The following is a 56,229-nucleotide window of genomic DNA, read 5'->3' as shown; positions in this document are numbered from 1 at the left end:
TGGTGGGGCCGTCGGGCGCGGGCAAGTCGACGGTGTTCGCGCTGATCGAGCGCTTCTACGACCATCAGAAGGGGCTCATCGCCATCGGTGGGCGCGACATCCGCGACTGGCCGCTGGGCGAGCTGCGGGCCGCCCTCGGGTACGTCGAGCAGGACGCCCCCGTGCTGGCCGGCACCCTCCGGGAGAACCTGCTCTTCGCCGCCCAGGACGCCACCGAGGACGAGCTGCGCCGGGCCGTCGCCCGCACCAGGCTCGACGACCTGGTGGACAGGCTGCCCGAAGGGCTGGAGACGCCGGTCGGGCACCGCGGCGTGCTGCTGTCGGGCGGCGAGCGCCAGCGCGTCGCCATCGCCAGGGCGCTGCTGCGCAAGCCCCGGCTGCTGCTGCTCGACGAGGCCACCTCCCAGCTCGACGCGGTCAACGAGCTGCGGCTGCGCGAGGTCATCGCCGAGGTGGCCACGGAGACGACCGTGCTGGTGATCGCCCACCGGCTGTCCACCGTGACGAACGCGGACCGGATCGTGGTCATGGAAGGGGGTGGCGTACGGGCGATCGGGACGCACGACTCGCTGGTCGGGGAGGACGAGCTCTACCGGGAGCTGGCGGCCACCCAGTTCCTCGTCAGCTAATCCATGTACTCTGCGGGTGACATATGTGAATGTTTTCATTCAGGAGGGTCACGATGAGCCGCAGCGTGCGCGCGCCGCGAGGCACGACGATCACCGCCAAGGGGTGGCCGCAGGAGGCGGCGCTCCGCATGCTCCAGAACAACCTGGACCCGGAGGTCGCCGAGCACCCCGAGCAGCTGGTCGTCTACGGCGGCTCGGGCAAGGCCGCGCGTGACTGGGCGTCGTTCGACGCGATGGTCAGGACGCTGACGACGCTCGAGGGCGACGAGACCCTCCTGGTCCAGTCGGGGCGCCCGGTGGGCGTGTTCCGCACCCACGAGTGGGCGCCCCGGGTGCTCATCGCCAACTCCAACCTCGTGCCCGACTGGGCCAACTGGGAGGAGTTCCGGCGGCTGGAGGCGGCCGGGCTCACCATGTACGGGCAGATGACCGCCGGGTCGTGGATCTACATCGGCACGCAGGGCATCCTGCAGGGGACGTACGAGACGTTCGCGGCCGTGGCCGCCAAGCGCTTCAGTGGGTCGCTCGCCGGGACGATCACGCTGACGGCCGGGCTCGGCGGGATGGGCGGAGCCCAGCCCTTGGCCGTCACCATGAACGGCGGGGTGGCGATCTGCCTCGACTGCGACCCGCGCTCGGTCACCCGGCGGATCGAGCACCGTTACCTCGACGTGGAGGCGTCGTCGCTGGACGAGGCGCTGCGGCTGGCGTACGCGGCGCGCGACGAGCGCCGTCCCCTGTCCATCGGGGTCGTCGCGAACGCCGCGGAGGCCGTGCCCGACCTGCTCGCCCGCGGGGCCGAGATCGACATCGTCACCGACCAGACCTCGGCGCACGACCCCCTGATGTACCTGCCTCTGGGGGTCGCCTTCGAGGACATGGCCTCGGAGCGGGACAAGGACCCGGCCGGCTTCACCGAGCGGGCCCGGACCTCGATGGCGCGGCACGTGGAGGCGATGGTCGGGTTCAAGGACGCCGGGGCGGAGGTGTTCGACTACGGCAACTCCATCAGGGGCGAGGCGCAGCTGGCCGGCTACGGGCGGGCCTTCGACTTCCCGGGGTTCGTGCCCGCGTACATCAGGCCGCTGTTCTGCGAGGGCAAGGGCCCGTTCCGGTGGGCCGCCCTGAGCGGGGACCCCGCCGACATCGCCGCGACCGACCGGGCCATCCTGGAGCTCTTCCCGGAGAACGAGGGACTCGCCCGGTGGATCAGGAAGGCCGGGGAGAAGGTCCACTTCCAGGGGCTGCCCGCGCGGATCTGCTGGCTCGGGTACGGCGAGCGGAACGTCGCGGGGGAGCGCTTCAACGACATGGTGGCCTCGGGCGAGCTGCAGGCGCCCATCGTGATCGGGCGCGACCACCTCGACAGCGGCTCCGTGGCCTCGCCGTATCGCGAGACGGAGGCCATGGCGGACGGGTCGGACGCGATCGCTGACTGGCCCCTGCTGAACGCCATGCTCAACACGGCCTCGGGGGCCGCCTGGGTGTCCATCCACCACGGGGGCGGGGTCGGGATCGGCCGGTCCATCCACGCCGGCCAGGTGACGGTGGCCGACGGGACCGCGCTGGCGGGGGAGAAGCTCAACCGTGTGCTGACCAACGACCCTGGGACGGGGGTCATGCGGCACGTGGACGCGGGCTATGAGGAGGCCGCCGACGTGGCCGCCGCCCGCGGCGTCCGCATCCCGATGCGCGAATCCTGACCCACCGCGCTTCCGCCACCCATCTGGTGGGGGTCGTGAGGGTGGTGGGATGAGAATGCGGGGTGGGAAGCGTTGGAGGTGGCGTGGCGGACGGATATCACGGTGGGCTGAGCGTGCTGCTGGATGGCCGGAGGCTGTCGCCCGTGCAGCGGAGGATCGCGCACTACCTCACCGAGCATCTCGATGAGGCGATCTTCCTGTCCAGCGTGGAGCTGGCCGAGCGGGCCGGGGTGAGCCAGCCGTCCGTGACCCGGTTCGCGATGGTGCTGGGATTCGCCGGGTACCCCGAGCTGCGGCAGGCGCTGCGCCCGCTCGTGCTGGGCGGCGCGACGGTGGCGGAGCCGCAGGAGAGCCTGCTGCGCGGGGCCATCGACTGCGAGATCCGCAACCTCGCGATCGTCAGGGAGCGGCTGCCGGCCTTCCCCCTCAAGGAGCTCGGCGAGCAGCTGGCCGCCACCGAGCCGCTGCCCGTCGTGGGGCTGCGGGTCTCCTGCGGGCTGGCCACCACCTTCGCCTACTACGCCCGCCGCATCCACCCCGACGTGCGGCTGCTCACGCACGGCGGGTCGGAGCTGGTCGACGGGCTGCACGCGGCCCGCAGGGCGGGCGCGGAGTGGGTGGTGGCCGTGGTCCTGCCGAGGTATCCGGCGGAGGCCGTGCAGGCGCTGGAGTACGCGGAGAAGATGGGGCTGCGGGTGGCGGCCATAACGGATAAGTCGGATTTTCCGGCGGAGGTCGTGCTGGACGCCCCCGTCGGCGACCGGCTCGTGTTCGACTCGCACGCGGCGCCGCTCGCCCTGGCCATGGCCCTGGTCGAGGCCATGGCCGACGCGGCGCCGCTACGCACCCAGGCCAGGCTCGAGGAGTACGAGCGGATGACCGACGAGACCGGTACGTTCCTACCCGGCGATCCTGCGTAGCGAGCGCATCGACCAGATCGTGGTGAGCAGCGCCAGCACGATGAACACCGCGAACGCGATCGGGATCGACGGGTCCGACAACCGCCCGGCGAACAGCGCCCGCCCTGCCTCGACCGCGTGGTAGAGCGGGTTGATCGGGGCGAGCGTCTGCATCCAGCCGGGCGCGTACGAGATCGGGATGAACAGCCCGGCCAGCAGCATGATCGGCAGCATGAAGAGGTTGAGCGTCTGCGACATGCCGTTCTCGTCGCGTACGGTCAGCGCCAGCCCCTGGGACAGCCCCGAGGCGAACAGCCCGGTGGCGGCCATGAGCAGCAGCACCAGCAGCAGCTCGACGGCCCCGATGCGCACGCCCATCGCGATGGCCACGACGAGCACGAGGATCGCCTGGCACACCAGCACGACCATGTCCTTGGCCACCCGCCCGAGCACGATGGCCGGCCGCCAGGCGGGGCTGACGGCGTACCGTTCGAGCGAGCCGTTGCGCAGGTCGGCGATCAGCCCGAACCCCGAGAACAGCGCCCCGAAGACCGCGATCATCATCATCGACGCCGGCGTGAACATCCGCAGCGCGTCCACCGTCGAGCCGCCCGGCGTCAGCGACTTCAGCAGCGGCGCGAACATGAGCAGGTACAGCACCGGCTGCATGATGCCGAACAGCGGCCAGATCGGGTTGCTGAACGACTTCTTCAGCTCGTAGCCGGTGAACAGGACGGTGTGGCGGATCATGAGGCGGCTCCGGTGTCGCGGAGGGAACGGCCGGTCTTGGCCAGGAAGACGTCGTCGAGCGTGGAGCGGTCGAGCGCGATCGAGCTCAGCCCCAGCCCCTGCTCCTCAAGGGCCCGCAGCAGCGCGGGCAGCGTGTGCTCGCCGTCGTCGACGTAGACGCGCAGCAGGTCCTCGTCGACGCGGGTCTCGCGGGCGTACGGCTTGAGCGTGTCCGCGGCCCGCTCCGGGTCGTCCACCCTGAGCGTGATCACGTCACCGGAGACCTCCCGCTTGAGCTCCCCGGGGGTGCCCTCGGCCACGACCAGGCCGTGGTCGACGATCATGAGGCGGTCGCACAGCGCGTCGGCCTCGTCGAGGTAGTGGGTGCTGAGCAGCACGCTCGTTCCGGCCTCGCGCAGCTGCCTGATGCGGTCCCAGAGGTTGGCGCGGTTCTGCGGGTCGAGGCCGGTGGTGGGCTCGTCGAGGAAGAGCAGCGGCGGGTTGTGCACCAGCCCGATCGCGATGGCCACGCGCCGCTTCTGCCCGCCCGACAGGGTACGGCCGGGGCGGTCGGCCATCTCGGTCAGGTCGAAGCGCTCCAGCACCTCCGCGGTGGCCTGCTTCGGGTCGGCCATGGCGTGGATCTTGGCGGCCATCATGATCTGGGCCCTGGCGCTCGTGGTGTCCTCGACGCCGCCGGCCTGGCTGACGTACCCGAGCTTGCGCCGGACGGCGCTCGGCTCCTTGAGCAGGTCGTGGCCCGCGACGGTGGCCGTGCCCGCGTCGGGGGCGATCAGCGTGGAGAGCATCCTGATCGTGGTGGTCTTGCCGGCCCCGTTGGGTCCGAGCACGCCGAAGATCTCGCCTTGCGCGACCTCGAGGTCCACCCCGCGGACGGCCTCGACGGTCTGCGTGCCCTTCCTGCTCCTGGTGGTGAACGTCTTTCGCAGGCCCTGCGCCTGAATGATCATTGGGGGGTTCAGCTCCTTAGGGCAATTCGTCGGCCTCAACCCGTTCGATGGCCTTCTCGACCCAGTCGAGCTGGGCCTGGACCATGGCTCTGTTGAGGAGGAGGTTCTCGTCGATGTGCTGGGGAGCGCCGTAGCGCTGCTTGGCGCCGACGGCATGTCCAAGGATCTCGATGCTCATTCTGAGCTGCTGCATCCTCGCATACAGCGCCTGCAGAATCTCCTGTTTTTCCAGCCGATCCATGAACGTCAGCGCCACCTGGAACGGGTCGACGATGGGCTTGATCTCGTGCCAGGCGGTCAGCAACATCCGGTGGAACTCTTCGCGGCCGTGCTCGGTCAGCTCGTAGCCGACCTTGCCGCCCTTGCCCGCCTCGACGACGGCCAGGAGTCCTTCGTCGGCCATCTTGCTCAGCCCGTGGTAGATCGACCCGAAGGCGACGTTCGCCCATTGGTCGGCGCCCATCACCTCCAGCCGCCTCCGGACCCCGTAGCCGTTCATGGGGCCGTCGAGCAGAGCGCCGAGGATGAGGATGCGCGTCGAAGCAGACATGAGTACAAGTTTGTATTCAAATTTGAGCATCCGTCAACATCAATAAACTGATCTCCATGAACGAACGACCGACTGCGCTGGTCACAGGCGCTTCGCGCGGGATCGGCGCGGCCGTGGCCGAGGCGCTGGGCCCCACGCACCACGTGATACTCAACGGCCGCGACGAGGAGTCGCTGGCCGCCGTGGCGGCCGGGCTGCCCGACGCGCGGGTCTGGCCGGCGGAGCTGACGGCGGTCACGGAGGCGGACGTCGCCGGGATCGAACGGCTCGACGTGCTCGTGCACTCCGCCGGGATCAACCGGATGGGCCGGATCGCCGACCTGCCCGCCGCCGCGTGGCGCGAGACGCTGGAGGTGAACGTCGTCGCGGTCGCCGAGCTGACCCGGCTGCTGCTGCCCGCCCTGCGCGGGGCCGGGGGACACGTGGTCTGCGTCAACTCGGGTTCGGGGCAGCGGGCCAACCCCGAGTGGGGCGCCTACGCGGCCAGCAAGTTCGCGCTGAAGGCGTTCGCCGACGCGCTGCGGCTGGAGGAGCCGCGGCTGAGGGTGACGACCGTCTACCCGGGCCGGACGGCCACCGACATGCAGCGCGAGCTGCGTAGCTACGAGGGCGGCGAGTTCGAGCCCGAGAAGTACCTGACGCCGCAGAGCGTGGCTCGGGCCGTGCTGGCCGCCGTCACCGCGGGCCCCGACGCCCACCTCACCGAGCTGACCCTCCGTCCCAGGGGAGGGCCTGTCAACTGAATGGATCCATTCACTACAGTGGGGCCATGCTTGAACCACTCGCGCACATAGGACGGGATCCGGCGACCGGGGGCTACGTCAGGGACGCCTGGTCGGCCGCTGACATGGAGCTACGCGAGTGGTTCGCGGGGGAGGCCGGGCGACGGGGGCTCGACCTGCGCGAAGACCGCAACGGCAACCTCTGGGCATGGTGGGGCGACCCTTCCGGCCGCCCCGGCGTGGTGACCGGGAGCCACCTCGACTCCGTACGGCAGGGCGGCGCGTACGACGGTCCGCTCGGGGTCGTGTCGGCCTTCGCCGCCCTGGACCTCCTGAGGGAGCGCGGGACCACACCGTCCAAGCCGGTCGGCGTGGCCTGCTTCACCGACGAGGAGGGCGCCAGGTTCGGGGTGCCGTGCATGGGGTCGAGGCTGCTCACGGGCGTGCTGTCGCCCGAGCGGGCCCTCGCGCTCACGGACGACTCCGGCGACACACTGGCCGACGTCATGACGAAGGCCGGGCGGGCGCCGTACGAGCTGGGGCGGGACGACGAGACGCTCGCGACGGTCGGCACGTTCGTGGAGCTCCACGTCGAGCAGGGGCAGGCGCTCGTCCACGAGGGGCGGCCGGTGGGCGTGGCCGCGGCGATCTGGCCGCACGGACGCTGGCGCTTCGACTTCCACGGCCGGGCCGACCACGCGGGCACCACCCGGCTGGCCGACCGGGACGACCCGATGCTGCCGTTCGCCCGCATGGTGCTGGCCGCCCGCGCGGCCGCGGCGCGCCGCGACGTGGTGGCCACGGTCGGCAAGGTACGCGTCTTGCCGGGCAACGCGAACGCCATCCCCGGCCTGGTCTCTGCCTGGCTCGACGCCCGCGGGGCGGACGAGGCCGCCGTGCGCGCCCTCGTCGCCGAGCTGACCGAGGAGGCGGGGGCCACGGTGCGGGAGGAGTCGTGGACGCCGGTCGTCGACTTCGACGTGCCGCTCAGGGACCGCCTGGCCAGGGTCGCGGGAGGCGACACGCCCGCGCCCGTCCTGCCCACGGGGGCGGGCCACGACGCGGGGATCCTGGCCTCGGCGGGTGTCCCGAGCGCGATGTTGTTCGTCAGGAACCCCACCGGCGTGTCCCATTCCCCCGACGAGCACGCCGAGCGGGCAGACTGCGAGGCGGGAGTCGTCGCGCTCGCGGACGTGCTGGAGGACCTGTGCCGCTGACCTACTGGTGCGAACAGGCCTGGCTCCCCGGCGGAGTCGCGGAGAGCGTGCTCATCGAGGTCGAGGGCGAACGGATCGCGAGCGTCGGCCAGGGCCCGCCCGGCACGGCCGAGCGCCTGCCGGGGATCACCGTTCCCGGCCTGGCCAACGCCCACTCCCACGCCTTCCACCGCGCGCTGCGCGGCACCGCCCAGGAGGGCAAGGGCGACTTCTGGACCTGGCGCGAGCGGATGTACGAGGTGGCGGGGGCGCTGGAGCCCGACTCCTACCTCCAGCTGGCCAGGGCCGTCTACGCCGAGATGGCGCTGGCCGGGGTGACCTGCGTGGGCGAGTTCCACTACCTGCACCACGGGCCGGACGGCCGCCCGTACGACGATGCCAACGAGATGGGCCACGCGCTGGTCCGCGCGGCCCGCGAGGCGGGCCTGCGCATCGCGCTGCTCGACACCTGCTACCTGACCGGCGGCATCGGCGCCCCGCTCACCGGCGCGCAGTTGCGCTTCACCGACGGCGACGCCGAGCGCTGGGCGGTCAGGGCCGACGACCTGGCGGCGGCCTACGAGGGGCAGCCCGACGTGGAGATCGGCGCGGCCATCCACTCCGTGCGCGCGGTGCCGCCGGAGCAGATGCCGGTCGTGGCCGAGTTCTCCCACCGGCACGCGGGCCCCCTGCACATGCACGTGTCCGAGCAGCCGGCCGAGAACGCCGCCTGCGTGGAGATGTACGCGGCGACGCCGGTCCAGGTGCTGCACGAGCGGGGCGCCCTGGGTCCGCGTTCGACCGCCGTGCACGCCACCCACCTGACCGACGTGGACATCGAGCTGATCGCCAAGTCCGGCACGCACATCTGCATGTGCCCCACCACCGAACGCGACCTCGCCGACGGCATCGGCCCGGCCAGGGCGGCGGCCGACCGGGGCGCGCAGATCACGCTCGGCTCCGACAGCCACGCCGTGATCGACCTGTTCGAGGAGGCGCGCGGGGTCGAGCTGGACGAGCGGCTGCGCAGCGGCAGGCGCGGCAACTGGAGCGCCGCCGACCTGCTCGCCGCCGCGACCGTCGCCGGTCACGCCTCCCTCGGTTTCCCCGACGCGGGGCTGCTGGTGCCCGGCGCGTGGGCCGACCTGGTGTCGGTACGGCTCGACTCCGTACGGACTGCGGGCGCGGGCGGGCCGGAGGCCGTCGTGTTCGCGGCCACGGCGGCGGACGTGCACTCGGTGGTCTCCGGCGGCCGCCGCGTCGTCACGGACGGGCGGCACCGGCTCGGCGACGTCGGATCCCTGCTGGCAGAGGCGATACGGAGGGTGAGATGAGCACGACGCTGATCGACGGGATCGGCTCGCTGTACACCGGCGACCCCGAGCGCGCGGAGATCCCCGAAGCGGCGCTGGTCGTGGCGGACGGCCTGGTCGCCTGGGCCGGGCCCGCCGCGGAGGCCCCCGACGCCGACGAGCGGGTGGACGTCGGGGGCCGCGCCGTCATCCCCGGCTTCGTGGACAGCCACGCCCACCTGATCTTCGCCGGTGACCGGACGGCCGAGTTCCAGGCCCGCATGTCCGGCGAGCCGTACACCGGGGGCGGCATCAGGACCACGGTCGCCGCCACCCGGCAGGCCGGCGACGCTGAGCTGGCCGCCCACGCGCGTGCCCTGGTGGACGAGATGCTGGCCCAGGGCACCACGACCGTCGAGATCAAGAGCGGGTACGGCCTGACCGTCGAGGACGAGCGGCGCTCGCTGGAGATCGCCGCCGGGCTGACCGGCGAGACCACGTTCCTGGGGGCGCACGTCGTGCCCGCCGGCATGGACGCCGACTCCTACGTGCGGCTGGTCGCCGGGGAGATGCTCGACGCGTGCGCCCCGCACGCCAGGTGGGTCGACGTGTTCTGCGAGCGCGGGGCCTTCGACGGCGACCAGACCCGCGAGATCCTGGGCGCCGGGCTCAAGGCGGGGCTGGGGGTGCGGGTGCACGCCAACCAGCTCGGGGAGGGCCCCGGCGTGCGCATCGCCTGCGAGCTGGGCGCCGCCTCGGCCGACCACTGCACCCATCTGACGCCGGCCGACGTGGACGCTCTGGCGTCGTCGGACACGGTGGCGACGCTGCTGCCGGGGGCGGAGTTCTCGACGCGGTCGCCGTACCCGGACGCCCGGCGGCTGATCGACGCAGGGGCGACCGTGGCGCTGGCGACCGACTGCAACCCGGGGTCGTCGTTCACGTCGTCGATGGCGTTCTGCGTGGCGCTGGCCGTACGCGAGATGCGGATGACGCCGCTGGAGGCGATCAGGGCGGCGACGTACGGCGGGGCGCGCGCGCTGCGCCGTACGGACGTAGGCTGGCTACGGCCCGGGGCCCGTGCGGACCTCGTCGTGCTCGATGCCCCCTCCTATGTACACCTTGCCTACCGGCCCGGCGTCCCCCTCGTTCACCAGGTGTTTCGCGGCGGTCTCCTCCTTTAGGAGGACATCCAGAACCATCCCAGCGACGTACTGCTTTAGGGAATCTTTGCGTCTGGCCGCACGTTGGCCGGATATAGAACGCAGCTGCGGAACGAGGTGCCAGGGGATGGCAAGGCCTACGGGGAGTCGCACGCAGGAGCAGCACGTCGCTGAGCGCGATCTGCTGGGGACATATCTGGCCGAAATCGGCCGGGTCCCGCTGCTCACGGCGGAGGAGGAGGTGGAGCTCGCCAAGCGGATCGAGGCGGGTCTCTTCGCCGAGCAGCTGCTCGACAGTGGGGGCTCGGAGCCGCGCATCGGGGACGCGGCCGACGAGGAGCTGGAGCGCCTGGCCATTTCCGGCCAGCGGGCGAAGGACGAGTTCATCCAGGCCAACCTGCGCCTGGTGGTGGCGGTGGCCCGGAAATATTCGGGGCGGGGGATGCCCCTGATCGACCTGGTGCAGGAGGGGAACCTGGGGCTGGTCAGGGCGGTGGAGAAGTTCGACTACCGGCGGGGGTACAAGTTCTCCACGTACGCGACGTGGTGGATCCGGCAGTCGGTGGGGCGTGCCATCCACGAGCAGGCCCGCCCGGTGCGCCTGCCCACGCACGCGGGGGAGCAGATGACGCGGCTGATGCGGGTCCGCCGCGACATGCTGGCGGAGTTCGACGCCGAGCCCACGGACGACGATCTCGCCGAGATCCTCGACCTGCCGATCGAGCGCGTACGCGAGCTGCGGCGCTGGGCCTCCGACCCGGTCTCGCTCCAGCTCGGGGTGGGCGACGAGGACGAGACGGAGCTCGGCGACATGATCGCCGACGAGACGTGGGCCGATCCCGAGCAGCAGGCCATCGACATCCTGGAGCGCGAGCGGCTGGACCAGTGGCTGACGGGGCTCGAGGGCGACACCAGCGAGATGCTGCGGTGGCGGTACGGGCTGGTGGACGGGCGCGAGCACACGCTCACGGAGGTCGGGGAACGCTACGGCATCGGCCGCGACCGCGCCCGCCGCATCGAACGCGACGCCCTGGCCCGCCTCCGCAAAATGGCCACCGCCGCCGCCTGACCGGCCCCACCCGGGGCCTGCGGGTTGCCCGGATTGCCCGCCGCGGTGGGCGCCGGGCCCCGCCGTACCACGCCCCGCCGACGCGGCGCCTGGGAATGGCGGGCGCGGGAGGGCGTGGTGGTGTGGCACGTCGGTCGTAACGACGCTTGGCGTCGCGGTGCTTGGCCGGGGATGCCGTCGTCGCGGGCGTCGACCCTGGTGCGTGGTGCGCCGGAGCGGTGCCGCCGCGCTTTGTTGCGCCGCGTCGGTGGGTCGGTGTGCGGTGGAGCCCGGCGCCTTCGACGGCGGGCGGCCCGCGTTGGGCGTTGGCCGAGGCGCTGGACTTCAGTGCTGGAGGATGCGGCGGAGGAACTCTTCGACGGCGGCCACCGCGGTGGTGTGGTCGCCGCCGCGGGCCACCATCAGGGCGCTCTCGTTGACGGCCGCCAGCAGCATGTGCGCGTGCAGGTCCAGGAACTCGGCCGGCACCGCCCCCGTGGCCCCCAGCGCCGCCTTCAGCATCCCGAACGAGTAGCGCTCCTCCATGGCCCGCCACCGTTCCCAGCCCATCACCGCGGGCGCGTCGATGAGGACGATGCGCTGGATGACCGGATCCCCGGCGAGTGAGATCCAGGCCAGCACGCCGGCGCGGAGGGCCGCCGCAGGGTCGGTGATGCCGCGGACGGCTGCCAGGATCTTGCCGCCGATGGCCGACTCAGTGGCCTCCAGCACCGCCTCGAAGAGGGCGTCCTTGCCGGCGTAGTGGTGGTACAGCGCCCCCCGGCTCAGCCCCGACTCCTGCAGCACCACCTCGATGGAGGTGTCGTCGTAGCCCCGGTCGGCGAACAGCCGCGTGGCGATCGCCAGGACCCTGTCGCGGGTGGCCGCGCCGCGTTCCGCCTTGAGGTTCATGGACCCACTGTAGACAAACCGACCGTCAGTCGGTAATTTCGTAGACCGACAGTCGGTTTGTAATCTGCCCGAGGAGGGTCCCATGGAGGGCATCAGCTACGTCGACGTGGGGGACGGGCCGGTCAGCCTGTTCGTGCACGGCGTCGGCACCAGCTCGTACCTGTGGCGCAACGTCATCGCCGCGTTCCGCGACGAGCGCCGCTGCGTGGCCATCGACCTGCCGCTGCACGGCGGCAGCGCCCCGCGCGACGATCTGTCCATCCCCGCGCTGGCCGAGGCCGTCGAGGAGCTGTGCGAAGGGCTCGGGCTCACCGAGGTGGATCTCGTCGCCAACGACACCGGCGGCGCCGTGGCCCAGGTCTTCGCCGTACGGCACCGCGAGCGCCTGCGTACGCTCACCCTCACCAACTGCGACGTCCACACCAACACCCCGCCCGAGGCGTTCAAACCGACGGTCGACCTGGCCGCCAGGGGCGAGCTGGCCCCGCTCACCGCGCTCGTCCTGGACCAGCCGGAGCTCCTGGCCCAGACCGCGTACGGCGAGGGCTACGAGCGGATCGACGATCCGGCGGCGCTGGTGGAGGCGTACCTGCGGCCGATCTTCGCCAAGCCCGATGGCGGACGTGCCTTCGAGCGCCTGCTGACCTCCATCGACGCCAAGGACATGATCGCCATCGAGCCGCAGCTCACCGTGCTGACCGTGCCGACGCTCCTGGTCTGGGGCACGGGAGACGTGTTCTTCGACGTGAGCTGGGCCCGGTGGCTGCGGGACACGATCCCGGGCGTCAAGGAGATCGTCGAGATCGAGGGCGGGCGGTTGTTCTTCCCCGACGATCGGGCGGATGAGCTGGTGCCGCATCTGAGGCGGTTCTGGGCGCAGCCGTAAGATCGCCCCATGTATCTGGAGGCCGTGCGGCGCTACCCCGTCAAGTCGATGCTGGGGGAGGAGCTGACCGAGAGCGAGGTGACCGAGCGCGGGCTGGCCGGGGACCGTGCGCGGGCGGTGCTCGACGTCGCCACCGGGAAGATCGCCAGCGCCAAGAACCCTCGCCTCTGGCGCGGCCTGCTCACGATCGAGGGCGCCGGGGTCCCCGGCGACGAGGAGCTGTCGACGCTGCTCGGGCGCGAGGTGCGGCTGATCGACGTGCCTCCGGAGGGCGCCGAGTTCGAGCGTTCGGCGCCGGAACGGGTGCTGGCCGAGGGCATCGAGGCGGAGGTCCCCCACACCGTCGGCACGCTCGGCGGCGCCTCGCCCGCCGGGACGTTCTTCGACTTCGCCCCGATCCACCTCATCACGACCTCCGCGGTCGCGCGGATCGGCGCGCTCGGCCCGCGTGGCACCGTCGAGGCCCTCCGCTACCGGCCCAATCTGGTGATCGGGACGGAGGCGGAGGGGTTCGTGGAGAACGACTGGGTGGGACGCGAGCTGCGCATCGGTGACGAGGTGGTGCTGGCGGTGATCGTGGCCAGCCCGCGCTGCGCGGTGCCGACGCTCGAACACGGGAGCCTCGGGCGCGATGCCGACGCGCTGCGCACGGTGGCCAGGCACAACCGGGTGCCCGTGTTCGACATGGGGCCGCAGCCCTGCGCGGGGGTGTACGCGCGAGTGGTGCGGCCCGGGAGGGTCAGGAAAGGCGACCGGGTACGCCTGACGCGGCCTACGACGCCAGCGGCGTGAGGTACTTGTCCAGGTCGTCCAGGATCTTGCCGGCCGCCGTGACGCCGATTCCGGTCATCCAGATCTCGTCGTCCACGTTGTGCGCGTTGTCCGACTTGACCGCGCCGAGGTTCTTCCACAGCGGCCCGCCGGTCACCGTGGTCTGCGACTTGACGGCCGCCTCCCCGTACGCGGTGTAGAAGATCGCGTCGGCGTCCGCCTGGGCGATGTTCTCCTGGCTCAGCTTGCCGAAGCGCTTGTCTGCCTGGTCGGCCAGCTTCTGCGCCTCGGGCCGCTGGATGCCCGCGTCGCCCACCACGATGCCGCTGAAGGACTCGGGCCCGTACATTCGGATCTCGGTGGGCATGAACCGCACGATGCTCACCTTCAGCTTCGAGAACTTCGCGCCCACCTCCTTGGCCCGCGTCTCATAACCCGACAGCAGCTGCTGGGCCTGGTCCTTCTTGCCCAGCGCCTCGGCGTCGAGCAGGAAGTTGTCCTTCCAGGTGATGCCCACCTTCTCGGTGAACACGGTCGGCGCGATCTTGCTGAGCTTGTCGTAGAAGGCCTCCTGCCGGAACTTGCTGCCCAGGATGAGGTCCGGCTTGAGCGCCATGATGGCCTCGATGCTGGGGGCCTGGGTGGTGCCGACCGCCTTGGTGGCCGACAGGGCCGAGCCGAGGTAGGCGGGCCACTTCTGGTTCTGGGACGCCTGCGCCGCGCCGACGGGCGCCAGGCCGAGCGAGACCATCGTGTCGAGCTTGTCCGTGTCGAGCACCACCACCCGCTTGGGGGTCATCGGCACCTTCGTCTCGCCCATGGCGTGCTTGACGGTCCGGGTCGGTCCCGCCTCCTGCGAGGACGTGGAAGTGCCGCAGGCGGCGAGGGCGAGGACGGGGAGCATGGCGGCGACGGCCAGGCGAAGACGCATTCGGCATTCCTTGATCGAAGGTTAGGCAAACCTAAGTATCTCACGCCTGATATTGCTGAGCCGAAATTGGAGGAGTGAGAACACCGAAACGCGTCCGAAACACCAGTGTGGCGAGATTCACGAATGTGAAACACGCCTGGTCGAGTCATGAAACCCCGGACGAACACGCTGTGGCCACACGTCACATGTAAGGAGGGTCGCGTCGTGAAGATCGATAGCGGCACCACAGCCTGGATGCTCGCGGCCACCGCGCTGGTGTTGCTGATGACTCCGGGTCTCGCTTTCTTCTACGGGGGCATGACCAGGGCCAAGAGTGTCCTGAACATGATGATGATGTCGTTCGGCGCCATCATCACGGTCACCATCGCCTGGGTGCTGTTCGGACACTCGCTGGCGTTCACCGACAACCCGAGCTCGGCGATCAACAACGTGGTCGGCGGCTTCGACGCACTCGGCCTGCAGAGCCTGGTGGACACGGCCACCAAGGACGACGGCACCGGCATGCCGAGCCTGGTCTTCTCCGCCTTCCAGCTGACCTTCGCCATCATCACCGTCGCGCTGATCAGCGGCGCGATCGCGGACCGGGCGAAGTTCGGGGCGTGGATCCTCTTCTCCATCCTCTGGGCGACGATCGTCTACTTCCCGATCGCCCACTGGGTGTGGGGCACCGGCTGGCTCAACACGATGGGCATCGAGGACTTCGCGGGCGGCACGGTCGTCCACATCAACGCGGGTGCCGCGGGCCTGGCCCTGTGTCTCGTGCTCGGCAAGCGCACCGGCTGGCGCAAGGAGCCGATGCGGCCGCACAACCTCCCGTTCGTGCTGCTCGGCGCGGGCCTGCTGTGGTTCGGCTGGTTCGGCTTCAACGCCGGCTCCGAGCTGGCCGTCGACGGCACGGCCGGCCTGGCGTTCATGAACACCCAGATCGCCACCGCGGTCGCCGCGGGCGCCTGGCTCGTCGTGGAGAAGATGCGCGACGGGCACGCCACCAGCCTCGGCGTCGCCTCCGGCGCGGTCGCCGGCCTGGTCGCCATCACTCCCGCCTGTGGTTTCGTGGACCCGTGGGCCGCGATGCTCATCGGCCTGCTCGCCGGTGTCCTCTGCGCCTACGCCGTCGGCCTGAAGTACAAGCTCGGCTTCGACGACTCCCTCGACGTGGTCGGCGTGCACCTGGTGGGTGGCGTCATCGGCGCCGTCTCGCTCGGCTTCCTGGCCGCGTACCCCTTCCTCGACCAGCAGAGCAAGGGTCTGTTCTACGGCGGCGGATTCGGCCAGCTGGGCCTGCAGGTGCTTGGCCCGGTCGCGGTCGGCGGCTACTCCTTCGTCATCACCTGGGTTCTCGGGAAGATCATCGACAAGACGATGGGCTTCCGGATCACCGTCGACGACGAGCGCACCGGCATCGACGTCACCGCGCACGCCGAGACGGGGTATGACCTCGGCACGGTCTACGCCTCCGGCGTGACCTCCCCCAACGGGCCCACCGCCCCGGCAGCTAAGAAGGTGGACGCATGAGGCTCATCACGGCGATCATCAAGCCCTTCAAGCTCGATGACGTGAAGGCCGCACTGGAGCAGTTCGGCATCAAGGGAATGACGGTCAGCGAGGCGAGCGGCTACGGCCGCCAGCGCGGCCACACCGAGGTCTACCGCGGCGCCGAGTACCAGGTCGACCTGGTGCCGAAGGTCCGCCTGGAGGTCCTCGCCGAAGAGGATGACACCGAGGACGTGATCGACGTCATCGTCAAGGCGGCGCACACCGGCAAGATCGGTGACGGCAAGGTCTGGTCCGTCCCGGTGGACACCATCGTCCGTGTTCGCACGGGAGAGCGGGGTCCTGAGGCCCTGTGACCCGGCGGGGCTCGGCCGAAACGACAGATCCACGGCGACGCCCGGACGACGGCGTCCGGGCTGAGCTCGGCAAGGGGGCACAGCATTGAGGGGAGAGGCCCGTTCGTACGCCGCGGCCCGCAAGGAGCGGACCGCGGACACCGACCGCTGGCTCAAGGATCTCTTCCGCACGGCGAGCGACGGCGACCACGTCTCATTGGTCGCCGTCGGGAGCCTCGGGAGGGGCGAACTGGCACCAGGCAGCGACCTCGACCTGGTCCTGCTGCACAACGGCCGGGCCGACGTGGCCAGGATCGCCGACCGGATCTGGTATCCGGTCTGGGACTCCGCGGTCAACCTCGACCACTCCGTGCGGACGGTCGAGGAAGCGGTGACCGTCGCCAGGAAAGACCTGAAGGCCGTGCTCGGCCTCATCCAGGCCCGGCACGTGGCCGGCGACGCCGAGCTGACCAAGAAGGCCAGGGAAGCGGTGCTGGCCGAGTGGCGGGCCGACTCCCGGCGCCGCCTCGGCGAGCTGCGTGACGCGGCCGACAAGCGGGCGCAGGTGAGCGGCGAGCTGGCCTTCCTGCTCGAACCCGACCTCAAGGACGGGCGCGGCGGCCTCCGCGACGTCCAGGCCATGCAGGCGGTGGCGGCCGCCTGGGTCGCATCGGCGCCCGGCCCCAGGGCGCGCGAGGCGTACGAGTTCATCCTCGACGTGCGGCACGCGCTGCACGTCGTCACCGCCCGCGGCACCGACCGGCTGGTGCTGCAGGAGCAGGACGCCGTGGCGGGGGTGCTCGGCCTGCTCGACGCCGAGGCGCTCATGCGCAGGCTCGCCGAGGCGGGCCGTACCATCTCCCACGCCTTCGACGGCACCTGGCGCACCGTTGACAGGCTCGTGTCAGGCCCCGCTCCCCGAGGCCGCCGCCCGCTGGCGGACGGCGTGGTCGAGCACGGCGGCGAGGTGGTGCTCGCCAGGGGGATCGACCCGCGCAAGGACCCCGTGCTGGTGCTGCGCGCCGCCGCCGCGGCGGCCGACTCCGGGCTGCCGCTCGCCCCCGCGACGGTGTCCGTGCTCGCAGCTCAGTCGCCTCCCATGCCGGTGCCCTGGCCGGAGGAGGCACGCGACTCGCTGGTGTCGATCCTCGGCGCGGGCCGCGCCGCCGTGCCCGTGTGGGAGGAGCTCGACCAGGCGGGCATCCTTGTCAAGTTGCTTCCTGACTGGGAACGCGTACGCCACCGTCCCCAGCGCAACCCGATCCACCGCTTCACGGTCGACCGGCACCTGATCGAGGCCGCCGCGAACGCCGCCAGCCACACGCGCGAGGTCTCCCGTCCCGACCTCCTGCTGATCGGCGCGCTCCTGCACGATGTCGGCAAGGGCTGGCCGGGGGACCACTCGGCGACCGGCGAGGTCGTGGTCCGCGACATCGCCACCCGCATCGGCCTGCCCGCGCAGGACGTCGACACCCTCGCCACGGTCGTACGCCACCACCTGCTGCTGCCCGAGACCGCCACCCGCAGGGACCTCGACGACCCCGTCACGATCGAGAAGGTCGCCGCCACCGTCGGCACCCGTGAGGTCCTCGACCTGCTGGCCGCGCTCGCGGTCGCCGACGGCAACGCGACCGGGCCGGCCGCCTGGAACAGCTGGAAGGCCGGGCTCGTCGCCGACCTCGTGCGCCGGGTCAGGTCCGTGCTGGCCGGCTCGCCGCCGCCCAAGCCGCCGACCCTGTCGGCCGATCAGACCGCGCTCGCCCGGCACGGCGGCGGTGCCGTCCGCGTCAACGGGGGAGCCGTCACGGTCGTCGCACCCGACCGGGTGGGGCTGCTCTGGAGCGCCGCCGGCGTGCTGTCCGCGCACCGGCTCATCGTGCGCTCCGCCTCGTCCGCCTCCGCGGGCTCCACCGCGGTGATCGAGTTCTCCGTCATCCCCGAGTACGGCTCCCCGCCCGACCCCGCGACGCTGGAGTCCGATCTCCGTCTCGTCCTTGCTGGCCGTCTTGACATCGAGCAGCGGCTGGCCCGCCGTGCGCGGGCCATGCGGCCGCCCCGGGTACCTGTGGCTCCACCTCGGGTGACACTGGTCGACGACGCCTCCGCGACCGCCACCGTGGTGGAAGTCAGGGCCCATGACAGGCCGGGGCTTCTGTGGCGTATCGGGCGGGCGTTCGGCGAGTGTGGTCTTGACGTGAGGGCCGCTCGCGTGGAGACTCTCGGCGCGGAGGCGGTGGACGTCTTCTATGTCGTGGATCGCGCCGGTCGCCCCCTCAGCGATGCCGCGCAGAGGGCACAAGTCCGCGATCAAGTCCTTGCCGCACTGCGATAACCAACAGCACACGACTACCGGTCACATGTGTAACGATTGTGTCCGAAATGCCCGGTAAGTCAGAACCTGCGGATACCTTGTGGACGGCTTGAAGGCCCGTCGGGGACGGGACGATTGAGGGGTAGCGGAAGCAGTGACGGGGAACTCCGACAGCGGCCCAGCCGTGAAGCGGGACCGCGTAAAGCGGCCACTGCCACGCCTGGGCCTGAGAAACTGGCGCGTACGGTGGCGGCTCACCGCCCTGATCCTGGTGCCCACCATGGCCGGCGTCGTGCTCGGGGGAGCGCGAGTCGTCGGATCGGTGCAGAGCATCGGCGACTACGACCGCACGGCGACCGGGGCGGAGCAGGCGGCCCATATCCGCGACCTGCTGCAGGCGATCGGGCTGGAGCGTGACACGGGCGGCTGGATCGGCGCCAACCGTGCCATGCGCAAGAAGCTCGCCCAGCCGCTCGCGCAGCGCAAGGCCGCGGTGGACACGCTCGTCAAGACCGTCAACACCGACCTCGACACGATCGACGACTCGTACGGCCCCCGCATCGTGAAGGCCGCCCAGCAGGTGAAGTACGACCTGGGCCGGCTGCCGAGGATCCGCGCCGAGGGCCAGACCGAGACCATCCGGTACGACTTCCTCACCGACACCCTGCTCAAGCTGCACGACGAGCTGAGCCTGCTGTCCGACGACCCGCAGATCATCGGCCAGTTCCGCGCCCTGAGCGCGCTCGCCGCGGCCAAGGAGGAGGTCTCCCGGCAGCGCGTCCAGCTGCTCCAGGCCTCCTACGACACCCAGCACGTGGACGCCAAGGAAGTCGAGCAGTTCATCGCCTCCAACGCCCGCGAGCAGAGCGACATCTCCCAGGTCGGCGCCGAGGCCGGCGTCGAGGTCGGGCTCCAGCTGTCCAAGGCGCTCACCTCGCAGCCCGAGTACGTCAACGTCCAGCTCACCAAGGCGCGCGCGGTCACGCTGGCCAGCGGCCGGGCGCCGGGCGCGCGGATCAGCGACAACCTGATCTCCGCCAACGGCAGCCGCGAGCAGTGGTTCAACGAGAACTCCGTGGCCATCGACGTGCTGCACGGCATCGAGCAGCAGCTGGCCGGCCAGGTGAGCCTGCGCAGCAAGGAGCTGCGCGAGTCCGAGATCAGCAGCGCGATCATCGCGGGGATCCTGATCCTGGCGCTGCTGCTGCTGGTCCTGCTGCTCACCGTGGCCATCGCCCGCTCCATGGTCACCCCGCTGCGCCGGCTGCGTACCGAGGCGCTGGAGGTGGCCGGCTTCCGGCTCCCCGACGTGGTGCACCGGCTGCGGGCCAGCGGTGACGCGTCCGTCGGCGAGGTTCGGCCGATCGAGGTCGACGGAAACGACGAGATCGGCGAGGTCGCCAGGGCCTTCGACCAGGTGCACCAGCAGGCGGTGCGGCTGGCGGGCGAGGAGGCCGATCTGCGCAGCAACATCAGCTCGATGTTCGTCAACCTCTCGCGCCGCACCCAGACGCTGGTGGAGCGGCAGATCTCGCTGATCGACGGCCTGGAGAAGGGCGAGCAGGACGGCACCAGGCTGGCCGACCTGTTCAAGCTCGACCACCTGGCCACCCGCATGCGCCGCAACTCCGAGAACCTCCTCGTCCTGGCCGGCCACGAGGCCACCCGCCGGCGCAGCCAGCCGGCCAAGCTGGTCGACGTCGTACGCGCCGCGCTGTCGGAGGTCGAGGGCTACGAGCGCGTCCAGGTCAAGGTGCACCGGGCCACCTCGGTGCTCGGCAGCGCCGCGAACGACCTGGTCCACCTGGTCGCCGAGCTGGTCGAGAACGCCATCCAGTTCTCCCCGAGCAACACCCAGGTCGTCGTCACCAGCAGCCTCATCGAGGGCGGCGGCGCGCTGCTGTCGGTGAGCGACACCGGCATCAGCATGACCGAGGAGGAGCTGGCCGAGGCCAACCGCCGCCTGGCCGAGCCGCCCGTCGTGGACGTGTCGGTCTCCCGGCGCATGGGCCTGTTCGTGGTCGGCCGCCTGGCGCTGCGTCACGGCATCCGGGTCCAGCTCAGGCGGGGCGAGGGCGCCGGCCTGATCGCGATGGTGCTGCTCCCGCCCACGCTGATCGTCGACGGCACGCAGCAGCAGCCGCTGCCGCAGCGGCCCGCGTTCGGCGGTGGCACGGTGCCCACCCCGGCGGGCCCGCCCGTGCAGAACGGGACGTTCAAATCGTTCGGCAGCTTCGACTCCTTCGACGGTGGCCGGCGTCCCAACGGACCCGCTCCCAGGCACGGTTTCCAGACTTCCGAGAGCACGCCGCCGGGACCGCGCTCGTTCGACAGCGGGCCGTACCATTCGGACCCCGGCAGGGCGGGCGTGAACGGATTCACCGCCGACACCGACGGCGGCTCCTACCGCAGGCAGCCATCCTCGTTCGACTCCAACGTCTACCCGTCGCTCCCGGGCACGGGCTCCTACCCATCCGGAAATGGCGCGTTCCAGACGCCTCCGCCGCCCCAGTCGTACCCCACGAACGACGTGCGCCGGCCCGACCCGACGCCCTCGGTCGAGGTGTCGCCGATGGAGCCGGAGCAGGAGGAGTTCCTGCCGATCTTCGCGGCGGTGGAGTCCGCCTGGTTCCGCAGGCCGCCGGAGGAGGCGGCGCCGCAGGTGACCGGAGATGGTGAGGACAAGCCCTCGCAAGCCGTACCCTCTGGGGAGGAAGCGTGGCGAACGGCGGCCGACGCCGGTTGGCGCGCGGCGGCCGCTGCCGCCGAGCCCAGCCTCGGCGGCATGACCGCCGCCGGGCTCCCGAAGCGCACCCCCAAGGCCAATCTGGTTCCCGGTACGGCGAACCAGCAGGCGCAGCCGCAGCAGCCGCAGCGGCCGGCTCCGATGCCGCCCGTTTCGGCGGATCGGATGCGCAGCCGGATGGCCAGCTACCAGCAGGGTGTGCGACGGGGCCGCCAGGAAGTACGTGGACAGGAGGAACAGAGTGAGTGAGCGTCCCGCCGGGGAGGATGCGTGACAACCCTTAGCCACGAGGCGAACAGGTTCGACTGGCTGATCACCGACTTCGTGCGTAACACGCCCGGAGTCGCGCATGCCGTCGTCGTATCGGCCGACGGCCTGTGCCTGGCCGCCTCCGAAGGCTTCCCGCCGGACCGGGCCGACCAGCTCGCCGCGGTCTCCGCGGGCCTGCTGAGCCTGACCGTGGGAGCGTCCAGGGTGTTCGAGGGCGGCTCTGTGACGCAGACCGTCGTCGAGATGCAGCGCGGCCTGCTCATCGTCATGGCCATCAGCGACGGCTCCGTGCTGACGGTGCTCGCGGGCCCGGACTGTGACATGGGCCTGGTGGCGTACCAGATGACGCTGTTGGTGGACAGGGCCGGGCAGGCGCTCACGCCGGCCCTGCGGGCTGAACTCCAGGCCGCCAGGACCCGGTGATGTGATGGAACTGATGGGAGAGGGCCGTGTACGGCGTTGACGGAGCTGGGGACGAAGAGCCCCTGTTTCGTCCTTACGCGGTGACGGGCGGCCGATCCGAGCCGCGCTATCACCTCGCGATGGAGACGTTGATCTCGTCGATGTCGATCCCGGACGACGAGATGGCCATGCTCACCCCCGAGCAGGAGGCCATCATGCAGTTGTGCAGGTCGTTCCGGTCGGTCGCCGAGATCTCGGCCCTACTCCGCGTCCCGCTGGGCGTGGCCAGGGTGCTCGTGGCGGACATGTCCGACGAAGGACTCGTCCGCCTGCACCAGCCACGCCTCAGCCAGGGACAGCCAGACCTCAACATGCTCGAAAGGGTGCTCAGTGGACTACGCAGGCTCTAGCCCCGGGCTGACGTCGACGAAGATCGTCGTCGCCGGTGGGTTCGGCGTCGGTAAGACGACGTTCGTGGGGGCGGTGTCCGAGATCCTTCCGCTCACCACAGAAGCGGTGATGACGGACGCGTCCGCGGGCATCGACGACCTCGGTCTCACCCCCAACAAGCAGACCACGACGGTGGCCATGGACTTCGGCCGCCTCTCGCTCGACCGCGACCTGATCCTCTACCTGTTCGGCACGCCCGGGCAGCACCGGTTCTGGTTCATGTGGGACGACCTCGTCCGCGGCGCCATCGGCGCGGTGGTGCTGCTCGACACCCGCCGGCTGGCCGACAGCTTCCCCGCCATCGACTACTTCGAAGAGGCGAAGCTGCCGTTCGTGGTCGGCGTCAACGGCTGGGACGGGCAGTTCCCGCACGCCGAACAGGAGGTCAGGGAGGCGCTCGCGCTGTCGCCGCACGTGCCGATCGTGCGTACCGACGCCCGCAACCGCGAGTCGGTCAAGGCGACGCTGATCTCGCTGGTGGAGCACGTCGTGCGGCTGCGTGCCGCACCCGTGCGCTAGCTCCAGGGGACGCTCTCCAGCGAGTTGAGCACCGGCACCAGCTGCTGCTCCTCGTAGGCGAAGTGGGCCTCCATCTCGCCGGCGATGCGCTCCAGCGTCGCCGGCCCGGGGGCCTCCCGCAGCTCGGCGACCAGCCCGGCGATCACCGCGTGCTCGGCACGCAGCCGGTCGAGGGGCTCCTTCAGCTCGGGGAAGAGCTTCTCCAGGTGCGGGAACGCCACCCGGTCCTCGCCGTTGTGGTGGAAGGTCATCGCGTCGCAGAAGGCCAGGCAGTGCGCCCGCAGGTCGCCGGCGGGCGCCCCTTGGCGGACCTTGGCCAGCTCGCCCCTGAGGTGGTCGTGGATCCTGGCCAGCTCGTCCCCGAACGCCTCCAGCCGCTCGCGCTCGGGGTACAGCGCGATGACCGGGATGACGCGCTCGGTGTTCTGCTGGTACGTGGCGAAGGCCGGGTTGATCGCGGCCTGGCGGGCGTACAGGCGGTCGCGCTCCTCGCCTTCGAGCGGCACCGCCCGGGCCGCGAACCGGTCCTCTCCCAGCTCGACGATGACTCGCGGGTTGGCGAGCACGTTGTGGTACCAGGCCGGGTGGGCGGCGCCGCCCGCGTTGGAGGCGAACACCAGGACCCGCTCGCCGTCCCGCAGGTAGACGGCAGGGTTGGTGCGCCGCCGGCCCGTCTTGGCGCCCGTGGTGGTGAGCAGCACGAGAGGCGCGCCCTCGAACATGCCGCCCACCTTGCCGCCGTTCGCCCGGAACTCCTCGATCACCTGCTGATTGAAATCGGTCACGTCATATCCTTGGACGAGGCTTCGTATTTGCTTTGCAAGCAAAGCTAATTTAGACATCAAGGTGTTCGACATGTCAACAGACGGCTTGAGCGTGGACGACGGGATCAGGACGCTGCTGCTGCTGATGCCGCGGATGGTCGGGCGGGTCAAGCGGCTGGGGGTGCCCTCTGAGCTGCAGTCGTTGTCCCTGGCGCCCCGGCACCTGTCGCTGCTGGCCTACCTGCTGTTCGACGGGCCGATGACGGTGAACGAGCTGGCGGCCCGGCTGGAGGTGGCGCCCGCGACGGTCAGCCTGATGGTGGGGGACCTGAGCAGGAAGGGGGTGCTGGACCGGCGCGAGGACGACGCGGACCGGCGCCGTACGATCGTGAGCATCGCGGACCGGCACCAGGAGTCGATCAACGAGTGGCTCGGCTACGGCGCCAAGGCCTGGCGCGAGGCCCTGGAGCCGCTCACGCCGGAGCAGCGGCGGATGTTCGTGGACACCCTGATGGCCTACGAAAAGGCGCTATCAGGCTGATCGGCGGCTTATGAGGGCCTCGACACCGTCGAGGACGCGCTGCAGGCCGAACTCGAAGGCGTGCCCCGGGCTGTAGGCGGCGTTGAGCGCCTCGCCCGCCGCCTGGCCGACGCGCGCGGCCGTGGGGTAGCGGGCGGCGTCGGTGATCCGGCTGAGGAAGGGCGCGTGCGCGGCCCACCACTGCTCGTCGGTCATGCCCGTCAGGCTCTCGGCCTGCGCCGCCTCGACCGCGCCGCGCGCCGCCCCGTGCACGAACCCGGCGACCAGCGTGATCACCGAGTCCATCTCCAGGTCCGTCAGCCCGATGCCGTCCACGGCGCGCAGGTCGTAGTCGTACTTGGCGGTGACGTTGGGCCCGAGCACCGGGCGGCTCGACGCCACCTGCAGCAGCCACGGATGGCGCAGATAGAGGGCCCAGTTCTCCCTGGCGATCTGCTCCAGCCGGCCCCGCCAGCCCCCGGGCACGTCCTGCGGCCTGGCCGTCTCGCCGTAGACGGTGTCGAGCATGACGTCGAACAGCTCGGGCTTGCCCGGCACGTACGTGTAGAGCGACATCGTCCCGACGCCCAGCCGCTCGGCCACGCGGCGCATGGACAGCGCCGCCAGCCCCTCGGCGTCGGCCACCTCGATGGCCGCGCGCACGATGCGGTCCACGCTCAGCTCGGGCTTGCCCTTGCGGCTGACGCGCTCGCTGGTGCGCCAGAGCAGCGCCAGGCTGCGCGCGGGGTCGCCCTTTCCCGGGTACTCAACGGTCACATCCGTACGGTACACCGTACGGTTGCCGTCTTGAACCGTATGGTGTACGGTACGGCGTACGGAATCAAGGGAGGGGACACGCATGCCGGCGGTGCTCGCGCAGGACCTGCGCAAGAAGTACGGCGAGAAGGCGGCGCTCGACGGGATCGACCTCGACGTGGGCCGGGGCACGGTCTACGGCCTGCTCGGCCCCAACGGCGCGGGCAAGACCACGACCGTCCGCATCCTCACCACCCTCCTGCGCGCCTCGGGCGGCCGCGCGGAGGTGGCGGGGTTCGACGTGGCGACCCAGCCCCGGCAGGTACGCCGCAGCATCGGCCTCGTCGGCCAGCACGCCGCCGTGGACGAGATCCTGACCGGGCGGCAGAACCTGGAGCTGTTCGGCCGCCTCCACCACCTCGGCCCGTCGCGGGCCCGGGCCAGGGCGGACGAGCTGCTGGAGCGGTTCGGGCTGGACCACAAGGGGCCGGCCAAGGAGTATTCGGGCGGCATGCGGCGCAGGCTCGACCTCGCGGCCAGCCTGATCCTGGCGCCGCCCGTGCTGTTCCTCGACGAGCCGACGACGGGGCTCGACCCGCGCAGCCGCACGGAGATCTGGCGCGCGGTGCGCGACCTCGTCGCCGGCGGCACCACCGTGCTGCTGACCACGCAGTACCTGGAGGAGGCCGACCAGCTCGCGGACCGGATCGCGGTGATCGACGCCGGCCGGGTGGTGGCCGAGGGCACGCCGGACGAGCTCAAGTCCAAGCTCGGCGGCGACCGGCTCGACGTGGTGATCCACGACCCGGCACGGCTCGACGAGGCCGCCGGGATCGTCCGCGGGGCGGCCTCGGGGCCGGCCGAGGTCGATCGGGACACCAGGCACGTGAGCGCGCCGGTGGGCGACCGGGTGCGGGCGCTCACGGAGGCGCTCGCGGGCCTGGCGGCCGCCGGGATCGAGGCCGAGGACGTGGCGGTGCGCCGCCCCACGCTCGACGAAGTCTTCCTGAACCTCACCGACCGCCGAGGGGGCGCCGTATGAGATGGGCTCTGGCAGACGGCTGGACCGTCGCCCGCCGCGACCTGATCCACTGGGCGAACCAGCCGATGACGGTGGTGTTCGGGATCCTCTTCCCCGTGGTGATCACGCTGGCCTTCGGCTACCTGTTCGGCGGCGCGGTCAAGGTGCCCTCGGGGGCCGGCTACTTCGCCTTCCTCATGCCCGGCATGTACGGCATGACGATGCTCTTCGGTCTCAGCGCCACCATGATGGCCGTCGCCACCGACGTCTCCAAGGGGGTCACCGACCGCTTTCGCTCGATGCCCATGGCGCCTTCGGCCGTGCTGATCGGCCGGGCCGTGGCCGACCTGCTCAACTCGGTCCTGATCCTGGGCGGACTGCTGGTCTGCGGCCTGGCGGTGGGCTGGCGGCCGTCCTCGTTCCCGGGCGCGCTGGCCGCCGTGGGCTTGCTGCTCCTGCTGCGCTTCTCGCTGCTCTGGGTCGGCATGTACCTGGGGCTGCTGCTCAGGGATCCGGGCGGCGTGGTGGCGATCCAGGTGCTGGAGTTCCCGGTCGGCTTCCTGTCGAACGCCTTCGTCGCCCCTGACACGATGCCGGGCTGGCTGGGCGCGATCTCGGAGTGGAACCCGCTGTCGTCCACGGTGGCGGCGGCCAGGCAGCTCTTCGGGAACCCCGGCTGGGGCGGCGACTCCTGGGTGGCCCAGCACGCCGTCCTGATGGCGGTGATCTGGCCGGTGGTGATCACGGCCGTCTTCTTCGTCCTGTCGGTACGCCTCTACCAGCGGCTCGACCGGTAGGGCGTCACTGCACCCGGTCGGTGAGGAGGGCGATGGAGCGCTGGGCCGAGCGGATGCGCCGGATCCGCTCCTCGTCCTCCCCGCCCAGCTCCAGCCCCTCCTCCGCGATCTCCCCGAACGCGGCGAACGAGGCCAGCCGCTGCCGCACGACCTTCTCGAACGCGTCGTCCTCGATGCGGTAGTACGTGGTGCGCTCGCCCGGCCGGGTGCGGCGCCGGACGAGGCCGATGGAGGTCAGCAGGCGCAGGTTGGACGTCATGGACGCCCGGCTGGCCCCGATCGCGTCGGCGATCTCGCCGGCGGACTGCTCGGCGGGGGTGCAGATCAGCAGCCAGCCCAGCACGCGCCCGGTGATGGGCGCCAGGCCCCAGGCGTCGCCGCAGAAGGTCGCCACGCGCTCGACCCACTCGAGCGCCCGCTCGCGGTCGTCGGAAGGAGCCATGGGTTCAGTTTAGGCTGAAACAACTGTCACCCATGCCACCTCGATCGCCGGGCCTCAGCGCGGGATCCAGTCCTTCCACACGATCTTGTTGTCCCGCACCCACCGCTCGGCGGCCTGCTCGGCGGTCATCTTCTCGTTGATCATGTCGCTGGCCACGGAGTTCTGGTCGTCGTTGGTCCAGGTGAAGTTGCGGACCAGCTCGTACGCCTTGCCGCCGGCCTGCGCGAACCGCTTGCTGACGATCTTGTCGAGCAGGTACGGCGGGTAGTCGCACGCGACCCGCTTGGCGTCGTCGTCGCAGCCGAGAGCGTAGGGCGGCAGCGCCACCTTGACCAGTTTGACCTTGGTGAACAGCCATTGCGGCTCGTAGAAATACAGCAGCAGCGGTGTCCGATTCTTGGTGGCGAACTCGGCCGCTTTGATCAGCGCCGCCTCGCTGCCCGAGTAGACGACCTTGTAATTGAGCCCGAGGTTCTTGATGAGAACCTCGTCATTCGTCACGAACGTCGGATCTCCGTCCAGAACCTGTCCGGCATTTCCGGTTTTGTCGGTCCGGAAAAGGTGCGCGTACTTATTGAGGTTTCGGTAGTCCGTAATGTCGGGGTATTTCTTCACCATCCACTCGGGGACGTACCACCCGATGATGCCCTGGTTCCCCGTGAGCCCGGCCGACAGAGCGACCTTCTTCTGCTCGATGAACTTCTTTTTCAGGTCGTTGTGGCCCCAGTTCTCGACGATCACATCGACCTTGCCGTCCTCGAAATCCTCCCAGGAATCGCCCTCCTTCATGGTCCGCTTGTGCACCGAGTAACCCAGCTCGTGTTCGAGCAGGTACGCCAGCACGGCGGCCTGGGCCTCGTACCCGACCCAGCCGTGGATGTCGATGTTGACGACGCCCTTCGACACCTTGGCGGAGCCGGGCTCCTCGCCGGAGCAGGCGGTCGTCAGCAGCAGGGCCGCGACCAGCGGCCCGACGAGCTTGTTCGTTCGCAACATGAGGGTCTCCCGGTGACCGCGGCCCCGCCCGGGGCCGCGGTCAAGAGGGCGTCACTTGGGGATCCAGGCCTGCCACTTGGCGGTGTTGGCCTCGATCCACTTCTTGGCGGCCTGCTCGCCGGTCAGGCCGTTGTTGGTCATGTCGTTGGCGACCGCGTTCTGGTCCTCGTTGGTCCAGCTGAAGTTCTTGACCAGCTCGTACGCCTTGCCGCCGGTGTCCGCGAACTTCTTGCTGACGATCTTGTCGAGGTCCATCTCCGGGTAGTCGCAGGCGACCTTCTTGGGGTCGGCGTCGCAGCCGTCGGTCCAGGCCGGCAGGTTCACGCGGACCAGGTCCACCTTGTCGAAGAGCCAGTGCGGCGTCCAGAAGTAGAACAGCAGCGCCTTCTGCTGCTCCTGCGCCTGCGTGGCGGACTTGAGCAGGGCCGCCTCGCTGCCGCCGGTGACGACCTTGTAGTTCAGCTTCAGGTTCTTGACCAGGGCCTCGTCGTTGGTGACGTAGCTGGGGTCACCGTCGAGGAGCTGGCCCTTGCCGCTGGACTCCGAGGTCTTGAACAGGGAGGCGTACTTGTTGAGGTTCTTGTAGTCGGTGATGTCCGGGTACTTGTCGGCCATCCACTTCGGTACGTACCAGCCGATGATGCCCTTGTTGCCGGTGGAGCCGGCCTCGGCCGCGACCTTCTTCTCCTCGATGAACTTCTTCTTCAGGTCCGGGTGGCCCCAGTTCTCGATGATGACGTCGACGTCGCCGGTCTCGAAGCCCTCCCAGGCGAGCTGCTCCTTGATCTCGGGCAGCTCGACGTTGTAGTGGAGCTCGTTCTTCAGCAGGTACGCGACGACGTTCGCGCTGGCCTCGTAGCCCACCCACGGGTTGATCGCGATCTTCACGGTTCCGGTGGCGGCGCTCGATCCGGAGGCCGCCGGGGCGGCGGAGGAGCTGGGAGAGGTCTCGACCTTGGCCCCGCCGCAACCGACAGCGGCGAGTCCAAGGGCGAGGAGGCCTGCGAGCAGGCGAATCTTCATGTGGATTTCCTTTTTCGGGGGGAGGGGCGCCTGTCGGCGCCCTGCGTGATGCGGTCGAGCATGATGCCGAGCAGCACGGTCGCGATGCCGGCCACGAAGCCCATGCCGAAGTCGGGTCGCTGGGAGAATCCGACGACCACGTCGTAGCCGAGGGCCCCCGCCCCGACCAGACCGCCGACGACCACCATGGCCAGCGTCATCACGATGCCCTGGTTGGCCGCGAGCAGGATCGCCCGCCTGGCCATGGGCAACTGCACCTTCCACAGGAGCTGGCCCGAGGTCGAGCCCGCCGAGGTGGCCGCCTCGACGACCGTGGCGGGCACGCCCTTGATGCCGTCCTCGACCAGCCGCACCACCGGCGGCACCGCGTAGATGACGGAGGCGAAGATCGCCGTGAACCGGGTGGTCTCGAACAGCGCCAGCGCCGGCAGCAGGTAGACGAACGCCGGCATGGTCTGCGCGGCGTCGAGTATGGGCCGCTGCACGGCCGAATATCGCGGCGAGCGGGCCGCGGCCACGCCGAGCAGCAGGCCGGCGACCAGCGTGACGAACACCGCGACGACGACCGTGGTCAGCGTCTGCATGGTGTGCTCCCAGACGCCGAGCAGCGCGATGGCCAGCAGGCAGACGAGCGCCGTCAGCGCCGCGCGTACCCCGCTCACCCGCCAGGCCACGGCCAGCACCGCCAGGGCGACCAGCCACCACGGGGACGAGGTGAGCAGCGTCTCCAGCGGGTTGAGCAGGACGCCGGTCGTGAGGTCCTTGATGAACGTGGTCACCCCGTACCAGCTGGTCTCGGCCCAGCGGACGGCGTCGTTCACCTCGGCCACGAAGTTGAGCGTGAGGTCGTCCGGCCACGTCCTGGGCAGCACGGGGATGAGCGCGACCCCGGCCACCGCCAGCACGCCGGCGGCGACGAGATCGACCGTGCGAAGCCTGGCGTGCGGCCCGCGGTGGGCGATCGCCATCATGGTCCGGTCGAGCAGCACCGCCATGATGACGATGGCCACCCCCGCCGGGAGCATGATGCCGACCTGCGCCCGCGACAGGCCGCGGATGATGTCGCCGCCCAGGCCGGGCGCGGAGATCAGGTTGGCGATGACGACCATGGACAGGGCCATCATGATCGTCTGGTTGACCGCCAGCGCCATCGTCGACCTGGCCAGCGGCAGGTAGACCTTGAACAGCGTCTGCCGGCCCGTCGCGCCCAGCGAGCTGGACGCCTCGACGGCCGTGGGCGAGACCCCGGAGATGGCCAGCGCGGTGATCCGGATGGCCGGGGGGATCGAGTAGATCATCGTCGCGATGGCCCCGGCCGGGGCGCCGATGTGGAAGAACAGCGCGAGCGGCGCCAGGTACGCGAACGTCGGCATGATCTGCATGACGTCCAGCACCGGCGTGATCACCCGCCGGACGCGGCCCGAGAGCCCGGCCCAGACGCCCAGCGGGATCCCGATCGCCAGCGACAGCAGCACCGAGACCGCGACCAGGGCCAGCGTGTCGACGCTCGACTGCCAGAGCCCCAGGAAGCCGAACGCGCTCACCCCCGCCACCGCGGCCAGCCCGATCCGCCAGCCGCCCGCCAGCCAGGCCAGCGCGCCCATGACGCCGGTGATGCCGGGCCAGCCGAGCGCGTACAGGACGGACTGGAAGAGGCCGTACAGCCAGCCCACGAAGAGCCGGATGTAGTTGAGGAAGTACAGGAAGAGCGGGTTGTCGTTGCGGTGGTCGTCGATCCACTCGCGCAGGTCGGTGACGGCCAGGAACTGCGGCGCCTCCTTGTCGTGCGGCAGCGTCGCCGTGCCGCGGAAGACCAGGTACGCCACCACGAAGAGGACCGCCACCCCGGCGGGGACCGCCCACCTCGGCACCTTCAGCCGGGACGAGGGCGTGGTGACCGCGGTGGAGCTCATGCCTTCACCGTGACGTCCGCGCCGGACAGGAAGGTCAGCAGGTCAACGCGGTCCACGACGCCCACGAGGTCGTCGCCGTCCACCACCCTGATGGGGCGGGAGGAGGCGGACGAGGCGCTGATGGCGTCCATGATGAGCGTGGTGGCCGGTAGGACGGGCCCGTCCAGCGGCTCGCCGGGCTCGGGCTCGCGGCAGATCCAGCGCAGCGTCAGCACGTGGCTCCTGGGCACGTCGCGGACGAAGTCGGCCACGTAGTCGTCGGCGGGCGCGCCCACGAGCTCCTCCGCGGTGCCGAGCTGCACGATCGAGCCCGCCCGCATGATCGCGATCCGCTCGCCCAGCTTCAGCGCCTCGGACAGGTCGTGCGTGATGAACACCATCGTCTTGCCGACTTCCCGGTGCAGGCGGATCACCTCGGCCTGCATGTCGCGCCTGATCAGCGGGTCGAGCGCGCTGAACGGCTCGTCGAACAGCATCACCTGCGGGTCCACGGCCAGCGCGCGGGCCAGGCCGACGCGCTGCTGCATGCCGCCGGAGAGCTGGTCGGGGTAGGCGTCGGCGTAGCCGTCGAGGCCGACGAGGGAGAGGATCTCCGCCGCCCGCGCGTGCCTGGCCGCCTTGGCGGTGCCCTGGATCTCCAGCCCGTACGCCACGTTGTCGATCACCTTGCGGTGCGGCAGCAGGCCGAAATGCTGGAAGACCATGCTGACCTGGTGGCGGCGGATCTCGCGGAGCCGGGCGGGGGAGGCGCGGCCGATGTCCTCGCCGCCGATCCTGATCTCGCCCGCGCTGGGCTCGATCAGCCGGGTGAGGCAGCGTACGAGGGTGGACTTGCCGCTGCCGGACAGGCCCATGACCACGAAGACCTCGCCCGGTCGCACCTCGAAGCTCACGTCCCTGACGGCGGCGGTGCAGCCGGTCTTCTCTCTCAGTGCGGCCTGGTCGAGATGCCTGTCCTCGCTGTCCAGGACTTTCTGCGCCCTGGATCCGAAGATCTTCCAAAGGCCCTCAACAGTGATGGCCGCGCTGTCGGGAGAATCCCCCACCCTCGCCTCCTTCTTTGACCGCCACAACATATGGCGCGATTAACGGAAATCTCAACGCCGTGACACTCCAGAGACCTCCATGCTCCTGTGGTGTTATGGGATTGGAACGTACTAAAGCCCCACATGAGGACATTCAACTCTTTAAAGGCTTATTTCCCGCTTTCCGATCATGAATCATGGAGCTCCAGGTTTTGGCACTTGAGTCACACGAGTCGCTTTTTGTAGCGTTATGTTCGGGTGGGCCACACTGCTGTGGGATGTGTTCTAATTGGCCGGCACTTAGCTGATTTCCCATGGGACACAGCCCCCTCAAATACGCCGATTCGGGCGAGGTGCGTTCGGTGACTACAGCGTTGGGTGAGAGGCAGGCCAGTAACGGCAACTGGCGGCTGAGCAATTGGCGCGTCCGCGCGCGCCTTGTTGCCCTCATCCTGATCCCGACGGCCGCCGCCGTCCTGCTCGGCGGCATCCAGGTGCTCGCCAGGACGTCCGCCGCCGGTGACTACGCGCGTACCAACCAGTTCGCCCAGCTCTCCGCCGAGCTGGGCGCGCTCACCCACCAGGTCGCGGCCGAGCGGGCCACGACCGCCTGGTACATCGCGCGCAACCGGCCGGCGGGCATGCTCTCCACGGTGCAGGCCCAGATGGACCAGGCCGACCTGGCCGTCAGGCAGGTACGCGGCACCGCCGGGCAACTGCTGACCGAGGTCAGCGGCCGTAGCGCCGACCAGCTCGAGAACCTGCTCAGCCGCCTGGACGACCTGACCGCCCTGCGCAAGCAGGCGCTGGAGGCCAACCTGCTGCCGGGCCCCGCCGTCGAGCTCTACACGACCGTGATCGGCGACCTGCTCTCCGTCCACAACGAGCTGATCAAGGACAGCGTGGACGACGAGCTGTTCCGCCAGACCCGCATGCTGAACGCCCTGGCCAGGGCGAAGGAGAGCGTCTCCTACCAGCAGGCGCTGGTCACCGCGGTGCTCGTCGAGGGCGCGTTCGACCAGGACCAGCTCAAGCGCTTCCTCGGCGAGCAGTCCAAGGAGCTGAACGAGCGCAAGGCGTACTCGACCGAGGCCACCGCCGACGAGCGCCGCTTCTTCGACGAGACCGTCAACGGCAGGTCCGCCGACCGCATGCTGTTCCTGCGCGAGCTGGTGCTGATCAGGAGCACGAAGGGGCTGCCGCTGCGCGGCCTCGACCTGAGCAAGCGCGACGACGCCAAGGAGTGGTTCGACGCGGCCAACGTGGTCGTCGACTCCATGCGCGAGGTCGAGGAGCGCCAGGCCCAGGGCATCGTGGCACGCAGCGAGGCGCTCAGCGCGGACGAGCGGCAGCAGGCGTTCGTGACCGCGGGCGCCGTGCTCGCGCTGCTCGTGGCGGTCCTGCTCATCACCACCGGGGTGGCCAGGTCGCTCGTGCGGCCGCTGCGCCGCCTGCGCGGCGAGGCGCTGGAGATCGCGGGCAGGCGGCTGCCGGACTTCGTCCAGCACCTGCGCGAGTCCCGCGACGGCGCTGTCCAGGCCGAGGTCCCGCCCATCGGGATCTTCTCGAGGGACGAGGTCGGCGAGGTCGCCCGCGCGTTCGACGAGGTGCACCGCGAGGCCGTACGGCTGGCGGGCGACGAGGCCAAGCTGCGGGCGAACGTCAACGCCATGTTCGTCAACCTGTCCAGGCGCAGCCAGACGCTGGTCGAGCGGCAGCTCACGCTGATCGAGCGGCTGGAGCGCGGCGAGCGCGACGACACCCGGCTCGGCGACCTGTTCAAGCTCGACCACCTGGCCACCCGCATGCGCCGCAACAGCGAGAACCTCCTGGTCCTGGCCGGCCAGGAGGCGGCCCGCAAGTGGAGCGAGCCGGTCGAGCTGATGGACATCGTCCGGGCCGCGCTCGGCGAGGTCGAGAGCTACGACCGGGTCAGCATCCAGGTCCAGTCGGACGTCGCCATCGCCGGCCAGGCCGTCACCGACGTGGTGCACCTGCTGGCCGAGCTGGTCGAGAACGCGGTCTCGTTCTCCTCGCGGGACACCAAGGTCATCATCTCCAGCAGCCGCATCGACACCGGCTCGCTGATGTTGTCGGTCACCGACCACGGCATCGGCATGAGCGCCGAGGAGCTGGCCGAGGCCAACTGGCGGCTGGCGAACCCGCCCGTCGTGGACGTGTCAGTGTCGCGGCGCATGGGCCTGTTCGTGGTCGGCCGGCTGGCCCTGCGGCACAGCATCCGCGTCCAGCTGCGCATGCAGGACATCGGCGGGCTGACCGCCATGGTGCTGATCCCGCCCGCGCTGCTCACGGCCGTGTCGGGCGCGATGCCGGGTGCGGTGCTTGTGCCGGCGCGCATTCCGGTGCCCAGGCAGGCCCACCCGCCGACACCGGCCGCGCCCTTCCCGGGGCACCCGTCCTTCGGGACCCTGCCGCCCGCCGACCCTTTTCCCGGGCCCCCGTACGGGCATCCGTCTATGGACATCGTGCCCGCGGCGCCCGAGCCGTCGTCCTGGTTCAGCTCGTCGCAGGCGCACTCGGTCGAGCAGCTACCGCCGGACCTGGGCGGGCCGGCGGACTCCTATCCGTCGTTCGCCACCCCGCCGGCGCAGTCCAAGGACGAGGAGTTCCTGCCCATCTACTCCGCCGTCGAGGGGAGCGGCTGGTTCACCAAGACGACGCCCACGGCCGACCACCGCGACCCGGCCTGGTCCTCACCCGCCGATGAGGGCTGGCAGGCGGCCGGCGCGGCCGCCGAACCGGCGCAGAACGGCATGACCAACTCCGGCTTGCCCAAGCGGACCCCGAGAGCGAATCTGGTACCGGGCACCGCGAGTCCGAAACCCCCGACCGCTTCCGCTCCTCCGGTGTCGCCTGACCGGTTGCGCAACAGGCTGGCCAGCTACCAGCAGGGTGTGCGCAAGGGTCGTGCCGAGCTCGAGGAGGACTCATGAAGGAGCTCAGCCAGGCGGCCAGGGACATGAACTGGCTGGTCAGCAGCTTCGTCGACGAGGTCCCCGGCGTGGCGCACGCGGTGGTCGTGTCCGCCGACGGGCTGCCGATGGCGTACTCCAGGGGCTTCCCCAAAGACCGCGCCGACCAGCTGGCCGCGATCGCGGCCGGGCTCGTCAGCCTCACGCAGGGGTCGGCGCGCGTGTTCGAAGGCGGCGGGGTCACCCAGACGCTCGTCGAGATGGACCGCGGCCTGCTGCTGGTCATGTCGATCAGCGACGGATCCTGCCTGGCGGTGCTGGCCGCGCCCGACTGCGACATGGGCCTGGTGGCCTACCAGATGACGATCCTGGTCGAGCGCGCCGGGCAGGTGCTCACGCCTGCTGTGCGGGCGGAACTGTCGGCGGCGCGTCCGTAATGGGATCCCGCTGCGGCCGGACAGACAGGGTGATGGGAGTAGACGTTGGCATCGTGGCACAACGATGAACCGGAGCCGGAGCGCAGTTCGCTCGTCCGGATGTACGCCGTCACCGGTGGCAGGACGACTCCTCGTACGGAGCTCGCCATGGAGGCCCTGGTATCGTCGGCCACCTCGGTACGACTCGGCATGACGTACACCCGTGAATATCGCGCGATCAGCGAGCTGTGCCGGCAGGTGCGCTCCGTGGCGGAGATCTCCGCGCTGCTGGGCGTTCCTCTCGGGGTGGCGAGGGTGCTGGTGGCCGACATGGAGGCGGATGGGCTGGTGAGGGTGTACCAGCCCCAGCTGGACGCGGGCCTTCCCGACAGGGGCCTGCTCGAAAGGGTATTGAGTGGACTTCGCAGGCTCTAGCCGGCTCACCTCCACGAAGATCGTCGTGGCGGGCGGGTTCGGTGTAGGGAAGACCACGTTCGTGGGCTCCGTGTCCGAGATCATGCCGCTGACCACGGAGGCGGTGATGACGGACGCGTCCGAGGGCATCGACGACATCGGGCTCACGCCGGGCAAGACCACCACCACCGTGGCCATGGACTTCGGGCGGCTCTCGCTGGACCAGGATCTGATCCTCTATCTGTTCGGCACGCCGGGGCAGCACCGGTTCTGGTTCATGTGGGACGACCTCGTACGCGGCGCCATCGGGGCCGTGGTGCTGGTGGACTCGCGGCGGCTGGCCGACAGCTTCCCGGCCATCGACTACTTCGAGGAGTCCGGCATCCCGTTCGTCATCGGGCTGAACGGCTGGGACGGGGTGTTCCCGCACACCGAGGGCGAGGTGCGGGAGGCGCTCACGCTCTCCCCGCACATACCGGTCATCCGCACCGACGCGCGGGCGCGGCCGGCGGTCAAGAACACCCTCATCTCGCTCGTCGAGCACGCGCTCGCCGCGCGGGCCCACTGACTACCGCGACTGATTACGGGGCCGACCACCAATTCCCGGCGACCAGCTCGGCCACCAGCGTCTCGGTGAGCAGGGCGACGTCCGGGTCGTCGTCGTGCGCGTACCTGACGGCGGCCCTGGCGTCCTTCACCTCGCCGCCCACCGTGACCACCGTGGAGCCGCGCTCGCGCACCCAGTCCATGGCCTGCTCGATGTAGCGGGAGCCGGGGTAGAGCAGCGCGCGGTAGTCGAGGGTCTTGGTGAGGTAGACGTCCACGTGTGCCCAGTCGCCCGTCTCGCACGCGTCGGCGGGACGGCGCGGGCCCTCGCGGAACATCAGCGCCGACTGCTCGGCCGACGACAGCCGCTCGGCGGGGGCGACGGTGTAGACGCCGCGGTCGCCGTCCAGCAGCTCCATGGTCATGGGGAGCCACTCGTCCCTCCTGTCCAGGAGGTCCGTCGTGGCCTCGGCGGCCCGCTCCAGCAGCTTCGGCAGGTCGCGGCCCGTCCCGGTGAGGTGGGCCTCCAAAGCCAGGAGGAGGGCCAGGGTGTGCTGGAACGTACGGCAGGCGACGCCGCCGCGCTCCTCGCCCGCGCGCATGTCGACCACCAGGTCGGCCCGCTCGGCGAGAGGGGAGCCCTGGATGTTGGTGAGCGCCGCCAGGTAGGACGGGCCGCCCGTGTACCGTTCCACGGCGTCGAGGGTCTCCCTGCTCGAACCGCTGGCCGAGATCGGGACGACCAGGGTGTCCGCGGCGGCCGGGTAGGTGGCCTCCGCGGAGGCGTAGTCGGCGTGCGCGTCCACGCCCGCCCGGCGCAGGCGCAGCGCCGCCACTCCCGCGGCGTACCGGGAGCTGCCCATGCCCAGGAAGAGCACCCGGGTCAGGCCCGGAGGGAGCGCCGCGAACGGGTTCTCCTCCCTCAGGGCGGCGGCCAGGCTCCTGAGCGCCGCCGGCTTGGCCTCCAGGTCGGACAGGTAGAGCTCGGAATTCACGTGATGTTCTCCTCTTGGTACCAGGTGCGCAGGACGCCCATGGGGGCGTAGCGCCAGCGGGGCAGGTGGCGGGCGGCGTAGATGAGCTCGCGGCACTCCTGCTCCACCTCGAACGGCCGGACCAGTCTCTCGTCGAGCAGGTCCGGCCGGTCCTTCTCGGCCAGGCGGGCCCTGTAGGCGGCCAGCAGCCCGGCGCGCGCCTCGGCTGCCCAGGCCGCCGCCGCGCCGGGGCTGGTGCCCCTTCGCTTGATCGCCACCTGGGCCACGTGCTCGATGCTCGTGGTGAGCTGGGCCACGTCCCTGGCGGCCGGCTGGCACGGGTCGGCGTCGGTGACGGTGGGGTTGCCGTCGAAGTCGATCACCGCGTAGCCGTCCCGCCATTTGAGGATCTGGCCCACGTGCAGGTCGCCGTGGATCCTGATGCGGCGGCCGGTGATCGGCTTCTGGAGGGCGGCCAGCTCGCGCCGGATCGCCGGGGTCCGCGTGGCCAGCCACGCGCCGTCCTCGCCGTCCGTGAGCGCGAGCGCCTCCGCGAGCGCGGCCTCCGCCCTGGCCGCCGTACCCGCGGCGCCGGGCTCCTGCGCGGGGGTGGGGAGCGTGGCAAGGGCGAGGTGCAGGTCGGCGGCGAGGCGGCCGAGCACGGGGGCGAAGTCCGTGGCGCCGGCCTCGGCCTCGTCGACGCACCACTCCCAGCCGTCGCGGGCCTCCGGAAGGTAGCCCGTGACCAGGGCCAGGAGCTGCTCGTTCCCGTCCACATCGCGGGTCAGGGCCGCGTAAGGGGGTGCTGTGTCGTTGAACCCCGCCTCAACGAGGTGAGCGAAGACCTCCGGGGTGGGGTGGGGCAGGGGGACGGGTGGGGTGATCCACTTGACGACGACCTTCTCGTCGACGATCACCGAGTAGTTCGTCTGGTCAACGTGCGCGCCGAACTCCCGCTCACCTGGGGCCCCAGTGTGGAGATCTCCAAGGCTGTACGAGAGGGTGGGCAGCGGGAGGAAGCGCCGCACCGCGAACGGCGGCGGCACCTCACCCTCCAGCAGCGGGAGAAGTGTGGCGCTGACACCCCGGTCTCGGGCCGTGAGGGGCCTCTCACCGAGAGAGAGCAGCCGATCTGCTATTGAATCCCAATTCAACTCGTAGACCAAACTTCCAGGTAGCAATGTCAGCAAAAGTCTTGCTCATGTTGATTTCCCCTGCAACACTCCTGCTCTGGTCTGCTGTGTCCGGTAAGGTCGCGCGACCCCTCAAAACTGCACAAAATCCAGAAGGAGTAGCGGCCGTGTCCCGTATCCGGTTCACCCGTCGTCTCCCGGCCGCTGTCACAGCGGCCGGCCTCGCGCTCGCCGTCGCGGCGTGCGGCGGTGAGTCGTCGACCAGCTCAGAAGGCACGACGCCGGCGGCGGCGGACCAGCTCAAGCCCAACGCGGACCTGTCGCAGCAGACGCTCCAGATCACCGTCTGGCCGGGTTACACGCCCGAGGAGCTGCCGGCGAAGGTCAAGGCGAAGCTCAAGGTCAAGGACATCAAGGTCGCCCTGCACGACACCAACGAGATCGCGATGACCAAGCTCACCGCCCCCGGTGACAGTGGCATCGACGTGGCGTTCGTGTCCGGCCAGTACGCCCAGGCGCTCAACGCGGCGGGCCTGCTGGAGCCGATCCACCCCGAGCTGATCCCCAACCTGGCCAACCTCTACCCGGAGGCCACCCAGCTCTCCTACGACAAGGGCAACAAGTACTCGGTGCCCTACACCTGGGGCACGACCGGCATCTGCTACCGCTCCGACCTGGTGAAGTCCGAGCCGACGAGTTGGAACGATCTGCTCAAGCCTCCGGCCTGGGCCGACAAGAAGGTCACCATGATGACCACCGAGCGCTGGCTCGCGCTGCCCGCGCTCAAGGCGCTCGGCTACTCGGTCAACACCGACAAGGACGACGAGATCGCCAAGGCCAAGGACCTCCTCGTCGCGCAGAAGCCCCACCTGCTCACCTACGACGACACCACGTTCGGCGACAAGCTGAAGTCCGGCGAGGCCGTCATGGTCGAGGCGTGGGACGGCTGGTGCCCGACCACGGACCCGAAGGGCAACATCAAGTTCAAGGTGCCGAAGGAGGGCAGCGACCTCTGGGTGGACACCATGGTGATCATGAAGTCCTCCAAGAACAAGGAGGCCGCGCACGCCTTGATCAACTACGTCCTCGACCCCGAGATCCACAGCTGGGCCGCCGAGAACATCAACTACAAGGTCCCGAACAAGGCCGCCATGGAGCGGGTGCAGGTCGCCAAGGGCTCGCTGCTGGACGTCAAGCCCGCCGAGCTGCTCAACGGTGAGTCGATCATCGACCTGGGCCAGGCGTCGACCAAGTTCACGCGCCTGTCGACCGAAATCACGGCGCAGCAGTAAAGCGGTGAAGTCTGAGGTCAAGGCCCGGCCGGCGTCCAAGGGACGCCGGCTGGGCGCGTTCGTTTTCCTGTCACCCGGCGTCACCTATCTGATCGTGCTGCTGCTGGTGCCGCTCGCGCTGGTGCTCAGCAACACGGTGTTCCAGCGCGGCCGCTTCGGCGGCGTCGTCTACGAGTTCACCACCGAGAACTTCGAGCGCCTGGTCGATCCGCTCTACCTCGGCGTGGTGGGCACCTCGCTGAAGATCGCGACCCTGACGACGCTGATCGCGCTGCTGATCGGCTATCCGACGGCCTACCTGATCGCCCAGCTGCCGCCGAAGTGGAAGACGGTGGCGCTGGTCGCCATCGTGCTGCCGTTCTGGACGAACTTCATCATCCGCGTGTACGCCTGGATCATCCTGCTGAGCGGCCCCGGCGTGGTCAACTCGCTGCTGGGCACGGACCTGGAGCTGCTCTACAAGCAGGGCACGATCGTCACCGGGCTGCTCTACTCGTACCTGCCGCTGATGGTGCTGCCGCTCTACTCCGCCATCGAGCGGCTCGACCCGCAGCTCAGGGAGGCCTCGGCCAACCTGGGCGCCTCGGCGTTCACCACCTTCAGGAAGGTCACGCTGCCGATGACGGTCCCGGGCGTGATGACCGGGTGCCTGTTCGTGTTCGTGCCGAGCTTCGGCAACTTCGTCATCCCCGAGATCCTCGGCGGCAGCAAGTCGATCATGGTGGGCAATCTGATCCGCGACCAGTTCCTGAAGGCCCGCGACTGGCCGTTCGGCTCGACGCTCGCGCTGGCGCTCATCGCGGTGCTGATCGTGCTGCTCATCGTGCAGGCCAGGGTGGCGCGCCGTGCGTAGGTCAAAGCTCCTGTACGTCCCGTTCTGGGCCACGTACGTCTTCCTGTACCTGCCGATCGTCGTGCTCGTCGTCATGTCGTTCAACTCCGGCAAGTCGGCGTACACGTACGAGGGCTTCAGCCTCAAGTGGTACGGCGAGCTGGTCAACGACAAGCTGGTCAGGGACGGCCTGGTCAACACGCTGATCGTGGCCACCGGCTCCACGGTGATCGCCACCGTGCTCGGCACGCTGCTGGCCGTCGGGCTGGCCCGGCACACCAGGTCCAAGACGCTGGACGCCATCGCGCTCATGCCGGCGGTCCTGCCCGACCTGGTGATCGCGATCGGCCTGCTGCTGTTCTACGGCCTGATCCAGCTCACGCTCGGCCTGTACTCGGTGATCCTCGCCCACGGCCTGTTCGCGATGGCGTTCGTGGCCGCGGTGGTGCGCACCAGGCTGACCAACTCCGACACCTCGCTGGAGGAGGCCTCGCGGGATCTGGGCGCGGGGCCGGTCACGACGTTCTTGAAGATCACGCTTCCGCAGCTGACGCCGGGCATCGTCGCCGGCGCGCTGCTGGCGTTCACGCTGTCGCTGGACGAGTTCGTGATCGCGTTCTTCACGATCGGCAACAGCGACCAGACGCTGCCGATCGTGATCTATTCGATGATCCGTTTCGGGGTCACCCCGAAGATCAACGCGCTGGCCGCGATCCTGCTCCTCGTGAGCTTCACGGCGGTGATCGCCGGGCAGCGCATGACGAAGATCGGGGAGAGACGTGCTCAGGATTGACGGGATCACCCGCAGGTTCGGGGAGGTCACGGCGCTCGACGAGGTGTCGCTGGAGATCGGCCAGGGCGAGTTCTTCGCCCTGCTCGGCCCTTCGGGCTGCGGCAAGACCACGCTGCTGCGCATCATCGCCGGGTTCGAGACGCCCGACCGGGGCACGGTGACGCTGGACGGCGAGGACCTGCTGTCCAGGCAGCCGAACCGGCGGCCGATCAGCCTCATGTTCCAGTCGTACGCGCTGTTCCCCCACATGACCGTGGCCAAGAACGTGGCCTACGGCCTGGAGCGCGAGCGGCTGCCCCGCCACGAGGTGAAGCAGCGCGTCGGCGAGGTGCTGGAGACCGTCGGGCTGTCGGCGCACGCGGACCGCAAGCCCGCCCAGCTCTCCGGCGGCCAGCGGCAGCGGGTCGCTCTGGCGCGTTCCATCGTCAAGCGGCCCCGCCTGCTGCTGCTCGACGAGCCGCTGTCGGCCCTGGACAAGAAGGTCCGCGCCGACATGCAGCTGGAGCTCAAGCGGCTGCAGCACGAGGTGGGCATCACGTTCGTGGTGGTCACGCACGACCAGGAGGAGGCCATGTCGCTGGCCGACCGCATCGCGGTCTTCGACAGCGGCAAGGTGCGGCAGGTGGACGAGCCGATCGCGCTCTACGAGCGGCCCCGCACGGCGTTCGTGGCCGACTTCGTCGGCGCCAACAACCTCTTCCACGGCACGGCCGGCGGCCTCGACGGCATCAAGACCGAGGACTTCGGCATGCTGGCCGGCGCCCCGCTCGAAGAGCTGGAGGCGGGCGCCAAGGCGCTGCTGGCGATCCGGCCGGAGAAGGTCGAGCTGGCCGGCGAGAGCGCCACCCGCGGCCTCAAGGGCAGCGTCCTGGACGTCAGCTTCTACGGAGGCGTGTCGCACATCTCCGTGGATGTGCCGGGCCACGTCAAGCCGGTGCTGGTCGCCGTGCAGGGCGCGAGCACGGTGAAGGCGGGCGCGAAGGTCAAGGTGCGCTGGAAGGCCGAGGACGCGGTCATCATGGCGGTCGACCGGTGAGCTCAGCGGGCCAGGTCGTTGCCCGTGGCAGCGCGGGCGTACGAGAGGATCAGCTCGGCCGCCTCGGCCGGGCCGATCACCGGGTGCCTGGCCGTGATGCGGTAGCCGTACGCGTCCTCCAGCGCCACCAGGTTGCGGGCGATCGTCAGCGAGTCGGCGCTCAGCCTGAACACCCCCAGCGCGGCGCCGGTGTCCAGGACCGCCTGGTACATCGAGACCTGGCGGTCGTAGAGGGAGGTGAGCAGCACGCCGTAGACCCGGTTGCGGCCCGCGGCCCCGCCCAGCTCGTTGAGCAGGCGGACATCGGGGTCGAGCGACCCGGTCGGCAGCCCGGACTTGATCGTGAGCACCAGCTTCTCGACCGGGTCGGTGAGGGTGTTGAGCTGCCGCACGCGCTGCTCGTAGAAACGTTCCATGCCCGCGTGCTGCGCCTCGACCAGCAGCTCGCTGAGGTCGGGATAGTGGTAGAGCACCGCGCCGGAGGTCAGACCGGCCTCCTCGGCGACGTGCGAGAGCTGTACGCCGTCGATGCCGTGACGGATGATGGCTTTGCGCGCGGCCTCGATCAAGTCGATGCGCCGGTCACTACGGCTCTTACGCTGAGCCACCCCCACCGCCTTCACTCGTTTGGCTGCTGTTCAGTTAGCCGTGACCATAGTGCCCGTTACTTGACCTTCACGCTAGATCAGTTCTTGAATTCCTCTTCAAATTGATGAGTTTCCCCGGAGTCTCGATGTCTCTCACCATCCTGTTCATGCCTGAAAGCGCCTACGGGCCGACCAACAACTCGATCGGCATCGGCGACATCCTCCGCCGCCGCGGCCACCGCGTCGTCTTCGCCGCGGAGGCGTCGTGGAAGGGCAAGCTCGAAGCGCTCGGCTTCGAGGAGGACCTCGTCGACCTCGCCCCGCCGCCCGAGGACGCCGCGGAGGAGCAGGACCCGGGGCAGTTCTGGAAGGACTTCATCCGCGAGACCGCCCCCGAATACCGCAAGAGCACTCTGGAGCAGCTCGACACCGTCACCAAGCCGATCTGGGACTCGCTGATCGACGGCGTGAAGTACTGCGAGCCGCAGCTCAAGGCGATCATCGAGCGCGTCAATCCCGACGTGATCGTCGAGGACAACGTGATCACGTTCCCGGCGCTGCTCACCGCGGGCAAGAAGTTCGTCCGCATCGTCTCCTGCAACCCGCTGGAGGTGCGCGGCGAGAACATCGCGCCGGTCTTCTCCGGCCTGCCGGCCGACGACCGCTCGGAGTGGGCGGCCTTCCGCGCCGAGTACGACCGCACCCACCGTGAGCTGTGGACCGCCTTCAACGAGTGGTGCGTCGAGCAGGGCACCGAGCCGCTGCCCGACCTCGACTTCATCCACGAGGGCGACCTGAACCTCTACGTCTACCCCGAGATCCTCGACTACGCCGACGCCCGCCCGCTCGGCGACTCCTGGCACCGCCTCGACTCCTCGGTGCGAGAGACGGACGAGGCGTTCACGCTGCCCTTCGAGCGCAGGAGCTCGCGACGAGAGAGCGACGGAGGAGCCAACGAGGAGCGAAGCGGGCGCGACCATGAGCTCGAGCGCCGCGACGAGGGCTCGCTGGTCTACTTCTCGCTCGGCTCGCTGGGCTCCTCCGACGTGGAGCTGATGCAGCGCGTCATCGACGTGCTGGCCACCACGCCGCACCAGTACATCGTCTCCAAGGGCCCGCTGCACGAGGAGATCAAGCTCGCCGACAACATGTGGGGCGCGGAGTTCCTCCCGCAGACCAAGATCATCCCACTGTGTGACCTGGTCATCACGCACGGCGGCAACAACACGACCACGGAGGCGCTGCACTTCGGCAAGCCGATGATCCTGCTGCCGCTCTTCTGGGACCAGTACGACAACGCCCAGCGGGCCGACGAGCTGGGCTATGGTGTCAGGCTCTCCACCTACACCTTCACCGACGAAGAACTGAAGGGCGCGGTCGAGCGGCTGCTCGGGGACACCGAGCTGCGTGCCCGGCTCGCCGCCGCGGGCGAGGAGATCAGGGGTCGCGACGGCCTGCGCAGGGCCGCCGACCTGATCGAGCAGCTCGGCCAGTGAGGACATGAATTTCCATGCGTGAACTGATCAACCCCGCCACCGGGCTGCCGTGCGCCGAGATTCCCGACACGCCGGTGGAGGGCGTCGCGGCCGCCGTCGACCGGGCCCGCGCGGCCTTCGAGGAGTGGTCCCAGACCACCCCGGCCGACCGGGCGCGGCTGCTGCTGCGGGTGGCCGACCTGGTGGAGGCCGACGCCGAGGAGCTGACCAGGCTCGAGGTGGAGGAGACGGGCAAGCCCGCGTCGGTGTTCCGGGACGGCGAGCTGCCGTTCGCCGCCGACAACCTGCGTTTCTTCGCCGGGGCCGCCCGTTCCCTCGAAGGCTCGGGCGCCGGTGTCTTCAGCCCCGGCTACACCTCGGTCCTGCTGCGCCGCCCCGTCGGGGTGGTGGGGTCGATCTCGCCGTGGAACTTCCCGTTCGTCATGGCCGTCTGGAAGGTCGGGCCGGCGGTGGCCGCGGGCAACGCCGTGGTGATCAAGCCGGCCCCTCAGACGCCGCGTACGACGTTGCGGCTGGCCGAACTGTTCGCCAAGGCGGGCGCGCCCGACGGGCTCGTCCAGGCGATCACCGGGGACGCCGAGGCCGGGCAGGCGCTGGTCACCCACCCGGGCGTGGACATGGTCAGCGTCACCGGCTCCACGGAGACGGGCCGGGCGGTCATGACCGGGGCCGCGGCCACGCTCAAGCGGGTGCACCTCGAGCTCGGTGGCAAGGCGCCCGCGCTGGTCTTCGAGGACGCCGACCTCGCGGAGATGGCCCGCGGGGTGGCGATGGGGGCGACGTACAACACCGGGCAGGACTGCACGGCCGCCACCCGCGTCTACGTCGCCCGCGAGGTGTACGCGGACGCGATCGAGGCACTGCGGGCAACTCTTGCCAAAATAACCGTCGGCGACCCCTGGGACCCGGCCACGGACATCGGCCCGCTGATCTCGGCCGCGCACCGGGACCGGGTGCACGGGTTCGTCTCCAGGGCCGGCGGGCGCGTGCTCCACGGAGGCGCCCCGATCGAAGGCCCCGGATTCTTCTACCCGCCCACGCTCGTGACCGACGTCGCCCAGGACAGCGAGATCGTCCAAGGTGAACTTTTCGGACCCGTGCTCGTGGCGCTACCGTTCGACGGCGAGGACGAGGCGGTCAGACTGGCCAACGACACGCGGTACGGTCTGGCCTCGTCGGTGTGGTCGCGCGACGTCTCCAGGGCCATGCGCGTCTCACACCGGCTCGATGTGGGCGTGACCTGGGTGAACGACCACCTGCCCATCGCCAGCGAGGCGCCGCACGGCGGGGTGAAGGGCAGCGGGTTCGGCAAGGACATGAGCCAGGAGGCGGTGCAGGAGTATTCGGTGACGCGGCACCTGATGGTGAAGCACGCGGCGCCGGTCGAGCGGGATTCGTTCCGGCCCGCCTGAAGACGTGTACGGCGATATGTTGCCCAAAGTGACCCTTTGGGCACGTGTGATGGGATATGTTCGGTTGGCCGATCTGGTACGGGTTGTGTTCCAATTACCCAGCCGGAACGAATCCCATGCGCCACACGCGTGTCTGATTTCTTTCGAGCACGTACCGGCGAGAGGTTGCGAGAGTCAGTGAGGACGAAAGACCCCAGGCACACGAGGTCAGGGGAGTACACAGGCGGACGTTTCCGGCTGGGGAACTGGCGTGTGCGCTCCAGGCTGGTCGCGCTGATCCTCATCCCCACGGTGGTGGGCGTGCTGCTCGCCGGCGTGCAGCTGGCCAACGCCATCGGCACCAACGCCGAGTACCGCCGGCTCACCCAGGTCGCCGAGCTGGTCCAGCGCATCGGTGCGCTCAACCACGAGCTCGGCAAAGAGCGAACGCTCACCGCGTGGTACGTCTCCGACCGCAGTAGAGGCCAGCGCCTCGTCCAGCTCAAGACGCAGCGGCAGGCGACGGACACGGCCAAGAAGCAGGTGCTGAGCGCGGCCAACGCCATCGACGCCGCGCACTCCGCGCGTGTCATCGAGGGCGTCGACAACATGCGCCGGTGGCTCGCCGGTCTCGACAGCCTCCGCGAGTCCATGGTCTCGAACGTGCCGCCGCGTGCCGCCATCAGCACGTACACCACCATGATCGGCGTCTTCTCCGCGATCGAGGGCGACCTGGGTTCCGGCGTCAACGACGACACCCTCCAGGGTGACGTGGCCGCGCTCGGCTCGCTGCAGCGGGTCAAGGAGGAGATCTCGCGCCAGCAGATCATCCTGATCGTGGCGCTCGTCCAGCGGAAGCTGGACAACGACGACCTGTCGGACTTCCTGGGCTCCTGGAACAAGCAGCAGGCCGAGCTGGCCGCCTTCGAGCAGGAGGCCGACTCCAAGGACCTGGAGGCGTACCAGAAGGGCGTCAAGGGCCTGCAGATCGACCTCGCCGACGCCATGCGCCAGCGCGCGCTCGCCCAGATGCGCGAGTACAACGAGATCCGGGACCTCGACGTCACCACCCGCCGCGACCTCGGCAACTGGTACGAATCGACCACGCTGTCCGGCAACGCCATGCGCAAGGTCGAGGACGGCCTGGCCACCAGGATCGTGGCCAGGACCCGGGAGCTGAGCGACACCGAGCAGCGCAACGCGATCATCTCCGGTGCGGTGATCCTGGTCCTGCTGCTCCTCGTCCTGGTCTTCACCACCCGCGTGGCCGGTTCGCTGGTCCGCCCGCTGCGCCGGCTGCGTGCCGAGGCGCTCCAGGTCGCCACGACCCGGCTGCCCGAGACCGTCCGCGTGCTGCGCGAGTCCGGCGAGGGCGCGCAGGTGCCCGAGACGCCCTCGGTCGGCATCAACACCCGTGACGAGATCGGTGAGGTCGCGCAGGCCTTCGACGAGGTCCACCGTGAGGCGATCCGGCTGGCCGGTGACGAGGCCAAACTGCGGGCGAACGTCAACGCCATGTTCGTCAACCTCTCCCGCCGCAGCCAGACGCTGGTCGAGCGGCAGCTGCAGCTCATCGAAGGTCTGGAGCAGGGCGAGGAGGACGAGCAGCGACTCGCGAACCTGTTCCGCCTCGACCACCTGGCCACCCGCATGCGCCGCAACAGCGAGAACCTCCTGGTCCTCGCCGGCCAGGAGGCCGCGCGCAAGTGGAGCGAGCCGGTGCCGCTGGTCGACATCGCCCGCGCCTCGCTGTCCGAGGTCGAGAACTACGAGCGGGTCCAGATCCAGATCCCGTCCGGCACGCTGATCGTCGGCCCGGCCGTCACCGACGCCGTCCACCTGCTCGCCGAGCTCATCGAGAACGCGATCTCGTTCTCCCCCCGCGAGAGCAAGGTCCAGGTCACCAGCACCCCCGCCGAGGGCGGCGTGCTCGTGTCGATCAACGACCTGGGCATCGGGATGAACCAGGAGGAGCTCTCCGAGGCCAACTGGCGCCTAGCGAACCCGCCCGTCGTGGACGTGTCGGTGTCGCGGCGCATGGGCCTGTTCGTGGTCGGCCGCCTGGCCCTGCGCCACGGCGTCCGCGTGCAGCTCAGCCCCCGGGAGACGGGCGGCCTGAGCGCGCTGGTCTTCATGCCGGACATGCTGATCAGCAACGGCCTGGGCGGGCCGCAGCAGGGCGGGCAGTACGAGGCGTTCACGGACTTCGACCCGAGCATGTTCGCGGAGCCGTCGCGGAACGGGTCCGCCTCCTACGGCGCGGCGCCCTCCGGCGACGGTTCCGAGCACGTGGTGGACACGCAGTGGCCGGGGTCGCTGCCGGTGCCGGGGAGCGGCAACTGGGCTCCCTTCGGCGGTGACCAGCAGGCGCCGTTCAACGAGCAGCCCGCCGCGTTCAACGACCGGCCCGCCGCGGATCGCCCGTTCGGTGAGCAGCCCTTCGGGGACCAGCCGTTCAGTGAGCCGCAGCCCTTCGGGGAGCAGTCGTTCGGTGAGCAGCCTTTTGGGGAGCGGCAGGCGCCCTACGCCGAGCAGCCGCAGAGCTCGCAGAACGGCGACCAGCCGCGCTGGCCGTCCTTCGCCGAGGAGCCCCCTGCGCCCGCGCAGCAGCCGTTCGGGGAGCAGCCGTTCGGGGAGCCGCGCTGGCCGTCGTTCGCCGAGGAGACGCCGCCTCCCGCGCCGCAGCCCAACTCGTTCGCGGAGAACCGGTGGCCGTCCTTCGCGGAGCAGCCGCCGCCCCTGCAGGAGGAGGAGCCGCGGTGGCCGTCCTTCGCCACCGAGCCGCCCAAGCAGCCGCAGGAGGAGCCGCGGTGGTCGTCGTTCGCCGACCCGACGCCGCGCAGGTCGCTGTTCGAGTCCGAGGATCGTCCGCAGCCGCAGTTCGGGGAGTCGTACCGCTCGCCGTTCGCGGATGACCTCAAGCCCGCCGACCAGTTCCAGCAGAACGGGCAGTCCAACTACGACAGGTTCGGGCCCGGCGACTACTCCTCGCAGGACATGACCGGCCCGCTCCCCGTGGTGCGCAACTCGCCCATGGAGGAGCAGGGCGACGAGTTCCTGCCGATCTTCCAGTCGGTCGGGTCCGACTGGTTCCGGCGGCCGGAGCCCGAGGTGCTGCAGCCGCACAGCGAGCCCGCTCCCTACGAGCCCGCTTCCTACGAGGCCGCTTCCTACGAGCCCGCTTCCTACGAGGCCGCTTCCTACGAGCCCGAGCCCGAGACCACGGCCGTGCATCCGGCCGTGCCCGCCGACCCGGCCCCGATCGCTCCCGCGCAGTCCCCGTCGGGGCTGCCGCGGCGCACGCCCGGCGCGTCAGGGGCGGGCGCGACGTGGTCCTCGCCCGCGGACTCCGGCTTCCAGGCCGCGCAGGCCGCCGCGCAGCCCGCGCAGGGCGGCACGACGTCCTCGGGCCTGCCCCGTCGCGTGCCCAAGGCCAACCTGGTGCCCGGTACGGCCAGCCTCGCCGAACCCCAGGCTTCGTCACCGGCACCGCAGATCTCACCCGAGCGGCTGCGCAGCCGGCTCTCCAGCTTCCAGCAGGGCGTCCGCCAGGGCCGAGCGTTCACCCGGGGCGAAGAGAATGAGGAGGACAAATGAGAGAAATGAGCCAGGGAGCGCGCGGCATCAGTTGGTTGATCACGGATTTCGTGAACAACGTGCCGGGCGTCGCCCACACGGTCGTGGTGTCGTCCGACGGTTTGCCGCTGGCCTTCTCCGAGGGTTTTCCCAAGGATCGGGCCGACCAGCTCGCCGCTGTGGCGTCCGGCGTGATCAGCCTGACCCAGGGCGCCGCGCGGGTCTTCGAGGGCGGTATGGTGTCCCAGACCGTTATCGAGATGCAGCGTGGGCTCTTGATGATCATGTCCATCAGTGATGGGTCCTGTTTGGCGGTCCTGGCTGCTCCCGACTGTGACATGGGCCTGGTGGCTTACCAGATGACCCTGCTGGTCGAGCGAGCGGGTCAGGTGCTGACGCCGGCCGTACGCGCCGAGCTGCAAGCGGCCCGCCCCCGTTAGTGGGGCGGTGACAGGAGATCATGGTGTCAGGTCAGGGTTGGGCTGGTGATAGCACTCCGCCGCATCCGGCGGCTCCCCGTCCGCAGAAGCAGAGCTCCCTGGTACGGCCCTATGCCGTGACCGGGGGGCGCACCGCTCCGCGGATGAAGTTCGCCATGGAGGCATTGGTGTCCTCCGTGACGTCGGAATACCAAGACATTTCCCTACTTAGTCCGGAGTATCAGGCGATTATTCAACTGACCCGGAACGTCCGGTCGGTTGCCGAGATCTCCGCCCTTTTACGCCAGCCCCTTGGCGTGGTCCGGGTGCTGATCGCCGACATGGCGTCCGAGGGCCTGATCCGCGTGCACCAGCCTGCGCTGGACGCCGGAAAGCCGGACCTCAACTTGCTCGAAAGGGTGCTCAGTGGACTTCGCAGGCTCTAGCCCCGGCCTAACCTCGACGAAGATCGTCGTGGCCGGGGGCTTCGGCGTGGGGAAGACGACGTTCGTGGGTGCGGTATCGGAGATCCTGCCGCTCACCACCGAAGCGGTCATGACGGACGCCTCCGCGCACGTGGACGACGTCTCCCTCACACCGAACAAGACCACCACGACCGTGGCCATGGACTTCGGCCGGGTCTCGCTCGATCGCGACTTGATCCTTTACCTGTTCGGCACGCCCGGACAGCACCGCTTCTGGTTCATGTGGGACGACCTGGTACGCGGTGCGATCGGCGCGGTCGTCCTCGTGGACACGCGCCGCCTGGCGGACAGCTTCCCCGCGATCGACTATTTCGAAGAGGCGAAGCTGCCGTTCGTGATCGGCATCAACGGCTGGGACGGCCAGTTCGCGCACGCGGAGGACGAACTCCGCGAGGCCCTGTCGATCGGCGGCCACATCCCGATCGTGCGCCTGGACGCCAGGCAGCGGGAGTCGGTGAAATCCACCTTGATCACCCTGGTGGAACACGCCTTGACCCGCCACATGCACACCCCGGTGTAGGCGGACCGCGGCCCGTCCGGGTTCAACCTGCTGGACCCCGCCCCGAGGCCAAAGGCCTTCGCAATGGGGCGCTTCGCGCCGAAGGCGCTCAGACGTTCTTGTCTGGGCGCCTTCGGCGCACCCCACGCCTCCGGCGACTGGTCGGCCCACCCCTTGACCTACGAGGCGGTGGGCCGACTTCTGCCCACCCTGCCAACCGGATCAGGCAGGCTTCGTCGGGCGATCGCGGTTGAAAGCCCGGCGGAACCCGGTTGGCGGTCGTCGGCGGTTCCGTGACGACGGCGCGTCCGCCCGGGGCAGGATCTCCCTGGTTGAGGTCCTGACACCTGGCCAGAGGCGGCCGCTCTCCGCCTGCTCAGGCCCCGGCGCGGCCCAGCGTACGCTCCGGAGTGTCCAGCCAGATCCGTTGGCCCTCCCGCGTGATGGTCATGCCGAACCGCTCCCGGTCCGGCTCGCCCCAGGACACCCACTGCGCGTACGCGTCGGTGATCTCATCCCACAGGGACCGATCGCCGAGCTGGTATGCGAGGTGATCGCCGTCCGGGTCGTGAACCGCCGCCGCCCAGTGGGCCGGGTCGGCCGGGTCGACCACGTACAGCACGAAACGGTCCCCCTCGTCCACCTCGCGGATATGCAGGCCGGTGAGAGCCGACATGGCCAGCCCTGCTCCCGCCGGCGCGTGCGCGATCGTGCGCGGGTCTACCTGGGTCGTGGACCGTCGGCCGCTGCCGTCGTCGTCGGAGACAGGGGATCCGTCCTGCGAGCGCATCATCATGTACGACGTGTAGCCGGGGAACCGGCCGGCGGCGACCCCGTCCGGCATGACCACGAGCCGCACGGAGAGGTCGACGTCGAAGCCTGGCGAGAACGGCGCCACGATCACGCCGCCCGGCCGAGTCTGCTCGACCCATGCATACGGCACCGTGTGGACGGCGCAGGTGACGTGGACCCGGTCGTACGGTGCTCCCTCGGCCCACCCGTCCGCCCCGTCACCGACGATCAGGCGCGGGTGCACGCCGGCCGCGGCCAGCGTCTTTCCCGCTTGCTCGGCGACGGCCTGGTCGACCTCGATCGAGGTCACGTTGCCGTGCTCCCCGACCAGGTGCGACAGCAGCGCGGCGGTCCAGCCCGTCCCCGTGCCGATCTCCAGCACCCGATCGCCCGGCTTCGGATCGAGCAGGGTGAGCAGATCGACGACGGTCCCCGGGGCGGAGTTAGAGGAGGTGTAGCGCCCGTCCACCTCGCGGATGTCGGTTGCGCCGGCATCGAGTTGAGTCACGATGGCGTCCGGTCCGTACACCATGGCCCACCAGGTGTCCGGGTCGGCGTGCCGGTCGATGAGGCGGGGGCCGCCTCCGGTGAGAACGACCCCGGTGGGGGGCACGAACCGATGCCGGGGCACGGCCCGCAGCGCCTTGTCGATGGCGCCGCTGACCCGGCGGCGCTCGCTGATGGCGTCGATCAGGCCGTCAACGCGGGCGCCCAGGTCGAGGGTCACTTACCGTCCTTCTTGTCCCCGTCCCCGCTGCCGCGTTTACCCGTGCTGCCGTCTCCGTCGACCTGGCTCCTCTTCTTCTCCTTTGGGGGAGTGAACGGCTTCAGGCTGGGCTCCTCGCCCTTGTGCTTTCCCATGCCGGTCTCCTACGTCTAGACGAGTTGCTTATCGTGATCGTATGACTACGATCCGGAGTGGACAAGAGGTAGTGCCGGTTCCGGTCTTCGCCGACAGGCGAATGTCACCCCTCGCTCTGACACGTCCAGGCGTGGCGTATGCAGAGGCCGCGCCCCGGGGCGACAACCGGGAAGCGGGGCCCGTCGTCGGCTGTTCGGCAGGGTCATCAGCAGCCCTCGAAACCCGTGACAAGCCTCGTTGATCACGAACTGTCGTGCTTGTTCGTCAGCGGCGTCGGATGTCCGGGTTGGTCGTCACCGGGTTCCACGTACGCGGACTTAAGAGTCCAGGCGGTCGGTCATCGGAAAGTCTGCTCGATGGCCAGGTACTCTCTCGATCTTGCAGGCGTGCCCCGATCCGCTCCACTCCGCTGAGCGAGCGCCATGCCGCAAGTCGATCGGTTGACCAGATGATCCATTGTGAATGGAGAGGCTCTTGCTGACCGGCGATCTCATACGGCTACGCCCCCTTGAACCCTCCGACGCCGAGCCGATGTGGCGTTGGAACAATGACCCCGAGGTCGGGCGCTGGATGTTCGGCAGCTATCCCGAGTCGCTCGCACAGATCACCAGACGCTTCGAGGACCTGCCCCGCAACTCCTATGCCAGCGCCTTCTTCGGCGTCGAGTCGCTCAACGAAAAGCGGTTGATCGGCTCAGTACGGCTCCGCGATGCCGAACCCGAGACCGGCGCCGCCGAACTCGACCTTCGGATCGGGGACAAGGAATATTGGGGTCGCGGCTATGCCACCGACACCGTGAGAGTGATCTGCCGATACGGCTTCGCCGAGATGCGACTCCACAGAATCCGGCTCTCGGTGGTCGCGGAGAACGCCGCCGCCCTCCGCGTCTATGAAAAGGTCGGCTTCGTCGTGGAGGGCCGTGAACGAGAAGCCTTCCGCCGGGACGGCGCGTGGCATGACATGGTCCTGATGGGCCTTTTGGAGGGTGAGCTACGGTGACCGGGCACCCGGATCCCAGTGGGCGCCGGCCCGTCTACTCAGGCGACCTCATCAATATTGCGAGCGGCCTGACCGTCCCCAGGAGGAGGCATCCTATTAGTGGGGCCGATCGCAGGCCGGTCCAGCATGCGGTGCGCCCCAAGACGACAACGGCTCGCGTGGGACGCGGGTCCGCCCACGGCCCACGTCGTTCGGGCCTACGGTAACGGGAGCCCGCCGGGTCAACACCGTGCCGCCCAAGGAGGCCCTGGGCGTCAGAGGGTTTTCACGGTGCCGCCGTCGATGATGTGGTCCGCGCCCGTGATGTTGCCCGCCACCTCCGACAGCAGGAACGCGATCAGCGCCGCCACCTCCCGCGGCTCGGTGATGCGGCCCGTGGTGATGCCGAACGCCGCCGGGATCCCCTCCAGGAACGCGCCGTGGTCCGCGCCCGCCAGGGCGGCCATCTTGCCGCCGAAGCCGTCCGGGTCGTCCCAGAGTGCGGTACGGACGACGCCGGGCGAGACGGTGTTGACGCGGACGCCCCGCGGTCCGAACTCCTCGGCGAGGGACTTGCCGAGCGCGGTCAGGGCGGCCTTGGCGGCGCTGTAGGCGACGGGGCCGGCGGCCGGGAGCCGGGAGTTGATGGACGAGACGTTCACCACCGAGCCGCGCCGCTCGATCAGGCTGGGCAGGGCGGCCCTGGTGACGCGGACGGCGCTGAGCAGGTTGACGTCGAAGATGGCGGCCCACTCCGCGTCGCCGGTGTCGAGGAAGCCGACCGGCTCCACGGCGTCCCCGCCGCCCACGTTGTTGACCAGCAGGTCGATGCCGCCGAGCTCGGCGAGGGCGGTGTCGACGAGGGTGGAGACCCCACCGGGGGTGCTCAGGTCGGCCGGCACCGCTATGGCGCCCGACTTCTCCAGTTCGGGCGTGATGGTGCGGGCGGCGCCGACCACGCGTACCCCCTCGTCGATCAGGGTCCGCACGGTGGCCAGGCCGATGCCCCGGCTGGCGCCGGTGACGACGGCGGTCTTGGAGTCGAGTCCGAGCTTCATGATCTCTCCGATTTTCTTGAACTCAAGGTACAAAATGAGGGTGCGATAGATCCCGGTACGGGGTGGGGTCAGAGGGAGTCGACGACTGCGTCGACCACTCTGGTGAGGCGGTCCGGGCCGTCGGCGACGCGCGCCAGCAGGCGCATGCCGACGACGGTGTTCAGCAGCAGGCTCCCGACCGCCCGGGCGTCCCGGTCGGCGGCGATCTCGCCCGTACGCCGGCCCTCCTCGACCAGCGCGCGGAAGGCGTCCTCGGTGCGGTCGAACATCCGCTGGACGAGCCGGGCCGCGCTCTCGTCCGCCTGGCCGAGCTCGGCCGCGGTGTTCACGGCCATGCAGCCGCGCCGGTCGGGGTCGGCCAGGTCCATCTCGGACAGGAGGCGCAGTGCCCTGCGCAACCTGTCCTTGACGGGGCCCGGCTCCTCCAGCATCTCGATCAGCGCCGCCGCCTGGCTGTCGCGGTAGCGGCTCAGCGCCGCCTCGAACAGCGCGTGCTTGCTGCCGAAGGTGTTGTAGAGGCTGCCCTTGCCGATGCCGAGCGCGTCCACCAGGTCCTGCGGCGTGGTGGCCGCGTAGCCCTTGCGCCAGAACACGTCCATGGCGTGCCCGACGGCCACGTCCGGATCGAACTGCTTCGGCCTCCCCATGGCAACGACGCTAACAGTTTCTGGACCTGGAGGTCAAAATCACCCGGCGGCCGGCATCTCCGGGGGTGCTCCGGTCGCCAGCCAGTGGGCGCGCCGCGTGATCGCGGCCGGCCAGCCGTCCGGCACCACGGTGAAGGCGCCCGCCCGCACCGCCGCGAGGGCCTGGTCCGCGATGTCCGCGGGGTCCTCGCCGTCGGGCGACATGCCGGTGCGCACCAGGGCCGGGCACAGCATCGTCACGCCGACCGGCGTGCCGGCCAGCGACAGCGCCGCCTGTTCGGCGAGGGCGACGACGGCGTGCTTGGAGGCCGCGTACGCGCCACCGGCCGGGAACGTGACGAGCCCCGCCAGCGAAGCCGTGATCAGGATGTGCGCCGGCCGGCCGGACGCGAGCAGCCGCGGGACGAACGCGCGCAGTCCGTTGACCACGCCGCCCACGTTCACCGCGAACACCCGGTCCCAGTCCTGCGGGCTCACCTCCCACGGCGCGCCCAGGTCCCGGCCGACGATGCCCGCGTTCAGGCAGACCAGATCGACGTCCGGGGCGGCGGCGGCCAGCGCCTCCATCTGCGCGGCGTCGGAGACGTCGGTCCGGACGGCCTCGGCCCCCAGCTCGGCCGCGGCTTCGCCGAGCGCCGTCTCGTCGACGTCGGCGAGCACGACCCGTGCCCCGTCCGAGCGGAGCCGGGCGGCCACCGCCCTGCCGATCCCGCCGGCGGCGCCGGTGACGACGGCGTTGGTGATGTTCATGAAGATGCTCCAAACATGGTCGACGAGTCCGCCGTCGCGGTGGGAGCGCACACGACCGCGTCGAAGGCCTGGTGCAGCGGCGTGTCCACGGTCGCGCTCTGCGACCGGATGCGGTCCAGTGGCGGCCCCGTACG

General features: G+C 70.1%; 56 protein-coding genes (2 of these 56 cut by a window edge). 35 read left to right on the top strand and 21 right to left on the bottom strand.

Features of this window, described 5'->3' with window-relative positions; genetic code table 11:
• From ABZX61_RS52370 to ABZX61_RS52360, 3 genes are all read left to right on the top strand, one after another.
• Positions 1-629, top strand: the 3' end of a protein-coding gene (locus tag ABZX61_RS52370; protein ID WP_350730173.1) for an ABC transporter ATP-binding protein. It extends 1,078 nt beyond the left edge of the window; 629 of the gene's 1,707 nt are visible here — the last part of the coding sequence; the start codon falls outside the window, past its left edge; its stop codon occupies positions 627-629.
• Positions 630-682: 53 nt separating this feature from the next.
• Positions 683-2,332: a urocanate hydratase gene (gene hutU, locus ABZX61_RS52365; protein ID WP_355207196.1), complete on the top strand. Its 1,650-nt coding sequence runs from the start codon at positions 683-685 to the stop codon at positions 2,330-2,332.
• A gap of 83 nt (positions 2,333-2,415) precedes the next feature.
• Positions 2,416-3,252, top strand: coding sequence for a MurR/RpiR family transcriptional regulator (locus ABZX61_RS52360; RefSeq protein ID WP_355207193.1), 837 nt, complete (start codon positions 2,416-2,418; stop codon positions 3,250-3,252).
• Here the strand turns inward: ABZX61_RS52360 and ABZX61_RS52355 are convergent.
• The 3 genes from ABZX61_RS52355 to ABZX61_RS52345 are packed head-to-tail and all read right to left on the bottom strand — an operon-like array spanning position 3,232 to position 5,481.
• On the bottom strand, positions 3,232-3,981 hold the full coding sequence (locus ABZX61_RS52355) for an ABC transporter permease (RefSeq protein WP_355207191.1): 750 nt from the start codon (positions 3,979-3,981) through the stop codon (positions 3,232-3,234). The genes ABZX61_RS52360 and ABZX61_RS52355 overlap by 21 nt on opposite strands.
• Entirely contained in the window at positions 3,978-4,931 is a 954-nt protein-coding gene (locus tag ABZX61_RS52350) for an ATP-binding cassette domain-containing protein (protein ID WP_355207188.1), read from the bottom strand. The genes ABZX61_RS52355 and ABZX61_RS52350 overlap by 4 nt, the downstream gene beginning before the upstream one ends.
• A 16-nt stretch (positions 4,932-4,947) precedes the next feature.
• Positions 4,948-5,481 (bottom strand): PadR family transcriptional regulator, encoded by a 534-nt coding sequence (locus ABZX61_RS52345; RefSeq protein WP_355207185.1) that lies wholly within the window; start codon positions 5,479-5,481, stop codon positions 4,948-4,950.
• A 56-nt stretch (positions 5,482-5,537) separates the two neighbouring features.
• Between ABZX61_RS52345 and ABZX61_RS52340 the strand changes: the two genes are divergently transcribed.
• From ABZX61_RS52340 to ABZX61_RS52320, 5 genes are all read left to right on the top strand, one after another.
• Positions 5,538-6,224: an SDR family oxidoreductase gene (locus tag ABZX61_RS52340; protein ID WP_350730182.1), complete on the top strand. Its 687-nt coding sequence runs from the start codon at positions 5,538-5,540 to the stop codon at positions 6,222-6,224.
• Positions 6,225-6,250: 26 nt separating this feature from the next.
• Positions 6,251-7,420, top strand: a complete 1,170-nt coding sequence (locus ABZX61_RS52335) for an allantoate amidohydrolase (protein ID WP_355207181.1) — start codon at positions 6,251-6,253, stop codon at positions 7,418-7,420.
• Complete coding sequence (locus ABZX61_RS52330; RefSeq protein ID WP_355207178.1) at positions 7,411-8,733, top strand: formimidoylglutamate deiminase; 1,323 nt, start codon at positions 7,411-7,413, stop codon at positions 8,731-8,733. Before ABZX61_RS52335 ends, ABZX61_RS52330 begins: the two co-directional genes overlap by 10 nt.
• Complete coding sequence (gene hutI / locus ABZX61_RS52325; RefSeq protein WP_355207176.1) at positions 8,730-9,875, top strand: imidazolonepropionase; 1,146 nt, start codon at positions 8,730-8,732, stop codon at positions 9,873-9,875. The genes ABZX61_RS52330 and hutI overlap by 4 nt, the downstream gene beginning before the upstream one ends.
• A gap of 106 nt (positions 9,876-9,981) precedes the next feature.
• Entirely contained in the window at positions 9,982-10,923 is a 942-nt protein-coding gene (locus tag ABZX61_RS52320; RefSeq protein WP_350730189.1) for a sigma-70 family RNA polymerase sigma factor, read from the top strand.
• Positions 10,924-11,247: 324 nt separating this feature from the next.
• On the opposite strand, the gene ABZX61_RS52315 is transcribed toward ABZX61_RS52320, so the two are convergent.
• Complete coding sequence (locus tag ABZX61_RS52315) at positions 11,248-11,814, bottom strand: TetR/AcrR family transcriptional regulator (RefSeq protein ID WP_350730190.1); 567 nt, start codon at positions 11,812-11,814, stop codon at positions 11,248-11,250.
• Positions 11,815-11,896: 82 nt separating this feature from the next.
• Here ABZX61_RS52315 and ABZX61_RS52310 point away from each other — a divergent pair, with 82 nt between their 5' ends.
• Positions 11,897-12,700 (top strand): alpha/beta hydrolase, encoded by an 804-nt coding sequence (locus ABZX61_RS52310; RefSeq protein ID WP_355207173.1) that lies wholly within the window; start codon positions 11,897-11,899, stop codon positions 12,698-12,700.
• 9 nt (positions 12,701-12,709) lie between these two features.
• Positions 12,710-13,492: an MOSC domain-containing protein gene (locus ABZX61_RS52305; RefSeq protein WP_355207170.1), complete on the top strand. Its 783-nt coding sequence runs from the start codon at positions 12,710-12,712 to the stop codon at positions 13,490-13,492.
• Here the strand turns inward: ABZX61_RS52305 and ABZX61_RS52300 are convergent.
• Positions 13,473-14,402, bottom strand: a complete 930-nt coding sequence (locus ABZX61_RS52300) for an iron-siderophore ABC transporter substrate-binding protein (RefSeq protein ID WP_355207167.1) — start codon at positions 14,400-14,402, stop codon at positions 13,473-13,475. The genes ABZX61_RS52305 and ABZX61_RS52300 overlap by 20 nt on opposite strands.
• A 204-nt stretch (positions 14,403-14,606) precedes the next feature.
• Between ABZX61_RS52300 and ABZX61_RS52295 the strand changes: the two genes are divergently transcribed.
• The 7 genes from ABZX61_RS52295 (at position 14,607) to ABZX61_RS52265 (ending at position 22,929) form a co-directional block, all read left to right on the top strand.
• Positions 14,607-15,917 carry an ammonium transporter gene (locus ABZX61_RS52295; protein WP_350730198.1) on the top strand — a complete coding sequence of 437 codons (1,311 nt, stop codon included), beginning with the start codon at positions 14,607-14,609 and terminating at the stop codon, positions 15,915-15,917.
• Positions 15,914-16,252 carry a P-II family nitrogen regulator gene (locus ABZX61_RS52290; RefSeq protein ID WP_350730200.1) on the top strand — a complete coding sequence of 113 codons (339 nt, stop codon included), beginning with the start codon at positions 15,914-15,916 and terminating at the stop codon, positions 16,250-16,252. Before ABZX61_RS52295 ends, ABZX61_RS52290 begins: the two co-directional genes overlap by 4 nt.
• Positions 16,253-16,337: 85 nt before the next feature.
• Positions 16,338-18,563: a [protein-PII] uridylyltransferase gene (locus tag ABZX61_RS52285; protein ID WP_350730202.1), complete on the top strand. Its 2,226-nt coding sequence runs from the start codon at positions 16,338-16,340 to the stop codon at positions 18,561-18,563.
• Positions 18,564-18,822: 259 nt separating this feature from the next.
• Positions 18,823-21,537 (top strand): nitrate- and nitrite sensing domain-containing protein, encoded by a 2,715-nt coding sequence (locus ABZX61_RS52280; RefSeq protein ID WP_355207364.1) that lies wholly within the window; start codon positions 18,823-18,825, stop codon positions 21,535-21,537.
• A gap of 21 nt (positions 21,538-21,558) precedes the next feature.
• The gene (locus tag ABZX61_RS52275; RefSeq protein ID WP_185071483.1) at positions 21,559-21,981 is read left to right on the top strand and encodes a roadblock/LC7 domain-containing protein; all 423 of its coding nucleotides are present in this window, start codon (positions 21,559-21,561) and stop codon (positions 21,979-21,981) included.
• A gap of 26 nt (positions 21,982-22,007) precedes the next feature.
• Positions 22,008-22,370, top strand: a complete 363-nt coding sequence (locus ABZX61_RS52270; protein WP_185071484.1) for a DUF742 domain-containing protein — start codon at positions 22,008-22,010, stop codon at positions 22,368-22,370.
• The gene (locus tag ABZX61_RS52265; protein WP_192790679.1) at positions 22,351-22,929 is read left to right on the top strand and encodes an ATP/GTP-binding protein; all 579 of its coding nucleotides are present in this window, start codon (positions 22,351-22,353) and stop codon (positions 22,927-22,929) included. The genes ABZX61_RS52270 and ABZX61_RS52265 overlap by 20 nt, the downstream gene beginning before the upstream one ends.
• On the opposite strand, the gene ABZX61_RS52260 is transcribed toward ABZX61_RS52265, so the two are convergent.
• A complete protein-coding gene (locus ABZX61_RS52260) occupies positions 22,926-23,714 on the bottom strand; it encodes a nitroreductase/quinone reductase family protein (protein ID WP_355207161.1) in 789 nt (262 codons plus the stop codon). The genes ABZX61_RS52265 and ABZX61_RS52260 overlap by 4 nt on opposite strands.
• Positions 23,715-23,784: 70 nt before the next feature.
• Here ABZX61_RS52260 and ABZX61_RS52255 point away from each other — a divergent pair, with 70 nt between their 5' ends.
• Positions 23,785-24,234, top strand: coding sequence for a MarR family winged helix-turn-helix transcriptional regulator (locus tag ABZX61_RS52255; RefSeq protein ID WP_355207159.1), 450 nt, complete (start codon positions 23,785-23,787; stop codon positions 24,232-24,234).
• Here the strand turns inward: ABZX61_RS52255 and ABZX61_RS52250 are convergent.
• Complete coding sequence (locus tag ABZX61_RS52250; protein WP_350730209.1) at positions 24,226-24,990, bottom strand: TetR/AcrR family transcriptional regulator; 765 nt, start codon at positions 24,988-24,990, stop codon at positions 24,226-24,228. The genes ABZX61_RS52255 and ABZX61_RS52250 overlap by 9 nt on opposite strands.
• Positions 24,991-25,072: 82 nt before the next feature.
• Between ABZX61_RS52250 and ABZX61_RS52245 the strand changes: the two genes are divergently transcribed.
• Positions 25,073-26,011: an ATP-binding cassette domain-containing protein gene (locus ABZX61_RS52245; protein WP_350730211.1), complete on the top strand. Its 939-nt coding sequence runs from the start codon at positions 25,073-25,075 to the stop codon at positions 26,009-26,011.
• On the top strand, positions 26,008-26,787 hold the full coding sequence (locus ABZX61_RS52240) for an ABC transporter permease (protein ID WP_355207155.1): 780 nt from the start codon (positions 26,008-26,010) through the stop codon (positions 26,785-26,787). The genes ABZX61_RS52245 and ABZX61_RS52240 overlap by 4 nt, the downstream gene beginning before the upstream one ends.
• Positions 26,788-26,791: 4 nt before the next feature.
• Here the strand turns inward: ABZX61_RS52240 and ABZX61_RS52235 are convergent, their stop codons facing one another.
• From ABZX61_RS52235 to ABZX61_RS52215, 5 genes are read right to left on the bottom strand one after another with little or no spacing between them, the layout of a single operon-like run.
• Positions 26,792-27,229 carry a helix-turn-helix domain-containing protein gene (locus tag ABZX61_RS52235; protein WP_355207153.1) on the bottom strand — a complete coding sequence of 146 codons (438 nt, stop codon included), beginning with the start codon at positions 27,227-27,229 and terminating at the stop codon, positions 26,792-26,794.
• A gap of 54 nt (positions 27,230-27,283) precedes the next feature.
• Complete coding sequence (locus tag ABZX61_RS52230) at positions 27,284-28,225, bottom strand: ABC transporter substrate-binding protein (RefSeq protein WP_355207150.1); 942 nt, start codon at positions 28,223-28,225, stop codon at positions 27,284-27,286.
• A 51-nt stretch (positions 28,226-28,276) separates the two neighbouring features.
• Positions 28,277-29,248, bottom strand: coding sequence for an ABC transporter substrate-binding protein (locus ABZX61_RS52225; RefSeq protein ID WP_350730217.1), 972 nt, complete (start codon positions 29,246-29,248; stop codon positions 28,277-28,279).
• The gene (locus ABZX61_RS52220) at positions 29,245-31,161 is read right to left on the bottom strand and encodes an ABC transporter permease subunit (protein WP_355207147.1); all 1,917 of its coding nucleotides are present in this window, start codon (positions 31,159-31,161) and stop codon (positions 29,245-29,247) included. Before ABZX61_RS52220 ends, ABZX61_RS52225 begins: the two co-directional genes overlap by 4 nt.
• Positions 31,158-32,207: a glycine betaine/L-proline ABC transporter ATP-binding protein gene (locus ABZX61_RS52215; protein WP_350730221.1), complete on the bottom strand. Its 1,050-nt coding sequence runs from the start codon at positions 32,205-32,207 to the stop codon at positions 31,158-31,160. The genes ABZX61_RS52220 and ABZX61_RS52215 overlap by 4 nt, the downstream gene beginning before the upstream one ends.
• 341 nt (positions 32,208-32,548) lie before the next feature.
• Here ABZX61_RS52215 and ABZX61_RS52210 point away from each other — a divergent pair, with 341 nt between their 5' ends.
• The 4 genes from ABZX61_RS52210 (at position 32,549) to ABZX61_RS52195 (ending at position 36,517) form a co-directional block, all read left to right on the top strand.
• Positions 32,549-35,140, top strand: coding sequence for a nitrate- and nitrite sensing domain-containing protein (locus ABZX61_RS52210; RefSeq protein ID WP_355207144.1), 2,592 nt, complete (start codon positions 32,549-32,551; stop codon positions 35,138-35,140).
• On the top strand, positions 35,137-35,556 hold the full coding sequence (locus ABZX61_RS52205; protein ID WP_185071497.1) for a roadblock/LC7 domain-containing protein: 420 nt from the start codon (positions 35,137-35,139) through the stop codon (positions 35,554-35,556). The genes ABZX61_RS52210 and ABZX61_RS52205 overlap by 4 nt, the downstream gene beginning before the upstream one ends.
• Positions 35,557-35,655: 99 nt before the next feature.
• The gene (locus tag ABZX61_RS52200; RefSeq protein WP_355207361.1) at positions 35,656-35,970 is read left to right on the top strand and encodes a DUF742 domain-containing protein; all 315 of its coding nucleotides are present in this window, start codon (positions 35,656-35,658) and stop codon (positions 35,968-35,970) included.
• The gene (locus tag ABZX61_RS52195; RefSeq protein WP_350730225.1) at positions 35,951-36,517 is read left to right on the top strand and encodes an ATP/GTP-binding protein; all 567 of its coding nucleotides are present in this window, start codon (positions 35,951-35,953) and stop codon (positions 36,515-36,517) included. Before ABZX61_RS52200 ends, ABZX61_RS52195 begins: the two co-directional genes overlap by 20 nt.
• A 13-nt stretch (positions 36,518-36,530) precedes the next feature.
• Here the strand turns inward: ABZX61_RS52195 and ABZX61_RS52190 are convergent, their stop codons facing one another.
• Together ABZX61_RS52190 and ABZX61_RS52185 are read right to left on the bottom strand one after the other, a co-directional pair.
• Positions 36,531-37,490, bottom strand: a complete 960-nt coding sequence (locus ABZX61_RS52190; protein WP_355207140.1) for an SIS domain-containing protein — start codon at positions 37,488-37,490, stop codon at positions 36,531-36,533.
• Positions 37,487-38,515 carry a hypothetical protein gene (locus tag ABZX61_RS52185; RefSeq protein ID WP_355207137.1) on the bottom strand — a complete coding sequence of 343 codons (1,029 nt, stop codon included), beginning with the start codon at positions 38,513-38,515 and terminating at the stop codon, positions 37,487-37,489. The genes ABZX61_RS52190 and ABZX61_RS52185 overlap by 4 nt, the downstream gene beginning before the upstream one ends.
• 254 nt (positions 38,516-38,769) lie before the next feature.
• Here ABZX61_RS52185 and ABZX61_RS52180 point away from each other — a divergent pair, with 254 nt between their 5' ends.
• Genes ABZX61_RS52180 through ABZX61_RS52165 form a run of 4 tightly spaced genes read left to right on the top strand, consistent with a single transcriptional unit; the run spans position 38,770 to position 42,555 of the window.
• Entirely contained in the window at positions 38,770-39,894 is a 1,125-nt protein-coding gene (locus ABZX61_RS52180; protein WP_355207134.1) for a spermidine/putrescine ABC transporter substrate-binding protein, read from the top strand.
• Between the two features lie 4 nt (positions 39,895-39,898).
• Entirely contained in the window at positions 39,899-40,747 is an 849-nt protein-coding gene (locus ABZX61_RS52175) for an ABC transporter permease (protein WP_350730233.1), read from the top strand.
• Positions 40,740-41,519: an ABC transporter permease gene (locus tag ABZX61_RS52170; RefSeq protein WP_355207130.1), complete on the top strand. Its 780-nt coding sequence runs from the start codon at positions 40,740-40,742 to the stop codon at positions 41,517-41,519. The genes ABZX61_RS52175 and ABZX61_RS52170 overlap by 8 nt, the downstream gene beginning before the upstream one ends.
• Positions 41,506-42,555, top strand: coding sequence for an ABC transporter ATP-binding protein (locus ABZX61_RS52165; protein ID WP_355207127.1), 1,050 nt, complete (start codon positions 41,506-41,508; stop codon positions 42,553-42,555). Before ABZX61_RS52170 ends, ABZX61_RS52165 begins: the two co-directional genes overlap by 14 nt.
• A gap of 2 nt (positions 42,556-42,557) precedes the next feature.
• On the opposite strand, the gene ABZX61_RS52160 is transcribed toward ABZX61_RS52165, so the two are convergent.
• A complete protein-coding gene (locus tag ABZX61_RS52160) occupies positions 42,558-43,163 on the bottom strand; it encodes a TetR family transcriptional regulator (protein WP_350730239.1) in 606 nt (201 codons plus the stop codon).
• 146 nt (positions 43,164-43,309) lie between these two features.
• Here ABZX61_RS52160 and ABZX61_RS52155 point away from each other — a divergent pair, with 146 nt between their 5' ends.
• The 6 genes from ABZX61_RS52155 (at position 43,310) to ABZX61_RS52130 (ending at position 51,029) form a co-directional block, all read left to right on the top strand.
• Positions 43,310-44,638 (top strand): nucleotide disphospho-sugar-binding domain-containing protein, encoded by a 1,329-nt coding sequence (locus tag ABZX61_RS52155; RefSeq protein ID WP_355207123.1) that lies wholly within the window; start codon positions 43,310-43,312, stop codon positions 44,636-44,638.
• Positions 44,639-44,652: 14 nt separating this feature from the next.
• Complete coding sequence (locus ABZX61_RS52150) at positions 44,653-46,050, top strand: aminobutyraldehyde dehydrogenase (protein ID WP_355207120.1); 1,398 nt, start codon at positions 44,653-44,655, stop codon at positions 46,048-46,050.
• A 252-nt stretch (positions 46,051-46,302) separates the two neighbouring features.
• Complete coding sequence (locus tag ABZX61_RS52145; RefSeq protein ID WP_355207117.1) at positions 46,303-49,626, top strand: nitrate- and nitrite sensing domain-containing protein; 3,324 nt, start codon at positions 46,303-46,305, stop codon at positions 49,624-49,626.
• Positions 49,627-49,631: 5 nt separating this feature from the next.
• Complete coding sequence (locus ABZX61_RS52140) at positions 49,632-50,045, top strand: roadblock/LC7 domain-containing protein (RefSeq protein WP_205304681.1); 414 nt, start codon at positions 49,632-49,634, stop codon at positions 50,043-50,045.
• A gap of 20 nt (positions 50,046-50,065) precedes the next feature.
• A complete protein-coding gene (locus ABZX61_RS52135) occupies positions 50,066-50,470 on the top strand; it encodes a DUF742 domain-containing protein (protein WP_225964010.1) in 405 nt (134 codons plus the stop codon).
• 28 nt (positions 50,471-50,498) lie between these two features.
• Complete coding sequence (locus tag ABZX61_RS52130; RefSeq protein ID WP_237101140.1) at positions 50,499-51,029, top strand: ATP/GTP-binding protein; 531 nt, start codon at positions 50,499-50,501, stop codon at positions 51,027-51,029.
• A 355-nt stretch (positions 51,030-51,384) separates the two neighbouring features.
• Here ABZX61_RS52130 and ABZX61_RS52125 read toward each other — a convergent pair whose 3' ends face one another.
• A complete protein-coding gene (locus ABZX61_RS52125; protein ID WP_355207112.1) occupies positions 51,385-52,527 on the bottom strand; it encodes a methyltransferase domain-containing protein in 1,143 nt (380 codons plus the stop codon).
• A complete protein-coding gene (locus ABZX61_RS52120) occupies positions 52,524-52,661 on the bottom strand; it encodes a hypothetical protein (RefSeq protein WP_355207110.1) in 138 nt (45 codons plus the stop codon). Before ABZX61_RS52120 ends, ABZX61_RS52125 begins: the two co-directional genes overlap by 4 nt.
• A gap of 475 nt (positions 52,662-53,136) precedes the next feature.
• Here ABZX61_RS52120 and ABZX61_RS52115 point away from each other — a divergent pair, with 475 nt between their 5' ends.
• Entirely contained in the window at positions 53,137-53,661 is a 525-nt protein-coding gene (locus tag ABZX61_RS52115) for a GNAT family N-acetyltransferase (protein WP_355207107.1), read from the top strand.
• A gap of 254 nt (positions 53,662-53,915) precedes the next feature.
• Here the strand turns inward: ABZX61_RS52115 and ABZX61_RS52110 are convergent, their stop codons facing one another.
• The 4 genes from ABZX61_RS52110 to ABZX61_RS52095 all read right to left on the bottom strand — a co-directional run.
• Complete coding sequence (locus ABZX61_RS52110) at positions 53,916-54,698, bottom strand: oxidoreductase (RefSeq protein ID WP_355207104.1); 783 nt, start codon at positions 54,696-54,698, stop codon at positions 53,916-53,918.
• Between the two features lie 68 nt (positions 54,699-54,766).
• Positions 54,767-55,345 (bottom strand): TetR/AcrR family transcriptional regulator, encoded by a 579-nt coding sequence (locus ABZX61_RS52105; RefSeq protein WP_355207101.1) that lies wholly within the window; start codon positions 55,343-55,345, stop codon positions 54,767-54,769.
• A gap of 39 nt (positions 55,346-55,384) precedes the next feature.
• Complete coding sequence (locus tag ABZX61_RS52100; protein ID WP_355207099.1) at positions 55,385-56,095, bottom strand: SDR family NAD(P)-dependent oxidoreductase; 711 nt, start codon at positions 56,093-56,095, stop codon at positions 55,385-55,387.
• Positions 56,092-56,229, bottom strand: partial view of an erythromycin esterase family protein gene (locus ABZX61_RS52095; RefSeq protein ID WP_355207096.1) — the 3' end only. The gene runs 1,122 nt beyond the window's last position; the window shows 138 of its 1,260 coding nt (coding positions 1,123-1,260); the start codon falls outside the window, past its right edge; the stop codon is at positions 56,092-56,094. Before ABZX61_RS52095 ends, ABZX61_RS52100 begins: the two co-directional genes overlap by 4 nt.

This window comes from Nonomuraea sp. NPDC003709 (assembly GCF_040610775.1).
GTDB classification, from domain to species: domain Bacteria; phylum Actinomycetota; class Actinomycetes; order Streptosporangiales; family Streptosporangiaceae; genus Nonomuraea; species Nonomuraea angiospora_A.
The sequence above is the reverse complement of the archived record's forward strand: the minus strand, read 5'-3'. Positions and strand labels throughout refer to the sequence as shown.

Bases quoted from the DNA above. Each gene is read 5' to 3' on its own strand.
- hutU (WP_355207196.1), top strand. From the start codon at position 683: ATGAGCCGCAGCGTGCGCGCGCCGCGAGGCACGACGATCACCGCCAAG.
- ABZX61_RS52355 (WP_355207191.1), bottom strand. From the start codon at position 3,981: ATGATCCGCCACACCGTCCTGTTCACCGGCTACGAGCTGAAGAAGTCG.
- ABZX61_RS52350 (WP_355207188.1), bottom strand. From the start codon at position 4,931: ATGATCATTCAGGCGCAGGGCCTGCGAAAGACGTTCACCACCAGGAGC.
- ABZX61_RS52345 (WP_355207185.1), bottom strand. From the start codon at position 5,481: ATGTCTGCTTCGACGCGCATCCTCATCCTCGGCGCTCTGCTCGACGGC.
- ABZX61_RS52340 (WP_350730182.1), top strand. From the start codon at position 5,538: ATGAACGAACGACCGACTGCGCTGGTCACAGGCGCTTCGCGCGGGATC.
- ABZX61_RS52335 (WP_355207181.1), top strand. From the start codon at position 6,251: ATGCTTGAACCACTCGCGCACATAGGACGGGATCCGGCGACCGGGGGC.
- hutI (WP_355207176.1), top strand. From the start codon at position 8,730: ATGAGCACGACGCTGATCGACGGGATCGGCTCGCTGTACACCGGCGAC.
- ABZX61_RS52320 (WP_350730189.1), top strand. From the start codon at position 9,982: ATGGCAAGGCCTACGGGGAGTCGCACGCAGGAGCAGCACGTCGCTGAG.
- ABZX61_RS52315 (WP_350730190.1), bottom strand. From the start codon at position 11,814: ATGAACCTCAAGGCGGAACGCGGCGCGGCCACCCGCGACAGGGTCCTG.
- ABZX61_RS52310 (WP_355207173.1), top strand. From the start codon at position 11,897: ATGGAGGGCATCAGCTACGTCGACGTGGGGGACGGGCCGGTCAGCCTG.
- ABZX61_RS52305 (WP_355207170.1), top strand. From the start codon at position 12,710: ATGTATCTGGAGGCCGTGCGGCGCTACCCCGTCAAGTCGATGCTGGGG.
- ABZX61_RS52300 (WP_355207167.1), bottom strand. From the start codon at position 14,402: ATGCGTCTTCGCCTGGCCGTCGCCGCCATGCTCCCCGTCCTCGCCCTC.
- ABZX61_RS52290 (WP_350730200.1), top strand. From the start codon at position 15,914: ATGAGGCTCATCACGGCGATCATCAAGCCCTTCAAGCTCGATGACGTG.
- ABZX61_RS52280 (WP_355207364.1), top strand. From the start codon at position 18,823: ATGGCCGGCGTCGTGCTCGGGGGAGCGCGAGTCGTCGGATCGGTGCAG.
- ABZX61_RS52255 (WP_355207159.1), top strand. From the start codon at position 23,785: ATGTCAACAGACGGCTTGAGCGTGGACGACGGGATCAGGACGCTGCTG.
- ABZX61_RS52245 (WP_350730211.1), top strand. From the start codon at position 25,073: ATGCCGGCGGTGCTCGCGCAGGACCTGCGCAAGAAGTACGGCGAGAAG.
- ABZX61_RS52240 (WP_355207155.1), top strand. From the start codon at position 26,008: ATGAGATGGGCTCTGGCAGACGGCTGGACCGTCGCCCGCCGCGACCTG.
- ABZX61_RS52235 (WP_355207153.1), bottom strand. From the start codon at position 27,229: ATGGCTCCTTCCGACGACCGCGAGCGGGCGCTCGAGTGGGTCGAGCGC.
- ABZX61_RS52230 (WP_355207150.1), bottom strand. From the start codon at position 28,225: ATGTTGCGAACGAACAAGCTCGTCGGGCCGCTGGTCGCGGCCCTGCTG.
- ABZX61_RS52225 (WP_350730217.1), bottom strand. From the start codon at position 29,248: ATGAAGATTCGCCTGCTCGCAGGCCTCCTCGCCCTTGGACTCGCCGCT.
- ABZX61_RS52220 (WP_355207147.1), bottom strand. From the start codon at position 31,161: ATGAGCTCCACCGCGGTCACCACGCCCTCGTCCCGGCTGAAGGTGCCG.
- ABZX61_RS52205 (WP_185071497.1), top strand. From the start codon at position 35,137: ATGAAGGAGCTCAGCCAGGCGGCCAGGGACATGAACTGGCTGGTCAGC.
- ABZX61_RS52200 (WP_355207361.1), top strand. From the start codon at position 35,656: ATGTACGCCGTCACCGGTGGCAGGACGACTCCTCGTACGGAGCTCGCC.
- ABZX61_RS52155 (WP_355207123.1), top strand. From the start codon at position 43,310: ATGCCTGAAAGCGCCTACGGGCCGACCAACAACTCGATCGGCATCGGC.
- ABZX61_RS52150 (WP_355207120.1), top strand. From the start codon at position 44,653: ATGCGTGAACTGATCAACCCCGCCACCGGGCTGCCGTGCGCCGAGATT.
- ABZX61_RS52140 (WP_205304681.1), top strand. From the start codon at position 49,632: ATGAGCCAGGGAGCGCGCGGCATCAGTTGGTTGATCACGGATTTCGTG.
- ABZX61_RS52135 (WP_225964010.1), top strand. From the start codon at position 50,066: ATGGTGTCAGGTCAGGGTTGGGCTGGTGATAGCACTCCGCCGCATCCG.
- ABZX61_RS52120 (WP_355207110.1), bottom strand. From the start codon at position 52,661: ATGGGAAAGCACAAGGGCGAGGAGCCCAGCCTGAAGCCGTTCACTCCC.
- ABZX61_RS52110 (WP_355207104.1), bottom strand. From the start codon at position 54,698: ATGAAGCTCGGACTCGACTCCAAGACCGCCGTCGTCACCGGCGCCAGC.
- ABZX61_RS52105 (WP_355207101.1), bottom strand. From the start codon at position 55,345: ATGGGGAGGCCGAAGCAGTTCGATCCGGACGTGGCCGTCGGGCACGCC.
- ABZX61_RS52100 (WP_355207099.1), bottom strand. From the start codon at position 56,095: ATGAACATCACCAACGCCGTCGTCACCGGCGCCGCCGGCGGGATCGGC.